The sequence below is a fragment of the Rhizobium oryzicola genome (genome assembly GCF_030504645.1).
Lineage (GTDB): Bacteria > Pseudomonadota > Alphaproteobacteria > Rhizobiales > Rhizobiaceae > Neorhizobium > Neorhizobium oryzicola.
On sequence record NZ_JAUKWQ010000009.1, the window covers coordinates 57672 to 115033 of the forward strand.

Annotated in this window: 52 protein-coding genes, 1 tRNA gene and 1 pseudogene (1 of these 54 only partly in view); 24 read left to right on the top strand and 30 right to left on the bottom strand. The window is 60.4% G+C overall.

All coding sequences use genetic code 11. The features are described 5' to 3' along the window. Positions 1–36 precede the first annotated feature (36 nt). Together Q2T52_RS20990 and rpiA are read right to left on the bottom strand one after the other, a co-directional pair. Positions 37–672: a DUF2059 domain-containing protein gene (locus tag Q2T52_RS20990; RefSeq protein ID WP_302078814.1), complete on the bottom strand. Its 636-nt coding sequence runs from the start codon at positions 670–672 to the stop codon at positions 37–39. 19 nt (positions 673–691) lie between these two features. Next, positions 692–1387: a ribose-5-phosphate isomerase RpiA gene (gene rpiA, locus Q2T52_RS20995; protein WP_302078815.1), complete on the bottom strand. Its 696-nt coding sequence runs from the start codon at positions 1385–1387 to the stop codon at positions 692–694. Positions 1388–1563: 176 nt separating this feature from the next. Here rpiA and Q2T52_RS21000 point away from each other — a divergent pair, with 176 nt between their 5' ends. Together Q2T52_RS21000 and Q2T52_RS21005 are read left to right on the top strand one after the other, a co-directional pair. Continuing rightward, a complete protein-coding gene (locus Q2T52_RS21000; RefSeq protein ID WP_302078816.1) occupies positions 1564–2247 on the top strand; it encodes an HAD family hydrolase in 684 nt (227 codons plus the stop codon). A 10-nt stretch (positions 2248–2257) separates the two neighbouring features. Next, entirely contained in the window at positions 2258–2725 is a 468-nt protein-coding gene (locus tag Q2T52_RS21005) for a GNAT family N-acetyltransferase (RefSeq protein ID WP_302078817.1), read from the top strand. On the opposite strand, the gene Q2T52_RS21010 is transcribed toward Q2T52_RS21005, so the two are convergent. Continuing rightward, positions 2722–3789, bottom strand: a complete 1068-nt coding sequence (locus Q2T52_RS21010) for an NAD(P)/FAD-dependent oxidoreductase (protein WP_302078818.1) — start codon at positions 3787–3789, stop codon at positions 2722–2724. The genes Q2T52_RS21005 and Q2T52_RS21010 overlap by 4 nt on opposite strands. Before the next feature lie 218 nt (positions 3790–4007). Between Q2T52_RS21010 and Q2T52_RS21015 the strand changes: the two genes are divergently transcribed. Continuing rightward, positions 4008–4565 (top strand): c-type cytochrome, encoded by a 558-nt coding sequence (locus Q2T52_RS21015; RefSeq protein WP_302078819.1) that lies wholly within the window; start codon positions 4008–4010, stop codon positions 4563–4565. Positions 4566–4634: 69 nt separating this feature from the next. Here the strand turns inward: Q2T52_RS21015 and Q2T52_RS21020 are convergent, their stop codons facing one another. Beyond that, complete coding sequence (locus tag Q2T52_RS21020; protein WP_302078820.1) at positions 4635–6584, bottom strand: L,D-transpeptidase family protein; 1950 nt, start codon at positions 6582–6584, stop codon at positions 4635–4637. 361 nt (positions 6585–6945) lie between these two features. Between Q2T52_RS21020 and fumC the strand changes: the two genes are divergently transcribed. Both fumC and Q2T52_RS21030 read left to right on the top strand, forming a co-directional pair. Further along, positions 6946–8334: a class II fumarate hydratase gene (gene fumC / locus Q2T52_RS21025; protein ID WP_302078821.1), complete on the top strand. Its 1389-nt coding sequence runs from the start codon at positions 6946–6948 to the stop codon at positions 8332–8334. Between the two features lie 244 nt (positions 8335–8578). After that, entirely contained in the window at positions 8579–9649 is a 1071-nt protein-coding gene (locus tag Q2T52_RS21030; RefSeq protein WP_302078822.1) for a GGDEF domain-containing protein, read from the top strand. 3 nt (positions 9650–9652) lie between these two features. Here the strand turns inward: Q2T52_RS21030 and Q2T52_RS21035 are convergent, their stop codons facing one another. From Q2T52_RS21035 to Q2T52_RS21050, 4 genes are all read right to left on the bottom strand, one after another. After that, positions 9653–10264 carry a pyridoxamine 5'-phosphate oxidase family protein gene (locus Q2T52_RS21035; RefSeq protein ID WP_302078823.1) on the bottom strand — a complete coding sequence of 204 codons (612 nt, stop codon included), beginning with the start codon at positions 10262–10264 and terminating at the stop codon, positions 9653–9655. A 45-nt stretch (positions 10265–10309) separates the two neighbouring features. After that, positions 10310–11548: a low temperature requirement protein A gene (locus Q2T52_RS21040; protein ID WP_302078824.1), complete on the bottom strand. Its 1239-nt coding sequence runs from the start codon at positions 11546–11548 to the stop codon at positions 10310–10312. 3 nt (positions 11549–11551) lie between these two features. Continuing rightward, a complete protein-coding gene (locus tag Q2T52_RS21045; protein ID WP_302078825.1) occupies positions 11552–11941 on the bottom strand; it encodes a gamma-butyrobetaine hydroxylase family protein in 390 nt (129 codons plus the stop codon). 100 nt (positions 11942–12041) lie between these two features. Continuing rightward, complete coding sequence (locus Q2T52_RS21050) at positions 12042–12569, bottom strand: P-loop NTPase family protein (RefSeq protein ID WP_302078826.1); 528 nt, start codon at positions 12567–12569, stop codon at positions 12042–12044. A gap of 190 nt (positions 12570–12759) precedes the next feature. Here Q2T52_RS21050 and moaA point away from each other — a divergent pair, with 190 nt between their 5' ends. Further along, positions 12760–13746: a GTP 3',8-cyclase MoaA gene (moaA, locus tag Q2T52_RS21055; RefSeq protein ID WP_302078932.1), complete on the top strand. Its 987-nt coding sequence runs from the start codon at positions 12760–12762 to the stop codon at positions 13744–13746. A gap of 46 nt (positions 13747–13792) precedes the next feature. Here moaA and Q2T52_RS21060 read toward each other — a convergent pair whose 3' ends face one another. Continuing rightward, positions 13793–14221, bottom strand: coding sequence for a VOC family protein (locus Q2T52_RS21060; protein WP_302078827.1), 429 nt, complete (start codon positions 14219–14221; stop codon positions 13793–13795). 260 nt (positions 14222–14481) lie between these two features. Here Q2T52_RS21060 and Q2T52_RS21065 point away from each other — a divergent pair, with 260 nt between their 5' ends. The 4 genes from Q2T52_RS21065 (at position 14482) to mobB (ending at position 17906) form a co-directional block, all read left to right on the top strand. Then, positions 14482–15762, top strand: a complete 1281-nt coding sequence (locus Q2T52_RS21065; RefSeq protein ID WP_302078828.1) for an MFS transporter — start codon at positions 14482–14484, stop codon at positions 15760–15762. Positions 15763–15847: 85 nt separating this feature from the next. After that, positions 15848–16756 carry a DMT family transporter gene (locus Q2T52_RS21070; protein WP_302078829.1) on the top strand — a complete coding sequence of 303 codons (909 nt, stop codon included), beginning with the start codon at positions 15848–15850 and terminating at the stop codon, positions 16754–16756. Between the two features lie 11 nt (positions 16757–16767). Continuing rightward, positions 16768–17391, top strand: coding sequence for a molybdenum cofactor guanylyltransferase MobA (mobA, locus tag Q2T52_RS21075; protein WP_302078831.1), 624 nt, complete (start codon positions 16768–16770; stop codon positions 17389–17391). After that, on the top strand, positions 17388–17906 hold the full coding sequence (gene mobB, locus Q2T52_RS21080; RefSeq protein WP_302078832.1) for a molybdopterin-guanine dinucleotide biosynthesis protein B: 519 nt from the start codon (positions 17388–17390) through the stop codon (positions 17904–17906). The genes mobA and mobB overlap by 4 nt, the downstream gene beginning before the upstream one ends. Before the next feature lie 24 nt (positions 17907–17930). Here mobB and ilvA read toward each other — a convergent pair whose 3' ends face one another. The 3 genes from ilvA to Q2T52_RS21095 form a co-directional block, all read right to left on the bottom strand. Further along, positions 17931–19181, bottom strand: a complete 1251-nt coding sequence (ilvA, locus tag Q2T52_RS21085) for a threonine ammonia-lyase (RefSeq protein WP_436799571.1) — start codon at positions 19179–19181, stop codon at positions 17931–17933. 167 nt (positions 19182–19348) lie between these two features. Continuing rightward, positions 19349–21073, bottom strand: a complete 1725-nt coding sequence (locus tag Q2T52_RS21090) for a DUF4214 domain-containing protein (protein ID WP_302078834.1) — start codon at positions 21071–21073, stop codon at positions 19349–19351. A 440-nt stretch (positions 21074–21513) separates the two neighbouring features. After that, positions 21514–23871, bottom strand: coding sequence for a beta strand repeat-containing protein (locus Q2T52_RS21095; RefSeq protein ID WP_302078835.1), 2358 nt, complete (start codon positions 23869–23871; stop codon positions 21514–21516). 389 nt (positions 23872–24260) lie between these two features. Here Q2T52_RS21095 and Q2T52_RS21100 point away from each other — a divergent pair, with 389 nt between their 5' ends. After that, positions 24261–24668, top strand: a complete 408-nt coding sequence (locus Q2T52_RS21100; protein ID WP_302078836.1) for a helix-turn-helix domain-containing protein — start codon at positions 24261–24263, stop codon at positions 24666–24668. Positions 24669–24840: 172 nt separating this feature from the next. Continuing rightward, entirely contained in the window at positions 24841–26499 is a 1659-nt protein-coding gene (locus tag Q2T52_RS21105) for a DUF6311 domain-containing protein (protein WP_302078837.1), read from the top strand. 9 nt (positions 26500–26508) lie between these two features. Here Q2T52_RS21105 and Q2T52_RS21110 read toward each other — a convergent pair. After that, positions 26509–26593, bottom strand: a tRNA-Leu gene (locus Q2T52_RS21110). 307 nt (positions 26594–26900) lie between these two features. Here Q2T52_RS21110 and Q2T52_RS21115 point away from each other — a divergent pair. The 3 genes from Q2T52_RS21115 to Q2T52_RS21125 all read left to right on the top strand — a co-directional run bounded on the left by Q2T52_RS21115 (position 26901) and on the right by Q2T52_RS21125 (position 29517). Further along, positions 26901–28592: a methyl-accepting chemotaxis protein gene (locus Q2T52_RS21115; protein ID WP_302078838.1), complete on the top strand. Its 1692-nt coding sequence runs from the start codon at positions 26901–26903 to the stop codon at positions 28590–28592. Between the two features lie 119 nt (positions 28593–28711). After that, positions 28712–28972, top strand: coding sequence for a hypothetical protein (locus Q2T52_RS21120; RefSeq protein ID WP_302078839.1), 261 nt, complete (start codon positions 28712–28714; stop codon positions 28970–28972). A 131-nt stretch (positions 28973–29103) separates the two neighbouring features. After that, positions 29104–29517, top strand: a complete 414-nt coding sequence (locus Q2T52_RS21125; protein ID WP_302078840.1) for a response regulator — start codon at positions 29104–29106, stop codon at positions 29515–29517. A gap of 58 nt (positions 29518–29575) precedes the next feature. On the opposite strand, the gene wrbA is transcribed toward Q2T52_RS21125, so the two are convergent. Next, entirely contained in the window at positions 29576–30175 is a 600-nt protein-coding gene (wrbA, locus tag Q2T52_RS21130) for an NAD(P)H:quinone oxidoreductase type IV (protein ID WP_302078841.1), read from the bottom strand. A gap of 312 nt (positions 30176–30487) precedes the next feature. Next, positions 30488–33196: a DUF4214 domain-containing protein gene (locus Q2T52_RS21135; RefSeq protein ID WP_302078842.1), complete on the bottom strand. Its 2709-nt coding sequence runs from the start codon at positions 33194–33196 to the stop codon at positions 30488–30490. 322 nt (positions 33197–33518) lie between these two features. On the opposite strand from Q2T52_RS21135, the gene Q2T52_RS21140 reads away from it, so the two are divergent. From Q2T52_RS21140 to gpt, 3 genes are all read left to right on the top strand, one after another. Continuing rightward, positions 33519–34292: a competence/damage-inducible protein A gene (locus tag Q2T52_RS21140; protein ID WP_302078843.1), complete on the top strand. Its 774-nt coding sequence runs from the start codon at positions 33519–33521 to the stop codon at positions 34290–34292. Between the two features lie 95 nt (positions 34293–34387). Continuing rightward, positions 34388–35230, top strand: coding sequence for a universal stress protein (locus tag Q2T52_RS21145; RefSeq protein ID WP_302078844.1), 843 nt, complete (start codon positions 34388–34390; stop codon positions 35228–35230). 183 nt (positions 35231–35413) lie between these two features. After that, positions 35414–35911 carry a xanthine phosphoribosyltransferase gene (gene gpt, locus Q2T52_RS21150; protein WP_302078845.1) on the top strand — a complete coding sequence of 166 codons (498 nt, stop codon included), beginning with the start codon at positions 35414–35416 and terminating at the stop codon, positions 35909–35911. A gap of 109 nt (positions 35912–36020) precedes the next feature. Here gpt and Q2T52_RS21155 read toward each other — a convergent pair whose 3' ends face one another. The 6 genes from Q2T52_RS21155 to Q2T52_RS21180 form a co-directional block, all read right to left on the bottom strand. After that, positions 36021–37712, bottom strand: a complete 1692-nt coding sequence (locus Q2T52_RS21155; RefSeq protein WP_302078846.1) for an FAD-dependent monooxygenase — start codon at positions 37710–37712, stop codon at positions 36021–36023. 10 nt (positions 37713–37722) lie between these two features. After that, a complete protein-coding gene (locus tag Q2T52_RS21160; protein WP_302078847.1) occupies positions 37723–38232 on the bottom strand; it encodes a MarR family winged helix-turn-helix transcriptional regulator in 510 nt (169 codons plus the stop codon). 121 nt (positions 38233–38353) lie between these two features. Continuing rightward, complete coding sequence (locus Q2T52_RS21165; RefSeq protein ID WP_302078848.1) at positions 38354–38875, bottom strand: DUF992 domain-containing protein; 522 nt, start codon at positions 38873–38875, stop codon at positions 38354–38356. Positions 38876–38886: 11 nt separating this feature from the next. Further along, on the bottom strand, positions 38887–39201 hold the full coding sequence (locus Q2T52_RS21170; protein WP_302078849.1) for a BON domain-containing protein: 315 nt from the start codon (positions 39199–39201) through the stop codon (positions 38887–38889). Between the two features lie 34 nt (positions 39202–39235). Then, on the bottom strand, positions 39236–39415 hold the full coding sequence (locus Q2T52_RS21175) for a CsbD family protein (RefSeq protein WP_302078850.1): 180 nt from the start codon (positions 39413–39415) through the stop codon (positions 39236–39238). A gap of 150 nt (positions 39416–39565) precedes the next feature. After that, a complete protein-coding gene (locus tag Q2T52_RS21180) occupies positions 39566–41056 on the bottom strand; it encodes a helix-turn-helix transcriptional regulator (RefSeq protein WP_302078933.1) in 1491 nt (496 codons plus the stop codon). A 152-nt stretch (positions 41057–41208) separates the two neighbouring features. Between Q2T52_RS21180 and Q2T52_RS21185 the strand changes: the two genes are divergently transcribed. From Q2T52_RS21185 to Q2T52_RS21195, 3 genes are all read left to right on the top strand, one after another. Next, the gene (locus Q2T52_RS21185; protein ID WP_302078851.1) at positions 41209–41649 is read left to right on the top strand and encodes a DUF2231 domain-containing protein; all 441 of its coding nucleotides are present in this window, start codon (positions 41209–41211) and stop codon (positions 41647–41649) included. After that, positions 41649–43169 carry a PQQ-dependent sugar dehydrogenase gene (locus Q2T52_RS21190; protein ID WP_302078934.1) on the top strand — a complete coding sequence of 507 codons (1521 nt, stop codon included), beginning with the start codon at positions 41649–41651 and terminating at the stop codon, positions 43167–43169. The genes Q2T52_RS21185 and Q2T52_RS21190 overlap by 1 nt, the downstream gene beginning before the upstream one ends. Before the next feature lie 387 nt (positions 43170–43556). Next, the gene (locus Q2T52_RS21195; RefSeq protein WP_302078852.1) at positions 43557–44234 is read left to right on the top strand and encodes a spermidine synthase; all 678 of its coding nucleotides are present in this window, start codon (positions 43557–43559) and stop codon (positions 44232–44234) included. Between the two features lie 9 nt (positions 44235–44243). On the opposite strand, the gene Q2T52_RS21200 is transcribed toward Q2T52_RS21195, so the two are convergent. From Q2T52_RS21200 to Q2T52_RS21235, 8 genes and pseudogenes are all read right to left on the bottom strand, one after another. Continuing rightward, on the bottom strand, positions 44244–45005 hold the full coding sequence (locus tag Q2T52_RS21200) for a TIGR04290 family methyltransferase (RefSeq protein WP_302078853.1): 762 nt from the start codon (positions 45003–45005) through the stop codon (positions 44244–44246). Positions 45006–45009: 4 nt separating this feature from the next. Further along, on the bottom strand, positions 45010–46074 hold the full coding sequence (locus tag Q2T52_RS21205) for a UDP-glucuronic acid decarboxylase family protein (RefSeq protein ID WP_302078855.1): 1065 nt from the start codon (positions 46072–46074) through the stop codon (positions 45010–45012). A 17-nt stretch (positions 46075–46091) separates the two neighbouring features. Continuing rightward, positions 46092–47219, bottom strand: a complete 1128-nt coding sequence (locus Q2T52_RS21210; protein WP_302078856.1) for a CgeB family protein — start codon at positions 47217–47219, stop codon at positions 46092–46094. After that, a complete protein-coding gene (locus Q2T52_RS21215; protein WP_302078857.1) occupies positions 47216–48304 on the bottom strand; it encodes a CgeB family protein in 1089 nt (362 codons plus the stop codon). The genes Q2T52_RS21210 and Q2T52_RS21215 overlap by 4 nt, the downstream gene beginning before the upstream one ends. Next, a complete protein-coding gene (locus tag Q2T52_RS21220; RefSeq protein WP_302078858.1) occupies positions 48301–49431 on the bottom strand; it encodes a CgeB family protein in 1131 nt (376 codons plus the stop codon). Before Q2T52_RS21220 ends, Q2T52_RS21215 begins: the two co-directional genes overlap by 4 nt. 263 nt (positions 49432–49694) lie before the next feature. Beyond that, positions 49695–50738, bottom strand: a pseudogene (locus tag Q2T52_RS21225) (glycosyltransferase family 4 protein); the annotation flags it as partial. 32 nt (positions 50739–50770) lie between these two features. After that, the gene (locus Q2T52_RS21230) at positions 50771–52801 is read right to left on the bottom strand and encodes an NAD-dependent epimerase/dehydratase family protein (RefSeq protein WP_302078859.1); all 2031 of its coding nucleotides are present in this window, start codon (positions 52799–52801) and stop codon (positions 50771–50773) included. Beyond that, positions 52798–53907, bottom strand: a complete 1110-nt coding sequence (locus Q2T52_RS21235) for an NAD-dependent epimerase/dehydratase family protein (protein ID WP_302078860.1) — start codon at positions 53905–53907, stop codon at positions 52798–52800. The genes Q2T52_RS21230 and Q2T52_RS21235 overlap by 4 nt, the downstream gene beginning before the upstream one ends. A gap of 242 nt (positions 53908–54149) precedes the next feature. Here Q2T52_RS21235 and Q2T52_RS21240 point away from each other — a divergent pair, with 242 nt between their 5' ends. The 3 genes from Q2T52_RS21240 (at position 54150) to Q2T52_RS21250 (ending at position 56814) form a co-directional block, all read left to right on the top strand. After that, complete coding sequence (locus Q2T52_RS21240; protein WP_436799569.1) at positions 54150–55166, top strand: MDR/zinc-dependent alcohol dehydrogenase-like family protein; 1017 nt, start codon at positions 54150–54152, stop codon at positions 55164–55166. Beyond that, on the top strand, positions 55163–56197 hold the full coding sequence (locus Q2T52_RS21245; protein ID WP_302078861.1) for a Gfo/Idh/MocA family protein: 1035 nt from the start codon (positions 55163–55165) through the stop codon (positions 56195–56197). The genes Q2T52_RS21240 and Q2T52_RS21245 overlap by 4 nt, the downstream gene beginning before the upstream one ends. 62 nt (positions 56198–56259) lie before the next feature. Further along, entirely contained in the window at positions 56260–56814 is a 555-nt protein-coding gene (locus Q2T52_RS21250) for a DUF1003 domain-containing protein (protein ID WP_302078862.1), read from the top strand. Here the strand turns inward: Q2T52_RS21250 and Q2T52_RS21255 are convergent, their stop codons facing one another. Continuing rightward, a protein-coding gene (locus Q2T52_RS21255; protein ID WP_302078863.1) for a threonine ammonia-lyase crosses the window boundary here: on the bottom strand, positions 56815–57362 show its 3' portion. Its footprint extends 427 nt past the window's final position; only the last 548 of its 975 coding nucleotides appear in the window; the start codon falls outside the window, past its right edge — the gene reads right to left on this strand; the stop codon is at positions 56815–56817.

A 57362-nucleotide genomic window follows, 5' to 3' on the forward strand; every position in this document is an offset into this window, starting at 1 on the left:
GCGACCGGGCTTTTGCAAATTCCGATTAAAAAGCGATCAGGGCTTCGGCGCAGGCTTGGCAGCGGGCGCGGCAGGCTTGGCAGCCGGTGCCGCAGGCTTGGCCGGTGCAGCAGCCTGAGCAGGCGCCGGGTTGGCCGGAGCCTGTGCGTCAGCCGCCGGAATCTTGGCTGTGTCGATGATGCCACGCAGCTTCTGGGTGCTCTGGTTGGTCAGGTCACGCGAGATACCGTTGGCCCAGATATCGGCAGCCTTCAGCGTATCGCGCTGAACCAGCGGCAGCGTCTTCAGATACTTCTTGCCCACTTCTGAAGAATAAAATGCTGCAATCTGCTTCAGTTCGTCAGCCGTGAAGGACTTTGCGAAAATGGTCGCCACTTCCTTTTCCAGGTCAGCGCGACGCGGTGCCAGCGCCAGGGCTTCGGCATCCACGGTCTTGCTGATCTGATCCTGATAATTCGGCGAAGCCAGAATGTATTCGCTCTTCAGGCGCTCGGCGAGGCTCGGCAGGATAGCATCGAAACGCTCGGTTGCGCTCAGCGCTGCGATGACGTCCTTGGCTGCCTTCAGGTGTTCCGGCGGAACGTCCTGAGCGGCGGCAGGGAGACTGAAGGTCGCGCCTGCGAGAAGGAAAGCAAGGGCGGCAGCACGGCCGAGAACCGCTTGTCTGATCATGGATTCGTTGCTCCTGTCGTTATTTCGCCTGCAGCGTCCGCGCCCCCGCCGGTCCGGCGATGATCGCAAACGACGCGATGTTGATGAACAGCCCGTGTTCGACGACACCGGGTATAAAGTTGAGATCCGTCGCGAGAGCCTCTGCATCAGGAATACGGCCAAATGATGCGTCGAAAATGTAGTGCCCGCCATCGGTGGTGAAGGGACCATCTTCCGTCCCGCGCAGCCGGATTTCGCCGCTGAGACCATGCCGTTCCGCAACCTTTTCGATAGCGATACGGGTGGTTTTGTATCCGAAGGGATTGACCTCGATCGGCAGCGGGAAGCGCCCAAGCGTTTCGACCACCTTGCTCTCATCGGCAATCACGATCATGCGGGCGGAAGCCGCAGCAACGATCTTCTCACGCAGCAGCGCGCCGCCACCACCCTTGATCAGGCGAAGACTGCCATCCAGCTCATCGGCACCATCCACCGTCAGATCCAGTTCGGGAAGCTCGTCCAGCGACTTCAGCGGGACGCCCAGCTCGACGCAAAGCCGTGCCGTGCGCTCGGAGGTGGGAACTCCCTGCACCTTGAAACCGTCCGCGACCTTCTCCGCCAGCAGCCGAACGAATTCATCTGCCGTCGAACCGGTGCCGATACCAAGCCGCATTCCGTCTTCGACATGCTGAAGCGCTGCTTCCGCAGCCTTCACCTTCATTTCCCGGGCGTCCATGCGCCATAAGCTCCCGTCAATTTCGCCGAGTGCTGTTTACACGCCCCTTTCCGCAAACAAAAGTCCCCCGTTGCGGTCTTGTGTCGGTTATAGGCCGGCTTTGAGCTCTGACTTGTTTGCAATTCGCACTCGCACACTTTAATCCGGGGATAATATTATGAACCCGGAGATGCCCCGTGACTGCACCGCTCGTCGTATTCGATCTGGATGGCACCATGATCGATACCGCTCCGGACCTGATCGAAAGCCTCAACCACACCATTGCGGCAGCTGATCTCGAACCCGTGACCTTCGACGATCTGACGCATCTGGTCGGCCAGGGGGCGCGCGTGATGATCCGTCGCGCCTTTGCGCTACGTGGTGCACCTTTAGACGAAGCGCTGGTCGAGCCCCTTCTGGAGCGCTTCCTTGCCCATTACAAGGCGCATATGCCGGGTCACAGCCGCCTTTATGAAGGTCTGACCGATGCCTTCGATCGGTTGGAAGCGGCGGGAATGCAGCTCGCTGTCTGCACCAATAAACTGGAACAGCTGGCCCTACCGCTGCTGGACAAGATGGGCCTCACCGATCGCTTCGTGGCGATTACCGGCGGCGACACTTTTTCGGTGCGAAAGCCGGATGCGCGCCACCTGCTGGGGACGATTGAGAGGGCTGGCGGCGATCCGAAGCGCGCCATCCTGATTGGCGACAGCATCAATGACATTCTCGCGGCGAAAAATGCCGAGGTCGCATCCATCGGCGTCACCTTCGGCTATTCGGATGTTCCAGTCGCATCCCTTGAGCCCGGCCACGTCATTAGCCACTTCAACCAGCTGACGCCTGATCTGGTGACCGCCGTCATTGCACGCATCAACGCCTGAGACCTGTGCGGTGGCCGTCTCAATCACGATCGTCACGCAGAGTGAAAAGGCCGAATTGCGAAAGCTCCTGGCCGACCATCTGGCGACAATGAACGCCTATGCGGATGTCGGGCCGGATTATCGCTTCTTCGATCTCTACTGGACCGAGACGCAAACACGCTGGCCCTTTTGGATCTGTCGCGATGGAGCGATCGCCGGCTTCGCCCTCATCAACACCTGGTCGCCTTCGGGACTTGGTACCGATTATTCCATGGCGGAATTCTACATCGTACCGGAAGCGAGACGGCAGGGTCTTGGTGCGCAAGCGCTACTCGCTCTGACGCAGCAACATCCCGGCCGCTGGGAGTTCGGCGTTCTCGAGAAGAATGCCCCCGCCCTTGCCTTCTGGCCGAAGGCTATCGCAGCGGCAGGTGCGAGGGATGTCGCGACCACAAGCCGAGGCAACCAAATCATCTATCGATTTTTGATAACCTCTTAAGGCGTCAGGGATGCCGCACTCAGCAGAGATGAGCGCTCGCCCGCCATGATTTCCCGAGCCGCCAACCGTGCGACCAACGGCGCCAGTATGACGCCCGGATGTCCGACGGCCACATAAAGCTTCTCCACGCCGGGCACAAAGCCGACGCGCGGCATGCCGTCATCGAGCATTGGTCGATAGCCGACATCCACAGACCGAAGATGGATCTGACCAAGCCCCGGAAATTGCCTGATAATGTTGGCATGAACCTGGCGCGCAATGGCCTGCGGCCCGTTAAGCGGCGTATCGTCGATATAGCCTTCCGCCGAGAAGACCTCACCATCCAATGTTTGACGTACCTCCAGATCCGGCCCGCAAACGATCTGCCTGATAGCCTGATGCTCCGCAGCAAAGCGCATCAGAATCGTCGGTGACGTTCGCAAGCCAAGTGAAGGTACATGCCGTAGCAGCAGGTTCGCGCTCCCTGCCCCGCCTGCGACCACCATGATATCCGCAGCCAATTGCTCGCTGCCGATCCGGACACCAACAGCCCTGCCCGCCTCAACAAGGATATCGGAAACCGGGGAGTTATAACGCAACCTCGCCCCATCAGCCTCAGCCTTCGCAAGGAAGAAACGGACCACCTCGCGCGGGCTTAACGCGAAATCATCCGGCAAGTAGGCGGCCACATCGGGTGCTTCGTGAAGATCCGGCTCAAGACGCGCAATCTCGGTGCGTTCCACCAGTCTCACATACGTACCAGCAGCGGACTGATTGGAAACCAAATGCTCGGTTGCTTGCGCAGAAGATTTCCAGAGCAGCGAACCGCGCCGCGCGCTTCTCACTGCATCCGGAAATTCCTGCGGCACGTCCTGCCACTCCGCAAAGGCTGCCTGACGAAGCGCATAGGAGGCTTTATGCTGTGGGTCGGAGTGAATGAGGTTCACCCAGCCGAAGGCAAGACCTGTCACACCCGAAGCCGGTTCCGGACCCGCCTCTACAACTGTGACATCCGTCCCGGCCATGGCAAGCCGGCAGGCAATCGAGGCACCGAAAATACCGCCGCCGATAACAATGATCTTCATGGAACACCTCGCAGGCTTTGCCTCTCACAGATCACTGTGACGGCGATTTGAAGCAATCCAGGTCGCTTGATCTGAATCACATGAGCTTTGCCGGGGCGGGTTTAGAATCATTCTCAATGGTCGCCGCTCAGGGACGGACCAGATCGAAATTTTAGAAACAACGCAGGCATTACCTCGCAATTTTTCGATGAACGTCCTGCTCTATTTGGAGATTGATAATGAAAAGACCACTCTTAACTGGCGTTGCCGCCATTGTCGGTCTTTGCGCGCTCGGAACCGCCGGTACTTTCGGCTTCATCTATTCCGGCCTCTTCGATTACCGCGCCACAAGCCCGCACTTTGCGGTGGTGACCTGGGCCCTTCATCAGACCTATCAATCGGCCATGGAAGCGCGGACGGATGATATCGCCATTCCGGCAAACCTGGAAACAAATGAAAGGGTTTTGGCCGGAGCTGCACTCTACCAGCAGCATTGTGCACTCTGTCACAGTGCGCCGGGGACGAAGCTCGATCCTATCGGCGCGGGCATCTATCCAGAGGCGCCAAACCTTTTGAAGGCAACCCGCAAGAACCGTCCCAATCAGGTTTATTATGTGGCCAAGTACGGGATCAAAATGACCGGCATGCCGGCCTTCGGAAATAGCTTCGATGATGATTCTCTCTGGGCGATTGCTGCCTTCCTGCACAAGGACAAGGGGATTTCGGCAACCGATTACGCGACCTTGACCAAGGCGGCAGCGACAACTGCCACGGTCGCTGCACCAGTTTCGCAGTAGAAACGGCATCGGCCCGAAGAACGCCTGTTCTTCGGGCCGATGAGTGTTCATCTCATAGGGTAGGATGCATCAGATGCTGCGTGCCTTCGTGGTCGCCGCAAAGGCCTTCATAACGGCCGCGTCGCGGGAATAGACGTCGTCGAAATATTCGACCTTACCATCCTTGTTCGGCCAGGCCGTGAAGTAGGCAACGTAGACCGGGAACTTCTGCGGGACCGGAACGGCGACATTCTTCTTCTGAGCGATACGGTCGTTGACGTCTTTTTCGGTGATGCCCAGCACGGCTGCGGCCATCTTGCGCGGCTCGGCAAGACGCACGCAACCGTGGCTGAGTGCACGCATATCACGCTGGAAGAAGCTCTTCTGCGGTGTGTCATGCATGTAGATGGCATGCGCGTTCGGGAAGAGGATCTTCAGATCGCCAAGCGCATTGTCGCTCGACGGCGGCTGACGCACAGATACCTTCTGCGTGGAGGCGCTCCAATCAACCTGCGTCGATGACACCGGGCGTCCGGAAACTTCGACCTGATAACCCAGGCGATCCAGATAGCTCGGATCCTGGCGCAGTTTCGGCAGCATTTCGTTGATGATGATCGACTGCGGCACACCCCAGTAAGGGTTGAACTCGACAGTCTCGATCTCGTCCTGGAAGAAGAAGGTCTGGTGCGACGGAGAACCGACGACCACGCGCATGGAGAACTGCTCCTGCCCATGTTCATGGTAATAAACGCGGAAAGCCGGCTGGTTGATGAAGACATAGCGCTGGCCGAGATCGGCCGGCAGCCAGCGGGCCTGCTCCATCGCAATCGCCAGCTTGGAAACCTTGTCGCCATCGGAATGGCCGCTGATGGCGCGGATGGTGGAACGGCCAACGACGCCGTCAGGCTTCAGGCCGGCTTCCTTCTGGAAGGCCTTCACCAGTTCAACCACTTCAGGCGTATAGGTCGGCGTATTCTGGTAGGACACCATCAACGCTGCGTGCTGCGCCTTGATCGTGTCGGAACCGCGTTGACCAATGGCCGCAACCAGGTTGGCCAGTTGCGGGCTGGAGCCACCGGGCTTGAGACTAAGGTTCTCCGGAAGCGTGATCGGTGCAGCCGCCGGGGAGGCCTCCGCGCGAACGCGCTTCATTTCTGCCTGCAGCGCCTTGAATTCGGGGCTCTGCGGTGCCAGCCCATCAAGATAGGCAGTGACGTCAGGCGCACCCTTGGCAGAGACCAGGACGGCATCCAGAGGCACGTTCTTGCGCTTGAAGTCGTGATATTCGGAGATGCGGTTGGGGTCGATGCGACCGCGCACCATGTCCTGCGCGAACAGAACAACCTTCGTCGAAAGCGCCAGCTCAAACTGCATCAGATCGCGATCGCGCTGCTCGGCCGGAGAAACGGCAGCTGCCTGCGGCGCGGTCGAAACCGGCGTTGCAGCGGGCGTGTCGTTAACACTCGACGTGACCAGCGACGGTGCCTTCAACGCATAGTCTGCAGGATCGAGACCGTAATCCTGCGCCTTGGCGAACAGTGCGAGAACCGCGCGTCCACGCTCGGAGACATCGCCGTTTTCCACCCAAAGAGGCGACGCGTTCTTGGCGTAAAAGTTTTCAACAGCCGTTGCGACGTCGGAAGGCGCGGAAACCTTAGCCTGAGCCAGGAAGCGCGTTGCATCCGTGCTGCTTGCCGACGCGAAAGCCGACGTCTTCAACGGACGTACAGCGTCCGGCTTGTATGTCAGGTATTTCGGAGCAGAAACCTTCGGAAGCGGCTCGGGATCGCTTGCATCGATCGCCTTCTGGGTCAACGGTGGCTGAGCAGCCTGCGGCCGCGCGCCTTCAACCTGCTCCTGAATGCTCGGCTGACGTTTGCCGGACAACATCTCCATCAGGGTCAGGGCGTTGGCCGGCTGCGCTCCAATAGCACAGAAGGAAATGCCCGAGAGCAAAGCAAGGGCACGCGAAGTATTCTTGTGATTGAGCGGCAATGTCTTCCCCGTCACCTTTTTCAGCCGTGAATCAGCGGCTGTCATAAATTCCCGCGCCTGTCTAGCGGATGCAGCGCGCCGTGAAAAGTAAACGAACAGATATGATAAAGGCTCCGAAAGGCGCCCAAACTTCGCCTGATCGTTGCCAGAACCTTAAGAAATGATTGGTTAATTTTTTACTGACGTTGCACCCACTCACGAAAATGACATCGAGTCGTGATCGGCAATTATTAACGGGCGTGTCTTTCGGGGCACGCTGAGATTGCCGCAGGGACGCAACATGTTCACGGCTTGCAGTCGCCAGACAATCGTATAGTAATTCCCGCGCCCGAACGGCACTCCGCTTGAAAGACGTAACAGGACTGCCGTTCCTGAAACACGACCCGCGTCACACAGAGGCAGAACGATGACCACGCGCACCGAAACCGATACCTTTGGCCCGATCGAAGTCCAGAGCGACCGCTACTGGGGCGCGCAGGCACAGCGCTCCCTTGGCAATTTCAAGATCGGCTGGGAGAAGCAGCCGCTCGCCGTCGTACGTGCGCTCGGCATCGTCAAGCAGGCGGCAGCACGCGCCAATATCGCGCTCGGCGGCCTCGACGCCAAGCTCGGCGAAACCATCATTGCCGCTGCTCAGGAAGTCATCGACGGTAAGCTCAACGACCACTTCCCGCTTGTCGTCTGGCAGACCGGTTCCGGCACCCAGTCGAACATGAACGCCAATGAGGTGATCTCCAACCGCGCCATCGAAATGCTGGGCGGCGTGATTGGCTCCAAGAAGCCGGTTCACCCAAACGACCACGTCAATATGAGCCAGTCGTCGAACGACACCTATCCAACGGCCATGCATATTGCCTGCGCCGAGCAGATCGTTCGCCATCTGATTCCCAGCCTCAAGCACCTGCATGCGGCGCTGGACGCCAAGGCAAAGGCCTTTGCGCACATCATCAAGATCGGCCGCACGCACACGCAGGATGCAACACCGCTGACACTCGGCCAGGAATTCGGCGGTTATGCCGCGCAGGTCGCGTCCGCCATCAAGCGTATCGAAGTCTCCCTGTCTGGTCTTTACGAGTTGGCGCAGGGCGGCACCGCGGTCGGCACGGGCCTGAACGCGCCGGTCGGCTTCGCCGAAAAGGTGGCCGAAGAAATCGCCAAGATCACCGGCCTGCCCTTCGTGACTGCGCCCAACAAGTTCGAAGCGCTTGCGGCCCATGATGCGATGGTCTTTGCCCATGGCGCCATCAATGCCGCGGCTGCAGCTCTCTTCAAGATCGCCAACGACATCCGCTTCCTTGGTTCCGGTCCACGCGCCGGCCTCGGCGAACTGGCGCTGCCGGAAAACGAGCCGGGCTCCTCCATCATGCCGGGCAAGGTCAACCCCACGCAGTCGGAAGCCCTCACCCAGGTTTGCGCCCATATCTTCGGCAATCAGGCAGCCATCACCTTCGCCGGCAGCCAAGGCCATTTCGAGCTCAACGTCTACAATCCGATGATGGCCTACAACTTCCTCCAGTCGGTCCAACTGCTAGGCGATGCAGCCGTTTCCTTCACCGACAATTGCGTGGTCGGCATCGAAGCGCGTGAAGACAACATCAGGAAGGGTGTCGAAAACTCGCTGATGCTGGTCACGGCGCTCAACACCAAGCTCGGCTACGACATCTGCGCGAAGATCGCCAAGACGGCACACAAAAACGGCACTACGCTGCGCGAGGAAGCCGTTGGCGGTGGCTACCTGACCAATGAGGAATTCGACCAGCATGTCCGTCCGGAAAACATGATCGGACCGAAGTGAAACTGAACTTCAATCGGCGAAACGCGACGGCGTTTCGCCGCATCTGATCACCGCTCAATTAAAATCAACCAAAGATTGCATTTACCTGCAAACAGGCAAGCAAAATCTTTATCTATTAGCACTTTAGAATAAAGTGGAAATCCTTGTGCACCACGCTAAGTTGATTGAACTTTAATCTTTCCCAAATAATTTAGCGATAGTAATAAGCCCATAGGGGTGAATAAAATCCAATCTGGAGAATGGGATGAGCACGGTGGTTGCGCAAAAAGCGCAAGCGTCTGATGTCGGAGCGCAAATTGTTGTTGCGATGCGCTCGATGGGGGTCGCTCCAATTCCGCGCAACTATCAGCTTTTCTATGAAGCTTACTTGGGCTCAAATCCTGCACTGACAAAGGATCTTGCCGCGCTGGGTGTGCGTGCCACGCAGGAAGAGCTGGATGAACTCATCCACGCTCATATCGGCGGCGGCGGCATGAACGTCATCGAGCAGGCGCATAGCCGCCTGAGCACCGAACTCGACGCCCTGCTGCGCATACTGCGCCAGGAGCAGACCTCGCTGGAGAGCTACGGCCGACTTCTCGGCGAGACCGCGACGCGGATCAATTCGAAAACCAACTTCTCGGTCGACCTCGTTCGAAACGCCATCGGCCTCCTGACGGAGGCAACCGGCGAGACGATCGCGCAGGGTGAAAAGACGGCCGAGGGTGTGGCCCAGCGCTCGCGTGAATTCGACGAAGTTCGCAAGGAACTGGACGAGTACAAGCGGATCGCCAATACCGATTCACTGACCCGGCTTTCCAACCGCCGTGCATTCGATGAAAAGCTAGCCGCAATCTACAACGATTCCATGCAGCTTCCAGTCACCGCTCTGGTGCTTGCCGATATCGACCACTTCAAGAAGATCAACGACACCTATGGTCATCCCGTCGGGGACAAGATCCTGGCTTCCGTCGCGTCCGTCCTCCGCTCCACACTGCGCAAGGATATTTTTGTTGCGCGTACGGGTGGCGAAGAATTCGCCTTCATCATCGAAGGGAACACGATGGAAGAAGTGATGGGCCTGTGCGAGCGCGTGCGGCGCAGCCTCGAAACCAGGCCATTCCGCAACTCGCGTTCCGGCGTGGATTACGGCCCGATCACCATTTCGATCGGGTTTGCCATGGGGTCTCAGGCGGAAGACGCTGGCGAACTTTACAGCAAGTCCGACACAGCCCTCTACTGCGCCAAGAACACCGGGCGCAACCGCACCGTCTTCTTTGAGGAAGGCATGCGCAAGGACTACACCAGCAAGAGCTGGCTTATCTACAAGAAGTAACCGCTACCACATGGTGGCGGCGGCACGAGCAGCCCATTCCTTATCATAGGTGACCTGGTCGAAATCTGCCTTGGCGGATTTCAGCATCATGCCAGGCGTCGGCAGTTGCGCCGGCTCCAGGAAGCGATCCGGGTTCCAGAGTTCCGCCCGCATCACGGCACGAGCGCACTGGAAATAGACCTCGTCGATCGTCACCACGGCAACGGTTCGCGGATGCTTTCCATCCATCTCGAAGCTGTTGAGGAGGTCCGGATCGACGGAGACGACTGCGCGGCCGTTGATCCGCATGACCGAACTCGAACCCGGAATCAGGAACATCAGCGCGACGCGCGGATCGCGCACAATATTGCGCAACGAGTCGATGCGGTTGTTGCCGCGCCAGTCGGGTAGGGCCACCGTCTTGTCGTCCTCGATGCGCACCACGCCGCCGAGATCGCCGCGCGGCGAGCAATCGAGCCCCTCCGCTGCCACGGTCGCCAGCGCCACGAAAGGTGACGCCTCGATCATCTGGCGATATTCGGGCGTCAGCCGCGACGTCACTTTGGCGATAGCGGCTTCCGATGGTGACGTGCCGTAAATGGCTTCGAGCTGCTCGACATGGGTGAGAATGGTCATGCGTATCTCCTACTGGCGCGAACCTAGCCGGGAGACTGCCGTGCTTCAACCCAATTCCGTATCGGCATTCCCACGCTTGCGCCCCTCACCCGGCGTCTGCGATAGCCGCCGATACTCGCCGGCAGCGACGCCGAGCAGAACGAGAAGGACGCCGGCTGCAACCCAGGCCGTCACGGTGGACGCGGCCACAATGCCCAATCCCGCCAGAACGGCCAGTCCCAGGGCATGCAACAGAGGAAAGGTATGCGTCGTGGCGCGCTTTACCCAGAAGTTTCCCGCCAGAAAAAGGAGCGGACCGCCGACAATAACAATCGCCAACTGAAGACTACCAGGCTCTTGCGCATGGGCCAGCAAATGCTCAGCGGCGACCGCCGTCAGAATGATGCCAGCCACCACAGGAATATGCGCATAGGTGAAGACGTAAAGAGCGACCTCGCCCGGTTCATCCGTCTCCTCAATTTCCTCCGAAGCCCGCTCATGACCGAAATGGAAATAGATCCACCACATGGCCGAGGCCGCCAGAAACGATCCCGCAAAGATGCTGACCACCGGCAGGCTGAGATCCTGTTCGGAAAAGCTGCGGCCAATCGCCAGGATCGCCTCGCCCAGGCAGATCATCACAAAGAGCGCGCAACGTTCCGCCATGTGGTCGCCGGAAATATCCCAATCGTCGGAACTGGATCTACCAAAACCCGGCACACGGAAGCGCAACTCGGGCGCCACGAACTCGATGGCCAAAGCCGCAATCCAAAGACCGATCCTCATCTCCTCGCCAGCCAGCGCGCCGCCGATCCAGAACAGACCGGACAAGCAGAACCAGAGCGTGACGCGGATGAAATTGCGCTGCACCGCCGGCAACAGGCCCTTGAAGGCATAGACGGCAAACAAGGACCGCCCGATCTGCATGAAGCAGTAGGAACCCGCAAAGATCAGACCCTTGTGCTCGAAAGCTTCCGGTATGGCAGAGGCCATCAACAGCCCGAGGAACATCAGGCCGAAGAGCAGTACACGGATCGGCATATGCTCGGGATCGAGCCAGTTCGTGACCCAGGCCGTATGGATCCACACCCACCACAGCGCAAGCGCTATGACACCCGCCTCCAAAAGGCCGATATAGGTGAAATCCTCGGCAGCAAAATGCGACAGCTGGATCAGCGCAAAGACGAAGACGAGGTCGAAGAACAGTTCGGGGAAGCCGACGGTGCGCTCTTCCTGATCATCCCGCAGCCAGGCATCCTGGCTTGCACCCTGTTGACCGGCGTCTTCGTTCTTCGCCTCTGCCATGCGTCAATGCCGTCCTGCTCCGAGCCGGTCGCGGCTCAATCCCTTTTCCACAAGCTCTCGCTCGTATTCGGCAAACAGTTCCGCGCCGCGGTCGCCCAGTTCCCGTAGGTAGCGCCAGGTAAAGATGCCACTGTCGTGACCATCGTCGAAGGCGATGCGCACAGCGTAATTGCCGGCCGCCACCACGTTGCGGATGGAAACCTCGCGCTTGCCCGGCACCGTGACCTTCTGACCGGGACCATGCCCCTGCACTTCCGCCGAGGGCGAGAGAACACGCAGCATTTCCGCCGGCAATTCGAATGCGCCGCCATCTTCAAAACTGATCTTCAGCAGACGCTTGTCCGAGGAGACGCGCAGTTCGGTCGGCCAGGCGTTATCATAGGTGCTGCTCATGGTGCTGTTCCGTTTCATGCAAGATGGACTGGGCCGCGCGCTTGGCAAGGGGCGCGCGGCGGGCGCGGAACGCGTTCATAGCAGGCACCGATGCCGCTCGCTATCTGTCGAGTTCCCATCTGTCATAGATGCGGCTGATCTCGGATGCGGAGCCAAGCCGGATCTTCGGCAGCATAATCTCCTGAAACAGCGTTTCGTAGCGCAGCCGGTTCTTGGGCGTGGTTATGGCAATGTGGCGTATCATGCCCCATTTGATACTATCCCGGCCGCCTTCGAGCGCGCCGCGCCGGTCACGCTCGAACAGGCATCGGCGGAAATAGCGCATGAGGCTCACCGCCGTGGAGACCTCCAGCAGGATGAAGCCCGTTGCTCTGGCCAGACGCTGCGGCATCACCTTGGAATAGTTGCCGTCCATCACCCAGCGCTCTCCTAGAATGGCCTGGTCATGAAGGGCCGCGAAGTCTTCGTAAGGACGCTCAACCCAATCGGTGTTGGGGACATGAAACAGCTGATCCAGATGAACCGGCGTCAGTCCGCGCTTGCGGGCAATGGCATCGGCCAGGGTGGATTTGCCGCTATTGGAGGGACCGAGAATGCAGATGCGGTCGCCGAGATCTGAAAGATGCATGACACTATCTCGCACTGAAACAGAGAATCTTCCTAGCTTCCGCATGTGACGCGGCTATATCAGCAAAAACAGAGTTTTGACTTGACGGAAGCGCAACCGCTGCCCAGATTCCGTGCATGGAGGACGCCTCTTGAACAGCCTAGTCAATCCGCCGGAAACCGCCAGCCCGCTCTCCACCATTGCCCAGCCGATGATCGACCCGTTCGGTCGCTCGGTGACCTACCTGCGCGTCTCGGTGACGGACCGATGCGATTTCCGCTGCACCTACTGCATGGCGGAAAACATGACCTTCCTGCCGAAGAAGGATCTGCTGACGCTGGAGGAACTGGACCGGCTCTGTTCCGCATTCATCGAAAAAGGCGTTCGCAAGTTGCGCCTGACAGGCGGCGAACCGCTGGTGCGTAAAAACATCATGTTTCTGGTGCGCGCGCTCGGCCGCCATATCGAGGCGGGACGGCTGGAAGAGCTGACGCTGACGACCAATGGCTCGCAACTGGCCCGCTATGCGGATGAGCTTTATGACGCTGGCGTGCGCCGTATCAACGTCTCCGTCGATACGCTGAACCCGGCGAAATTCCACCAGATCACCCGCTGGGGCGACCTTTCCAAGGTCATGGAAGGCATCGATGCTGCCCAGCGCGCCGGTCTCAAGATCAAGCTGAATGCGGTGGCCCTGAAGGGTTTCAACGACCAGGAGATTCCCGAGATGCTGCGCTTTGCGCATGGCCGCGGCATGGACCTGACCGTCATCGAAACCATGCCCATGGGCGAGATCGACGAAGACCGCACCGATCAGTATCTGCCGCTGTCTCAACTGCGCGCGCAGCTGGAAGAGCAGTTCACATTGACGGACAATGGCTACCAGACCGGCGGCCCGGCCCGCTATGTGACGGTGAAGGAAACGGGCGGCCGCCTCGGCTTCATCACGCCGATGACGCATAATTTCTGCGAAAGCTGCAACCGCGTTCGCCTCACCTGCACCGGCACGCTCTATATGTGCCTTGGCCAGAACGACGCGGCGGACCTGCGCACGGCGCTTCGCGCCTCCGATGACGATGCCTATCTCTCCGCCGCCATCGACGAGGCCATCACGCGCAAGCCGAAGGGCCATGACTTCATCATCGACCGCAACAACCGCCCAGCCGTCGCCCGCCACATGAGCGTTACGGGTGGCTGACCCGAATATTAACGGGATGGACGTCCCCCTAGGGCTTGACTGAGGATTACCCACGCCCGTCCGGATATTCCGCTGGTCCCTTGATCTCGAGCTTGTTGCCGAAGAGATCGTGGATGTAGAAGGAATGGCCCATGCCCCTGGCGCCGCCATGCATGGCCTCTCGCACAATCTCCACGCCATGTGACGCCAGATGCGCCCGCAAGTCGTCGTGATCGAACGGGCTCGTCGCCAGGCAGACGTGATCGACATTGCGCCCGCCCGCAACGGCTGGCACGGCGGACGCCGCACCCGGATGCGTCACGTCCCATAGTACGATGAGCGACGAACCGAACCAGACCTGCTCCATGCCGAGTGCCGGATAGGTATAGCCGGGCCGGCAGCCGAGCACGTCGCGATAGAAGCGCATGGCGCGCTCGAGATCATCGACCAGGAAGACGACGTGGTCGATCCCGACGGGCAGAAATGGAAAGGTCATGATGGGGCGCTCCTCTCGCCATCCGTCAATCTGGCCGCAAGCACGGCCAAGTCAACGCCCCATCCACACAAAGGTGATCGACCAGGGGCCGACGGCCGCAACATATGAGCAGAAACTGATTGCCTGTATCGTTTAACAGGCGTAGTGCCACGCCAAGCCGGTGATATACCACCGCGCACTCAAATTCATTGCAAGGGCGCTATTCCTCCCACTCAAGCGCCTCTCGTCCCCGTGACGATATCTGTTCAAGGAGAAAAGCCATGGAAGTTTCCAGGGCCGAAAAGATGAAAACTGTGCTGCGGGTCACCAGCGGCAATTTCCTTGAGATGTTCGACTTCTTCCTGTTCGGCATCTACGCTTCCCACATCGCGCATACCTTCTTTCCGAACGACAACGAGTTCGTGTCGATGATATCGACCTTTCTCAGCTTCGCGGCGGGCTTCGTCATGCGACCGATCGGCGCGCTGGTGCTCGGCCCCTACATCGACAGGATCGGCCGCCGCAAAGGCCTGATCGTCACCCTCTCCATCATGGCGATGGGTACGATCCTGATGGCCTTCGTTCCCGGCTATGCAACGATCGGCATTGCCGCACCGCTGCTTGTGCTGATCGGTCGTTTGCTGCAGGGCTTTTCCGCTGGCGTCGAACTCGGTGGCGTCTCTGTGTATCTCTCGGAAATGGCGACGCCCGGCCACAAGGGCTTCTATGTCAGCTGGCAATCGGCCAGCCAGCAGGTGGCGATCGTGGTGGGCGCGCTGTTGGGCTTCCTTCTCAATCGTATGCTGATGCCGCAACAGATTTCCGACTGGGGCTGGCGCATCCCCTTCTTCATTGGCTGCATGATCGTGCCGTTCATTTTCGTGATCCGCCGCTCGCTGCAGGAAACGAAGGAATTTGCCAACCGCAAGCACCAACCGACCACGCGTGAAATCTTCGCGACGCTAATCTCCAATTGGGGCGTCGTGCTCGGCGGCGTCGGCATGGTCATCATGACCACCGTCTCCTTCTACCTCATCACCGTCTACACGCCGTCCTTCGGCAAGACGGTGCTGAAGCTTTCGGAATCGGATGCGCTGCTGGCCACCATGGCGGTTGGTATTTCCAACTTCATCTGGCTACCGATTGCGGGCGCTGTCTCCGATAAGGTCGGCCGCAAGCCGATCCTGATCACCTTCTCGCTGCTGGCGCTCTTTACCGCCTATCCGGCGCTTTCATGGCTGATCGCCAACATCACCTTCGAGCGCATGGTGATCGTGGAATTGTGGCTCTCGTTCATTTACGCCTGGTACAACGGCGCGATGGTCGTGGCGCTCACGGAAGTCATTCCCGGAAGCGTGCGCACAGCCGGCTTCTCGCTGGCCTACAGCCTTGCCACCACGCTCGGCGGCTCGTCGCTTGCCATCTCCACCTGGCTGATCGAAAGCAGGCAGGATAAGGCAGCACCCGGTTACTGGATGGGCTTTGCCGGGCTGTGTGGTTTGTTGGCGACGCTCTTCCTGTATCGCCGGGGTGCGGCGGCAGCGCGCGCAGCAAGGGCTTGAAATAACACCATAAGACAAATCTAAAACTCTGGTCGCGCCGTGCGCCCTGTTCTACATGAGGCCTGAGGACGGAGGAGAATCAGGAATGCCCTTGTCGCAGAACGCGCGCGGCGCACTGTTGATGACGCTCGCCATGGGCGTCTTCACGGCCAATGATGCGCTGGTCAAATCCGTGACACCCTTTCTGTCTGTCGGACAGATCATGATGATCCGCGGCGCCATGACAACCGTGATGTTGTTGGCGATCGCGTGGCGGATGGGCGCTCTTGCCCATATCAGGCGCATGACGCATCCGCTGCTGTTTCTGCGCTCAATCTTCGAGATTGCCGGTACCGTCACCTATGTGACGGCGCTTGGTTCCATACAGCTGGCCAATGCCGGCGCTATCATGCAGTTCATCCCGCTGGCGGTAACGCTCGGCGCATCGCTGTTCTTTCGCGAGCAGGTGGGCTGGCGGCGCTGGCTTGCCATTCTTGTCGGCTTCATCGGCGTGATGATCATCTTGAGGCCGACGCCATCAGGCTTTTCCGTCGCCTCGCTGCTGGTGGTGCTGACGGTGTTCCTGACGGCTGGACGTGACCTGACCACACGTCGGCTGGGGCTCGCCCTGCCCGCTTTGCTCGTCTCGCTGTTTGCCGCCTCGACCAATATGGTGGTCGGCGCCCTGCTGATGGTGCCGATGGGCGGTTGGCATCCGGTGAGCATCGAGCAGTTCGGCCATCTGGCGCTGGCTTCGATCCTGCTGTTGATGGGCTACCAGTCGATCATCCTCGCTATGCGCGAAGGCGATGTCTCCTTCGTGGCCCCCTTCCGCTATACAAGCCTGATCTTTGCGCTGGGCCTTGGTTATTTCGCCTTCGACGAACAGCCGGATGGCTTGATGGTGCTGGGGTCATGCCTCATCATTGCCTCCGGCCTCTATGCCTTCTATCGCGAGCGACAGCGCGCCCAGAGCATCGCGGCAGAAACGAGCGCAGGCACGGCCAGCGGATAAGGATCTGAACGATGCCAAGCTTTCCTCCTCCGCCCGGCATCATCTTGGCGGGCGGCAAATCGAGCCGGATGGGCACGAACAAGGCGGAGGTTCTGCTGGGCGGCCTGCCGATGATCGCCCATGTCATCCGCCATCTCGCGCCGCAGGTCAGCCACCTCTCAGTCAATGCCCCCGCGCCGCTTGCCGCAGCGCCCGATCTGCCGGCCGTACCAGATGTTATCCCCGGCCAAGGGGGACCGCTCGTCGGCATCCTGACGGCGATGCGTTATGCCGCGTCAGCGCATCCGGGCACCACGCACGTGGTAACCGCCTCGGTTGATAGTCCCTTCCTGCCACTCGACCTGGTGGAGCGGCTGGCATCCGCCCTGCCCGATCGTGACACCATCGCTATTGCCGATTCCGCGGGTGAGATGCATCCCATTTGCGGGCTCTGGCCCGTTCATTTGGCCGATGATCTGGAGCGCTGGTTGGCGCTTGGCGAGAAAGCACGCGTGAAGGCTTTCCTGGCGCGGCATCCGGTTCGACTGGTAGATTTCCCGCTTGTCGAGACGACGGCGGGCATGCTCGATCCGTTTCTCAATATCAACAGCCCCGACGAGCTGGAACGCGCCCATCGTTTTCTGGAGGATGCATGACACCCAAGGTCTTCGGTATCGCCGGCTGGAAGAATTCCGGCAAGACGGGTCTGGCCGTGCGCCTGGTGGAGGAACTGACCCGGCGCGGTTACCGCGTCTCGACCATCAAGCACGCCCATCATGACTTCGACATCGACAAGGTCGGCGCCGACAGCTTTCGCCATCGTCAGGCGGGCGCGCATGAGGTGGCGATCGTGTCGGGGACCCGCTTTGCCATCATGCACGAACTGCGAGGCGAACCGGAGCCGAGCTTCGATGAAATCCTCTCTCGCCTCGCGCCTTGTGATCTGGTGCTGATCGAAGGCTACAAGCGCGAGCCGGTGCCGAAGATCGAGGCACGCCGTCTGGACGCGAAGAACCGCGAGCCGCTGGCACCCACCGATCCGCATATCCTCGCGATCGCCGCCGACCATGCGGTGACCGATACGACGCTGCCAGTCTTCGATCTGGATGACACGGCAGCGATTGCCGATTTCGTGGAGAGGGTGACGGGTTTGGCGAGGGGTAACGGCTAGGCCTCCACCCCTGCCCTCACCGGCTCAGATGATCAGGTTGGCGAGGATGTCGTTTTCGGTGATATCTTCGTAACCCAGCCCTGCCCCTTCGAACCGCTGGAGAAGGCCGGTGAAATTCTCCGGCTTGCTTGTTTCGATGCCAATCAGGATGGAGCCGAAATTGCGGGCCGACTTCTTCAGATATTCAAAGCGGGCGATATCATCATCCGGCCCCAGAAGGTTGAGGAAGTCACGCAGTGCGCCTGGGCGCTGCGGCAGGCGCAGGATGAAGTATTTCTTGAGGCCGGAGAAGCGCATGGCGCGCTCCTTGACATCTGGCAGGCGCTCGAAATCGAAATTGCCGCCGGAGACGACCGCCACCACGCGCTTGCCGGCAATATGCTCCGGGGCAAGCGTTGCGAGCGCCGTCAAGGACAGGGCACCGGCAGGCTCCAGCACCACACCCTCGATGTTGAGCATCTCTATCATGGTGACGCAGATCGCGTTTTCCGGGACGGCCAGAACCTGATCGGCGGAAAAGCCCTTCAGCGCCTCGAAGTTGAGATCGCCGATGCGGGCGACCGCTGCGCCATCCACGAAATTGTCGACCTTGGCAAGCGTCACCGGATGCCCGGTCTCCAGGCTGCGCTTCAGGCTCGGGGCACCTTCCGGCTCCACGAACAGGAAATCGGACGGCGCCATGCGCCCGGCGAAATAGCCGCTGACGCCAGACGACAGGCCGCCACCGCCGACCGGCACGATCATCATATCAGGCACGCCGCCATCCGGCAGCTGCTCGGCGATTTCGGACGCCACCGTCGCCTGGCCCTCGATGATATCGGCATGGTCGAAGGGCGGCACCATCACGGCGCCTGTCTCATCCACATGGGCACGGGCCGCGGCATAGCACTGGTCGAAAATGTCGCCCACAAGACGGATGGTGATGAAGGGGCCGCCGAACATGCGGGTCTTGTCGATCTTCTGCTGCGGCGTGGTGACCGGCATGAAGACGACGCCCTGGACTTCAAAATGGCGGCAGACAAAGGCAAAGCCCTGGGCGTGATTGCCGGCGGAGGCGCAGACGAAGACGCGATCCGTATGGCCGGCGGCAATTTGCTTGCGGAAGAAGTTGAAGGCGCCCCGGATCTTGTAGGAGCGCACGGGCGACAGATCCTCGCGCTTCAGCCAGATCTCCGCGCCGTAACGGCGGCTCAAATGCTCGTTGAGTTGCAGCGGCGTTTCCGGAAAGATCTCCCGCATCGCCTGCTTGGCTTCATCCACCGCTGCCATGTTCATTGCGCGCACACCCGATATCCATTCTTCCAATGCGCACGCTATGCCATAGCGGGCGCAGATGGGCAAAGGGATTGGCGGCATGGCAGGCATGTCGGCGTAACGGCTGTGTTGGATCGGCAGGCAGTCACCCGCCGGCCCCAAGGCCAAGGCGCGGGATAGCCCCAGCATCAGAAAATGATGTTGCTTGTGGTGAAGACAACGGCATTGCCGCCAACCGCGGTCAGCTTGAAGGCGAGATCGGTGCCGGGATCGTAGACATTGTTACCGTTGGTATCGAAATAGACCAGCGTGTCGTTGTTATCATCAATATAAAGAGCTGCCGCCTTGCCCTGGAAGCTCGCGGAACCCGGCGCGGGCGATTTCATAAACCTGGTAATCCCTGACTTGTCGCCGCTGAGCGCAAATGCCGAGACATCGACGGCGTTCTTGGTGATGCCCGCCGACGCGAAATTGCTGTAGATGTCGGTCTTGCGCGTCGTGGACAGATTGGCGGAATTGTAGACGATCACATCCTTGCTAAAGAGCTGCACCGTGTCGATGCCCTGCGAGCCCGTATAGCGGACACCGGGGTTCTGGATGGTGATTGAGAGATTGGCACTGCTGCCGGAGGCATCGAGAGTGTTGAGGGCGGCGGTTTTCGGGGTGGTGAAGGTCAGATCACCGGAGCCGGTAAAGCGCAGCACCGTCAGCTCGGGATCGATGAATTCATTGACCTTGTTGCTGCCGTTGAGATTGATGGACAAGGTCTCCACGCCGGGGATCTTGATGCGTTCGCTGGCGACGTGCTCAAGCTTCAGCGTCGCGGAATCATTGAGTGAGTTCGTGTCCTTGAACACGAAGGTCGTATAGCCCGAGCTCCCCGAGATGCCGAGCACGGTGTTGGGATCGATGCCGTAGACGCCGAAATTGGAAGCCCCGGCATCGCCAATCCGAAAAGAGGCAGCCTTGGAGTCGATGCTCCAGACCTCCTTGTATCCGCTGGAGAAACCGAGATCGAAGATGACATAGGCCGTGCCACCAAAGTTAAAGCCGTCCGCCTCGCCAGCCGCAATGGTAAATTGTATCCTCTCCACATTGGTCACGGTTGGCTTCAACCATTCGAGGTCAATGCCAGCGCCGCCATACTTGCCAAACACCCCATCGGCGGCCTGCACCTTGTACACCAGCGTGTCAAAACCATCCCCGCCATCGATCTTGTCGCCGGAGTTCAACGTGTTGACCAGTTGCGGATTGGGGCCAGATCCGTTGAAGGTCGCGGAGGCGCGGATCACATCATCGCCGGGCGTGGATTTGTAGGCAGCGTTTTTGGTGGTGGGCGACACGATGTCATCGCCTGTGCCGAGCGTGAGACTGATACCCGGACCGCCGCTCCCCACGGGGCCGGACGCGGCAATGCTGGCCAGCACCTTGGAGACCACTTGCGCGCTTGGAATGGTGCCGGGATCTTTGGTGACCTGGCTGACGTAAAGGCGGCCCAGGGCCGCCGCATCATTGCCGCTATAGGCTTGCGACGATGCCGAACCGATCGCGCTGGTCAGATTGTCGGCCGCTTTCAGCTTGTTGTTGACGATCGTCCTGTCATCGCCCTGCGCGCCATCGAGAATGGCGATGGCAATGTTCTTGATGGTCAGCAGGCCGCGATCCAGCTGGTCGGCGAAATAGGCCGTGCCTTCGGAATCGGCCGCACGGTTGAAAAGCGAGAGATAGATGGAATTGATGATGGTGGCATTGTTCTGCCCGGAAAAGCGATCCCGGTATTCCTGGGTGCCGGCAAGATCGCCGATGCCGGAGAGATCGGCGCCATTGCCGGTGACGGAGTTGAAATAGGCAAGGCCGGCGGGATCGGCGGGGCGGGCGAACAGCGCCAGATACACGCCTTGAATGGAAGCCATGATGCGTTTCCTCTCACAAAATGCGCATGACATCTCCCGGCGGAACCGCCGCAGAGCTTTCGCCAAAACTGCCATGCAGGACGGTGAGAGGACATTACCCGAACGGGTGATGACAGCCGGATAGGCGCGAAAAATTCAGCGCGCTTGAAGGCCTTGCGCGAGCTTCACCGCTGCGACGTTGCGGGAAAGTTTTGTGGCATTGCCTGCGTGGCATCATTGATGCGCTGCTGGATTCATCGGGCGCGCTCGAGACGCGGGAGAGGATAATTCAGTGCGCGTCATGACATAACCTAGTAGCATGGGCAATAGGATGACCATCGGAGGTGTAACTTCGCCGGCGGAACCAAGGATAGCATTGCAAACTCTAAGTGAAAATTGCAAAACCCCAACGCGAAAACCCCCGGTTTACACCGGGGGTTCTCTTTTCAATCGAGCTCACATTAAGCGAATACGAAATCGCTAGCGGTAACCGTACCGGTAACTGCGACCTTCACCAAGAAGTCGGAAGCGGCCTGAACGCCCGCATTCGCATCGTTTACGTACAGGTAGGTACCTGCCGCAGCACCCGAAGATACCGTGATCAAAGCAGCGCTTGCAGCACCACCTGACGTCGATGTGGCGATAGTGGAGATACCACCGTATACGCCGGTGAGATCATTTGCCGACGCAATGGTTTGGGTATTCGACAGCGTGATGCTGGTAAACGCCGCACCGCTGTTAACAAGAGCAATCTTATCAGTACCCGCTACAAAATCCGTAATGGACGTAATCGCGGTTGTATTGCCAGAGGTTGCCAACAAGTTTGCGAGGTTCGAGCCAACGAACTTGAAGGTATCTGCACCCGCACCACCAGTCAGGGTGTCGGCCTGGTTTGCAGCAGTGCCACCCTGGATGATGTCGTTACCAGAACCACCAATGATGACGTCAGCCTTATCGGAACCAATGATCGACAGCTTTCCGGTAAACGCAGAAGCGTCAACCTTGCTGCCAACGGCGGTTGCTGCGAGCTTGTTCGTAATCGTCAGATCGGTATCGCCAGTGATAACGATTTTCGAATTGTCGCTGTTTGAAAGCGTGGTAACAACGTTCGCGCCACCAGCCTTCGTTGCAACGCCCGTCGAAGCAAGGTTGACAGTCGAAATGCCCGTTACCGTGAGATTTGTAAGCGTGTGCGATGCACCAGACGTGTTGCTGAGCGTTACGTTTGTCGCAGCTTCGCCCACAGCGTTAGCGATCGAAATCGTACCGCCATTATCGACACCCAGATCGGCGCTAAACTTGCTGCTGGAGTTTGCGTTGGTGAACGCTGCACCTACAGTCGAACCCTTGGAAACAGCAAACTGGTTGATCGAAGTCAGCTTGGAAACGTCAACGCCAGAACCGTCAACTGCGAAACCGAGAACTTCAAAGTTCTTGGAAGCGTTAACGGTGTTGATCTGAGCCTGGCTCAAACCACTCGTTTCGCTGGTTACGATCGTGTCAGTGCCCGCACCACCATCAAGCTGCGAACCGGCGGTAAGAAGACCCAGAGCACCTGCTTTAAGGGTGAGGGTATCCGCACCTGCGCCGCCCGTGAAGGCAAACGAAGCCGGGAGCGTCAGAGCCGTCACGTCGAGCGAAACGTTACCGGTTGCGGCAGAAGCATTGACCGTCTTCAGTGCAGTCAAGCTGGTGTCTGCGGTCAGCGTGAGATTCTTGTCGCCAGTAACAGAGAGAGTGGCCAGAGCTGCACCGGAGTTAACGAGCGTAACCTTGCTTGCAGCACCCGTATCGTTAAGCGTGAGAGCAGCACCATTGCTGGCGAGATCTAGCTTCACCGCACCAGTGGCAACGGAATCGGTGCCGACCGCATTTAGGGTAACGTTGGTTGCGCCGTTGATTTGAACCGTAGCGGAACCAGCAGCAGAATTTACCTTCGTCAGAGAAAGGGACTGGGTCGCCGCAGTCTTGATAGCGGTCGAAGAACCGTTTGCAAGAGTTGCCGGGCTATCGACCTGGACGCTCGTAACGCCTGTAAGACCACTAAAGTCAGCTGTCTTGGATGCAGTCAGCACACCGCCGTTGACGTACAGCGTCTCGACGTTGGTCAGCTGCGGCAAAGCGAGAGCCGTAAGGTCAGCATCGCTTTTCACGAAGAGCTTTATCGTATCATTGCCCGCACCACCGTTTACGCTGTCACCAGCGGTTGCTGTGAGGCTGGTACCGGTGTTGTCAGCAATGAATACATCATTTCCACCTGTGCCGACGAGCGAGTCGACAGCGGTGGTGAAGGACTGGGTGGAGCCGACGACAGGTGTGTTAACAATAGCTGCCAGAGCGCTGTCAACAGCGGTCTGTGCCGGAACCGTGTCCTTGACAGCCGAGATGAAGGCGCGACCAGCGTCAGCAGCGGCATTGCCGCTATAGGCGAGAACTTCGGCCGTGGTATCGATCGCGGCAGTGAAAAGATCGGCAGCCTTGATCTTGTTCGTGACGGTCGTCAGGTCAGTGCCCTGTGCGCCATCGAGAATGGTGATCGCGATGTTGTTGATGTTGTACTTGCCGGAAGCCAGGCCGTTCGCGAAGAACGTCAGACCAGCGAGGTCAGCATCACGGCCGAACAGAGACTGGTAGATCGAGTTGATGATCTGCGGGTTCGACAGGCCAGCAAAGCGGGTCTGATACTCAGCCGTGCCAGCAAGGTTGCTGATCGCGTTCAGGTTCGCGCCGTTGTTGGTGACGGAGTTGAAGTAAGCCAGGCCCGTCGGATCTGCCGGACGGCCGAACAGGGCGACGTACACGCCTTGAATGGTAGCCATTGTGAAGTTTCCTCTCGATTGGAACGACCTTACGTGGGTCGGTAGTGATTGCTATACGCCGTGCAGCCAACAGTCAAGAGTCCACTGTTGTGAATTTTTGACAACGGAAGTCAGGCATGTGCTTCCGCTATACAACCGCACCTGCAACCCGATTATACGTCGATCTGCTGTACGAAACCTAATATGCAATCATGAATATATCACCCAAATGGGTTAGATTGTACAAGCCAAGGCAATTTCGCGGTTCTGGAACACGAAAGTTGCTAAAGTGCACTACCTTCCTCTTGCGGGTTTATAAATAGCATGTACTCTATGTCACTCATAGTGCAGGCCCTTTACGACCATTCGCCGATACAGCTTGAAGCCGTTCAAACCAGGAACACAACCCGATGCCGCCCCGTACTTCCACCTTCGCACCCAAAGACGATCAGGCCGCCCTTCGCCGCGAAGTTGGCGCATGGCTGAAAGACCGCCGCGAGGCCGCCGGTCTTAGCCAGCGCGATCTCGCGATGAAGGTGGGGATCGATTACTATACCTTCATTTCGCAGATCGAGACGGGCCGCGGCCGCGTGCCGCCGGAGCGTTACGAGCTGTATGCCAATGCGCTGAAAATCCCCGTGCGGGACTTTGTGATGACCATTCTGCGCTATAACGAGCCGATCATTTACGGCCTGTTGTTCGACGGCAGCGAGGATGAGCAGATCGCGCCGCAGGCATCCGCGCTGGATGCCAAGGACGAGCTGATGCTGCGGCTTGAGCGTCGTCTCGCCATGCTGGAATCAAAGCTCGGCCAGTAAACTCTTCTTTGGACGATGATCATGAAAGCCGGTGGCGCCGCTGACGCCGCCGGCTTTTTTTGCTGGTGCAAGCGGGCATGACCGCCCTCCCTTGGGACACGCGCGCTGTTGCGTTTGCAGCGCTTCGTTGATAGCGATCAACGCATTTCCATTTCCGATTGCCGATGGAGCCATGTTGCAGAGAGATTGCCCCGCCCGCCTGACGGCCGCTGCCTGCTATGTCGCGGCGCTTGGCCTCGCCTGCCTCGTCTTTCTGCACATCCATCCGCACCCCCTGTCGTTTCTGGCGGGCGACAACGTGTATTTCGAGATTGGCGATACGCCGCAGCATGTGAGCGGCTGGCTTCTCTATGCCAAGGATGCGTGGCACTGGCCGCCGCTTGTGACGACAATGATCTCTCCGCCGGGCGGGGTTTCCATCGCGCTTTCCGACAGCATTCCGCTGGCCGCCCTGCTGCTGAAGCTTTTCTTTCCGCTGCTGCCGGAAAACTTCCATTACTTCGGCCTGTGGCATTTGCTGGCCTACGGGCTGCAGGCGACAGGCGCCGTCTTCCTGATTCGAAGCCTCGGGCGGCGCGACATGCTCTCCGCCCTTTCTGCCGCTCTGCTGGCGCTGATGTGGCCGGCCTTTCTGGCGCGATTCGTGCACACGGCACTGATGACGCATGGGCTCATCCTTTTTGCGCTCGGCTTCTATGTCCGCATCAGCCAGGGCCGCTGGAGCGCAATGCGGGCGGGCTTGCTGTTCGGCACTCTGCTGATCGCCTCGCTGCTCATCCACCCCTATCTCTTCGCCATGGTGTTTGCGCTTTACGCCGCAGCGCTCTTCGACCATCAGCACCTGCCAGAGCGCCAGCCGGGATACGGAATTTCCGCACTGGCCGTCTGTATAGCGGTGGCGGGTCTTGCGATTGCTTTCGGCTATGCCTCCTCCGCCGCGTCGGGTGCGACCGGCTTCGACACCTATTCGATGGATCTGCTCTCGCCCTTTTGCGGCGGCAGGATCCTGCCCTGCCCGGCTGTGGACAAAACAGCGCCTCAAAGCGAAGGCTTCAACCTTCTCGGCGCCGGCGGCCTGCTGATCATCGCGGCGGCCTTGGCTCTCCATGCCCGCCCGGGCCGGCTTTTGCAATGGTGCAGGCGGCATGCGGGGCTGGCACTCCTGCTTGTGGGCTTTGCGGTCTATTCCCTCGGCAACAGCATCACGCTCGCCGGTCAGCCTGTTGCCGGTTATGTCGTGCCCTGGCCGCTGACGATCGTGAGCGGCGTGTTTCGCGCCGCCGGCCGGTTCTTCTGGCCCGTGGGCTATGCCGTGTCATTTCTGGCGCTCGCCGCGCTTCTTCAGCGCCGCAGCCTCCTCACCGCTCTCATCATCAGTGTGGCGCTTGTGCTGCAATGGGCCGATACAAGGCCGATTCGGCTGAAGACCGCTGATCTCCTGACCCTTGCGCGACCGCTCGATTATTCCGGCTGGCCTTCCATGGCGGGCCGCGTGGAAGCAATCCACGTGATGCCCGATTATGGCTGCGCGCCCCGAATCGAGAGCATGTACTATCTCTACTTCCAGATCGTCGCCGGGCGCCTCGGTATTCCCATCAACACAGGCTATCTCGCCCGCCCGTCCGGCACGTGCAGTGAAGCCGTCAACAGCTGGAGCACCGATCACCGCCTGCATGTGATGCTGGAGGCCGATTCGGACATAACCCGCAGCCCGGCAACTCTTGACGGCCTCAAAAGCGGCGAATGCATTCGCTGGACGGCCTGGGGCGGACTGATGCTGTGCCTGAAAGGCGCAACACCGGCGGACTGGGAAAAGCTCAACATACGCTGAGACATCAGCTGGTGCGGACGACGGGGGTCGAACCCGTATACCCGAAGGTGAGGGATTTTAAGTCCCTTGCGTCTACCAGTTTCGCCACGTCCGCCCTTCGAAACGTTTCCATAACTTGCGAGATCGCAAATGGGAAGGTCTGGAAAGGGTGAAATCGGTTCGCCATTTCAGCCACGGATAGGTCGCCGAGGAATGGCAGCACATCCTCGAGATCACAGCTATGAGTTCACAGTGGCCGCCAGCGTTAACGGCATGCCTCCTGACAGCCCGCCATTCCCGCAGGAATTGATTTGCGAAAGTTTGACCGCGGAAATTGTGCCTTTGTTTTCATTCACTTAACATTAGCACATTTGGATTTATTGCAGTACTGCCCCCGGAAGCGCAGTGGTAGGAGACCCGGCATGTCTATCGGAATTTTTTTTAGTGCGAGCCGCCTTGCAGAAGACATGAAGGCGCTCTCCCGCTCGCAGGCCATGATCTGGTTCAAGCCGGATGGCACCGTGATCGATGCCAATGAGAACTTCTGCAAGACGTTGAACTATCGTCTGTCGGATATCGTCGGCCAGCATCATCGGCTTTTCTGCGATGACGCGATTCGCAACTCGCCCGACTATGGCCGCTTCTGGCAGGATCTGGCCGCCGGCCAGTTCAAGAGCGGGCAGTTTCTGCGCAAGCGCAAGGATGCGCGGGATGTCTGGATCGAGGCGAGCTATAATCCGGTGTTTCGCGGCGGCAAGGTGGTGCGGATCCTGAAAATTGCCTCCGACATCACCGAATCGAAGAATCGCGCGCTGGAGGACGGCAACCGGCTGACGGCGATCAATCTCTCGCAGGCTTTGATCGAGTTCACGCCTGACGGGGTGATTCTCGGTGCCAACGATAATTTTCTCGCCGCCATGGGCTATCAGCTGAGTGAAATCACCGGCAAGCATCACAGCATGTTCTGCGACGCCGATTATGTACGCAGCGACGCCTATCGCCAGTTCTGGCAGAACCTGCGCGGCGGCACCTTTACGGTGGATAATTTCGCCCGCATCGGCAAGGGCGGTCGCAAGGTGTGGATCCAGGCGGCCTATACGCCAGTGCAGGATGCCAGCGGCCGGATCTACAAGATCATCAAGGTGGCAAGCGACATCACCTCGCGGATGATTGGTGTCGAAACCATCAGCAATTCGGTGCGCCGTCTCTCCGAAGGGGACCTGACCTCCCAGATCACCGGCACGATCGATCCGACGCTTGAACAGACCCGCCATGATTTCAATCTGGCCGTCCGCTCCCTCGGCCAGGCCATCGGCGCGATCAAACAGTCGGCGGAGGTTCTGGCAACCAATGCGCATGTCATCAACACGGTGTCCGATGAGATCGCCCGCAATGCAGAGCGGCAGGCGGCGTCCGTTGAGGAAACCGCAGCAGCGCTCGACGAGATCACCGTGACGGTTCGCGATTCGAGCGCACGCGCCGCAGACGCCACCGGCCTGGTGGTCGATACGCGCGCATCCGCAGAAGCCTCCGGCCGAATCGTCGAACAGGCGACCGACGCGATGAGCGGCATCGAACAATCCTCTCGCGAGATTGAAAACATCATCAGCGTCATCGACGAAATCGCCTTCCAGACGAACCTGCTGGCGCTCAATGCCGGCGTCGAGGCCGCGCGGGCGGGCGAAGCCGGAAAGGGGTTCGCCGTCGTTGCGCAGGAGGTGCGCGAACTCGCACAACGTTCCGCCAGCGCCGCGCAGGATATCAAGCGGCTGATTTCGAAATCCTCCGATTCGGTGAAGCACGGCGTCTCGCTCGTCAACGATACCGGCCGCGCCCTCAAGACCATCGTCCAAAAGGTGCAGCAGGTGGACCAGAATGTTCAGGCGATCGCCAAGGCTTCAAAGGAACAATCACTCGGCCTCAACGAGATCAACACCGCGATCAACCGCCTGGACGAGGGCACGCAGAAGAATGCCAGCACCATCGAAGAGGCCAATGCGGCGTCCCAAACACTGGCGGACGAGGCGGCCAAGCTGCATCAACTGATGGAGCGGTTCCGACTGCCGGAACAGGCGGGCACTCCCTTTGCCTCGACCCGCCACCGAGCAGCTTGAGCCGATCCTCGCGGACGCCCCTTGCCGGGACCGACTGCAGAGCGTAGCGCTAGGGCGGGAACTGCGGCGTCTGCCGGCCGTTCTCCTGCCATTCCAGACGCAATTCAGGATGCACGCCTATGAAACGCTATCTCGCTGCCAGCCTCGGCCTTCTTCTGTTGTGCGGCTGCACGACAGCCGAGCTTACCCCCGTTCCCGGCAGCATTACCTATGGCGGCCAACCCCGCAGCCATTTGACGAAGGCGCCGGTCGGCAGCATCGTCAACAACGAGTTCAATGATGGCCGTCGCATGGTCTACGAGACTTACGTGATCCAGCCCGACCGCAGCCTGAAACTGATCGACAGACGTTACCGCCCGGATCTCGCCGCCTTCGACTGAGAATCTGATAGCTTCTTATATCAGCACTTGCAAAAGTCCCGAAGAACCCTATCTCGCTTAAAAAAGGCCAGCGATTCTGGAACCTTCTTGATGAAGACACCGGGCGCTTCAGCGGGCACTAGGGAGTGGCTGTGAAATATCGTTTTCTGATTGTCGAGGACAGTCTGCTGCTGGCGATGGACCTGGACGAGGCGGTCACTCGCAGCGGCCATGAAGTGGTCGGTATTGCACCGGATGTTAAGGTCGCTCTCAACTACGCCCAGGACGCCGACATTGCCTTCGTAGACGTTCGCCTTGCAGATGGCGAAACAGGCCCTCAACTTGCCCGCAGTCTTGTGGAACGTGGCATTCTGGTGATCTTCGTAACCGGCAATCCCACACTTGTGGAAGGCCGAGATGCGGGCGCGCTTGGCGTCATCGCCAAACCGCTGACCAATCAGGCCGCATCCGATGTCATACAATTTGCCGTCGACTGGAAAAACGGTCTCCAACGCAACCCGCCTGCCCGGTTGAAGCTGTTTCGCCCTATGGCACCCGCCGCATAATGCGAAAAGGCACCGACGAGTGCCGGTGCCCTTCCATGTCTCTATCTCAAACAGCAGATCAGCCGGCGAGCTTTGCAGCAAGCTTCGCGACATGCGCGCCCTGGAAGCGGGCGCCTTCCAGCTCTACCTGAGACGGCTGACGCGAGCCATCGCCATTGGTGATGGTGGAAGCGCCGTAGGGCGAACCGCCCTTGACTTCTTCCGTGCCCATCTGACCCTGGAAGGCGTAAGGCAGGCCAGCCACGACCATGCCGTGATGCAGGAAGGTTGGGATGAAGGACAGGATCGTCGATTCCTGGCCGCCATGCTGCGTGGCAGTGGAGGTGAAGACAGAGCCGACCTTGCCGACGAGCTTGCCGTTGAACCACAGACCGCCGGTCTGGTCCCAGAAGTTGCGCATCTGCGAGGCAACCGTACCGAAACGGGTGCCGGCACCGACGATGATCGCGTCGTAGTTTGCCAGTTCATCCGGGGTAGCGATCGGTGCAGCCTGGTCCATCTTGTAATGCGAGGCCTTGGCAACCTCATCCGATACCGTTTCCGGCACGCGCTTCACGGTGACCTCTGCACCTTCTGCCTTTGCGCCTTCGGCAACGGCATAGGCCATGGTTTCGATGTGACCATAGGTAGAATGATAAAGAACCAGTACCTTTGCCATCTCAAATCTCCTCGTGTTGGCACACCACCACGGCGTGCTTTGACGTTAACATTAGCAAGCAACGCGCATTCGGCCAGCCCCGTAGCAGCGAAACGCAGTGTTCACTTATTCGTAACGGTAAAACGCAAATGGTCACAAATGGATGACAATCCGCGAGGTACGGGAGGTCGCTTCTGCTCTTCGGGTCTCAGTCCGTTACACGAAGATCCTATCCTAGCTCGCAAGCAAATGCGGATCTTGAAGAAAGAGATTGAGGTGCCTCACCAAGCAACCGATGCCACAGTTGGACTTCCCTCGGATCCGATTGCAAACTCAAATCGCGAAAATTGTCCCCACCAAATTCATGGTACCAAGCAGTTTCACCAAAAAGTCACCGTCATCAAAGGATGAGACGTCCGGTCCCGTATTCTGAAACAAATAAACCCCGGAATTAGCGCTCGCATTGAGCTCCATTTGTGTAGCGAAGGACCGATCCACCAGGTTTTGCCCATTAACAATTGAGGTAATCTTGTTCAAATAATCCGCGGACTGAGCGCTGTCCGAGCCATAATAATCAACATTCGGCTGTTGAAAGCCGGTTTTGAACACCGATTTTCCCGAGGCGTTGAAACCATATACTGTATCGATAGCATTTCGATTGGAGAGACCACTGCCGGTTTCATCAATCACATAGCTCCCAGGAGGGCCGCTTGTCGGAAGCTGAATCGTATCGGCCCCCGCGCCGCCCTTGATGGTGATGACACCCGCACCGCCGCTCAATACCTTTATGGTTTGACCACCCGCGCCCAGGGTGACGCTGAGAGCACCCGCCCCACCTCGCACATTCACCACCAGGCTGCCGCCCGGGACGATAACCGAACTGTCTTGATCCCCACCGTTAATGTTGATCGTTTCGATGCCCGTGACTCTGTCCGAGAGGTCAAGGTTCTGCCCGGATACATTGATGTTGAGGATGTCGTTGCCCGCGCCACCATCAATCAATGTCGGTCGGCCGGAGATATCAAACGTGTCCCCGCCTGCGCCGCCTTTAAGAGTCGCTCCCGCTCCCGCGCTGAAAAAAAGTCTACCATTGGTTTCTGCGCTGCCATCCAGGGTGATCGCACTGGCCACCGCTGTGGCATCCAGCGTCAGGGTCTTGCCTGCTGCAACGGTGCTGTCGAGCAAGGTCAGCGCATTGCCGGTGACGTTTGCCAGCTTGATCGTCGTATTATTGACAAAGGTCACTGTGTCCAGCGCATGCGTGGTGATGGCGTCCGCCAACGTGACTTTATTCAACGCCGCTGCGGCTATCGCGGTGCCGGTCGTTGTCGCTGTCAGGACGGATTTGATATCGGCGGTAGCGCCGGACAGATCGGTCAGATTGGCGGCGGTGATCAATCCGGTCGTGGCACCATCGATCGCCTTCAGCGTGCTGGACGCAATACTCGTATCGGTCAGAGTAATTGTCACATCGCCCGCCATCTTGATCTTGTTACCCGTCGCGCCCTGGTTTGTGACCAGCAACAACTGCGCGTCCGCAGCCGAAGCGGAGGTGAGTGAGGTCACGCTGGACGCATCCACCAGCCCGGTCGTGGCACCTTCAATGGACTTCAAGGTGGCGGCAGTGGCCGTGGTATCCGCCAGGGTGACGGCCACGTCGCCTGCCATCTTGATCTTGTCGCCGGTCGTGCCCTGGTTGGTGACCAGCAACAACTGAGCGTCCGCAGCCGAAGCCGACACAAGGGATTCGACGGTCGAGGCATCCACCAGCCCGGTCGTGGCGGCCTCAATGGACTTCAGAGTGGCGGCAGTGGCCGTGGTATCTGTGAGGGTGACGGTCACATCGCCTGCCATCTTGATCTTGTCGCCGGTCGCGCCCTGGTTGGTGAGCAGCAACAGCTGCGCATCCGCGGCCGAAGCCGACACAAGGGATTTGACGGTCGAGGCATCGACCAGCCCGGTCGTGGCACCCTCAATCGCCTTCAAAACGCCAGCCGCAGCGGTGGTATCTGTGAGGGTAACGGCAACATTGCCGGCCGTCTTGATCTTGTTGCCTGACGTGCCCTGATTGGTAACCAGCAACAGCTGCGCATCGGTAGCAGACGCAGACGTAATGGACGTGAAACCAGTTGCATCCAGCAAGCCGGTCGTCGCAGCATCCAGTGTCTTCAGGGTGGCGGCAGTGACGGCGCCCGTATCCGACAGCTTGACAGTACCGCTACCAGGGAAGCTCAGCCCGTTGGCGAGCCCGCTGCTGATCGTCAACGTGCTTCCGGCCGGTACCGCGATGCTGGAGACGGAGCCGGTGATTGCGGCAGTCCCAGCGGCGCTGCCGTTGGTGGTGAACGAGAAGCCGCCGTTGGTCGCCGCGATGGAAATCGACGAACCCGCATTTGCAAACGTGACAAGGCCCGACCCATCCTTGGATACCGAGAACACCGGCGGCGGAGGTGGCGGGTCTATCGTGACCGGAGTTGTGTCGACCACGGGTGGAACAGGCGTGTTGGTACTGCTGGCATCCGCAACAGCCTTGTTGGCATCAGCCGCGAGGTTGGCAATGGACTGAGGCGTCGCATCGATCTTGCTGAGAAAGGCGCGTGCAGTCTCCGCAGCCTTGGCGCCGGAATAGCCCTTGATTTCATCGGGCGTGTCGATGTTGGCCGTGAACGCATTGGCCGCCTGAACTTTGTTGGAGACGATCGTCGCATCCGTCGAGGCGGCGGCGTTCATGATAAAAACGACGGCATCCGCGATGGTAATCTTTCCGGATGAGAGCGAAGTCGACCAAAACTGAAGACCGGCAGGCTCCGGCGCCCGGCCAAAGAGGTTTTGATAGATTGCCGTAATGCGCCCGCCATCCGTTGTCCCGCGATAGAAATCGATGGATTCCTGGGTACTGGAAAAGGTCGCCGCAATCTTTGCGACAGCAACACCGGCATCCAGTTGAGAGGACCAATATTTTAGCCCAACAGGATCCGCCGGCCGTCCAAAATAAGCAATATAAAGCTTCTGGACCTGATCTTCAGACAACGTTGCTGCCATATCACACCCCTCGTAATGATATTTCATAGTATTTATTTCGACACAGCTTCGCCGCCCCCTTTATTCATATCTAAATCTTGCGACTTCAGATGAGAGGGATAGAACGACTTAGCGAAAGCCAAGAAAACACATTGTTGATCGCTACGCTCTACATTCATTTGGAGAGAAATTCATTCGAAATATCTCTGGCATCCGCGACAAAAAGCTATGAGATCGCAGACGAGGGCACGCACGCCGCACGCGCAGCAAGATCTGGTTGCCACGACAGCAGCAGGTGGCCTAGGTTCGCCGCACCCATCAAGTTCGCGCGTGAGGAAATTCCATGAGTGCAAAGATCGTGACCGCCGCCATGCTGGCCATCGGCGATGAGCTTCTGTCCGGCCGGACGAAGGACAAGAACATCGGCCATCTGGCAGACCTGCTCACGCTATCGGGCATTGATCTCAAGGAAGTGCGCATCGTGGCCGACGAGGAAGACGCCATTGTGGAAGCACTGAATGCGCTGCGCGCCCGCTACACCTATGTGTTCACGTCAGGCGGCATCGGCCCGACCCATGACGACATCACGGCAGACGCCATCTCCAAGGCCTTCGGTCTCCCTTGCGTGCATGATGCGGAGGCCATGCGGTTGCTGGGCGAGATGTATGCCCGCCGCAACATGGAGTTCACCGAAGCCCGCCAACGCATGGCCCGCATGCCGCAAGGGGCGCGCCATATCGCCAACCCCGTATCGACCGCCCCGGGCTTCATTGTGGAGAATGTCTATGTCATGGCGGGCGTGCCCCAGGTCTTCCAGGCCATGGTGGACAATGTACTGCCGGAGCTGCAATCGGGCGCAAAGATGCTCTCCCGCGCCCTGCCCTGCCCTTATGGCGAAGGCGATATCGGCACGCTGCTCGGCGCCATCCAGAAGGCGCATCCGGAAACCAGTATCGGTTCCTACCCGAAATATGACGGCCAGCGCTTTTCGACGGAACTGGTGGTGCGCGCCCGCGATCAGGCGGCACTCGATGCCGCGGCCGAAGCGATCCTCGCTATGATCCGGGACATCGAGGCCGCCAAGGCTGCTGCCAGCAATCCCGGCCCCGAGGCGTGAAGCGTAGAGTCAGGAAAGCTTGACCCAGCGCAAGGCGAGAACCACGTAAAGCTGGCTGACATTGTTCAGGAACAACGTGGGTCAGGAGACATGCCATGAGCTACAAGACCATTCTCGCCGCTCTCGACAGCAAGGCCAACGCCAAACAGGTCACGGATTTTTCCGTTGCGCTGGCCGAACAGTTTTCCGCGCATGTGATTGGCCTGCACGCAGAAACGCTGGCGACGGTCCCGCTGATCGCGCCGATGGAAATCCCGGACCCCTCTGCCGTGGAGGCTTTGCAGCAGGCCGCCCATTCCGAAACGAAGGCCGTGGAAGCGATCTTCCGCGGCGCGATGCAGAGCGATGGTGTGCCCTTCGAATGGCGAAGCTATATCTGCACGGCCGGTTATTCCTCCGCCAACGTGATGGAATGCGCCCGCACTGCGGACCTGATCGTGGCGAGCCAGGGCAATCTGGCGGAGGCTGCGGACAGCCGCGCGGATCTCGAAAGCTTTCTGTTCGAGAGCGGCCGCCCGCTGCTGCTCATCCCGCGCCTGATGACCCGCCCGCAGCCGATCCACCGCGCGCTGATTGCCTGGAACGGCTCCAAGGAAGCCGCTCGCGCCGCCTTCGATGCGCTGCCGCTTCTGAAGAGCGCCGACAGCGTCGAGGTCTTCTCCGTCGACCCACCCGGTGCGTCGCGCGATGCGCCTGAACTGGCAGGCACCGATCTTGCCGCCTCGCTTTCCCGCCATGGCGTGAAGGTAACGCTGCGTACCGAGGAGAAGCTCGGCCTACCGGCCGCCACGGCCATCGAGAATCGCCTCGCCGACCAGAGCATCGATCTGCTCGTCATGGGCGGCTACGGACATTCCCGCTGGTGGGAAATGCTGTTCGGCGGGGTCACCCGCACCATGCTGGAATCCATGACGGCGTTGACGCTTCTGTCACGCTGACAGCGAAAAACGACTGCTAAAGCGGGCGAGCCGCATGGATTGGCTTGCCTAAGCCGGAAAACTTTCGCTAAGAGCAACGGCCAACGGGAGCGTGCGGAACAAGCGCCGCTTCCGCGGGCCGATCGGGTGAATGACCCGGTGCGCGGCCCATGTTCCATTCCCGCGCCTCGGAGCCACGTTCACATGTCCCTACCCGACAAAGCCTTTCCTGTTTCCTGGGATCAATTTCACCGCGATGCGCGTGCGCTTGCCTGGCGTCTGGCCGGCAGCGGCCAGGAGTTCCGCGCCATCGTCTGCATTACCCGAGGCGGCCTGGTGCCGGCAGCAATCATTTCGCGCGAACTCAACATCCGCCTGATCGATACGGTCTGCATCGCCTCCTACCACGACTATGTAAACCAGGGCGAAATGAACCTTTTGAAGGGCATCAACCCTGACCTGATGACCGATGGCGGCCGTGGCGTACTTGTGGTGGACGACCTGACCGATACCGGCAAGACCGCCAAGGAAGTGCGCGACATGATGCCGAACGCCCACTTCGCCTGCGTCTATGCCAAGCCGAAGGGCGTGCCTGTCATCGACACCTTCGTGACCGAGGTTTCGCAGGATACCTGGATCTACTTCCCCTGGGATATGGGCTTCACCTATCAGGAGCCGATCGCCAAGGGCACCAAGGGCTGACGTAGAGTCAGATCGATTGGGTTGTTGAAGGGCTGCCCGGTGGGCGGCCCTTTTTGGATTGGCTAGTGGGGACGCCACTCAGGGGGGCAAGCCCATTCACTGGCTGATGCTAGGCCGCGGTTGCGCCAAACATCCGCTCGCAATAGGCGCGCAGCTTTTCCGGATGATCGGCGGTACCGCGATAGGCGATATGCCCGTCCGGCCTGATCAGGATCAGCGCCGCCGTGCTGAGGCCGTAGGCGGTATGGGCTTCGTGATCGAGATCGGATAGCGCGACAGCATCACTGGCAGAGGGCAAGGCCTTTGCGAGCACCAGCCTTGGGCGGATGAAGCGCCAGCCCTGCACCTCGGCAAACGCCGCGCGCAGTGACGTCATCGCCCCGGCGTCGCGGCCATCGAAGGCAAGCAGCGTCCATCCCCAACTAAACCCGTCGGGATTGTATATATGGTCGAACAAGGTGGTGGAACGTCCATCTGATGCGACCACTTTGGCATCCGGCGCGCGCTCGCCCGCCTTTGGCGCACCTTGCCCCACGAGATCCGCAAGACCTGTCAGATGATCCTCGTTCAGAGGACTTTCGGGATAGGCCACCGACAATTGCTGGAGATCGGCCGTGCCCTGAATGAAAGCGCTGATGTTCGGAACGAAGCGCGCGGCAAGATCGATCGCGATGTCCTTGATGGCGCCGCGGTAGACGCTGTTTTCGAAGCCACGAACCTGCCGGCCATCGAGTGCACGATGCTCGCCGCCGCGTTCATGGTCGTAGGACTCCAGAACAACAGGCGTTGCGTTGTTGTTCAGCGCCATGGCCAGCCGCCAGGCAACGCCGACCGCATCATGAAAGCCGGAATTCATGCCCTGCCCGCCGGCGGGAAGCGATTCATGGCCGGCGTCGCCGACCAGATAGACTCGGCCCGCCGAGTAGTGCTCGGCGGCACCATGCTGGAAGCGGCTATGCGTGATCCAGATTGGATCGGCGAGGGTCAGCGTCTCGTCCTCCGTCACCTCGCGGGCGATGGCCTGCAATTCCTCCAGCGTCGGATCGCGGTCGGGAATGCCCTCATCATGCGACAGGAAGAAGAGACGGTGATAGCCCTCCCAGACCGGCAGCACGCCACAGAAACCATGCGGATAATAGAAGAACCAGAGGTGATCGAAATCTGTCGAGCGGCGCCAGCTGAGCTTGGCATCCAGTTGGCGGTTGATCACATGCGGCAGCTTCTGCAGCTCGAAATCGAGCCCCAGCGCCTTGCGCACGGACCCATCATGACCATCCGCGCCAACAAGATAGCGGGCGCGCACCTGCTCGGTCGGGCCTTCCACGTGATGATCATCGTCATTGCTGACCCGCCCGATCGTCACGGTAACGCCATCGGCATCCTGCTCGAAGGAGACGGCCTTGATCCCGCGCTCGACCGTGCCGCCCTTCAACTCGATCTGCTCGGTCAGCGTTTTCTCGATCACGTCCTGCCCGCTATAGAGAACGGGCCCATAGGGGCTCGGCACATCGGCGATCGCCACCGGATTGACAGGACGCCCGTTCAAAAGCGTGTTGACCTGGGTGATGCTGTAGGCGTTCTTCGCGATGGCGTCGCGGATGCCGATGCTGGCCAGCAGCTCCTGCGGACGGGCCCAGAGATTGTTGGCACGCGAATAGGGCTTGGGATGCTGCCGCTGCTCGAACAGCCGAAATTTGATGCCGTGATGGGCAAGCGCTGCGGCCGTGGTGAGCCCGATGGGGCCGCCTCCGATAATGATGACATCAGTATCGAAGCCGTCCTGCATGGATGCATGGGTCATGGGATGCCTTTCAGGCTGTGAGTGAGGTGTTCGTCGGTGAGGCCGGGAGGGTTTCGTCGAGCACGTCGGTGAGGTCGCGCAGCACCTGCAGCGCGGCCGCGAGACGATCGGCGCCGATCCGTTCGAGAATACGGCCGTCGAGGGGACGTGAGGCGGATTCGGCCTGCTTCAGGACATCCCAGCCAGCGGGCGTGAGAACCACCAGCTTGGCGCGGCGGTGATGCGGGTTGGGTTCAAAGGCCACGAAGCCCTGCTCCGCCAGCAGGTCGCTGACGCGCTGCACCGCCTGACGGGTCAGCCCCATATTGCGGGCAATGTGAGCCACTGGCAGCGGCACCGGAGAATAGCCGAGCGCGCCCAGCACCTGCCACCAGGCCGTGGTCAGCCCCAACGGTTTCACGAGTGCATTGCCGGTGTCCACCAGCAGTCCGTTCGTCTCGAAGACCGAGAGAATGAGTTCGCGAACAGTCTTTTGTGCGTCTGCAGTGATCATGACAACCTGACGTCTATTCGACAACATGCTGTCAATTCCCACAATGATATTCGGTTCCGTCGGACTGCGGTATTTTCCGGGAGGGCAACGTATCAACAAAAAGGGCCGCCCACCGGGCAGCCCCTTCGTCATGTGATCTGCGCCCCGATCAGCCGGCGCGCTGCAGCGTCAAGCGGGAGACGCCGGCGGCGATGTTGAGGCCGGTTCCAGCCTGGCCGGACAGCGGCTGCAGCGCAAAGTTCTTGGCATTACCGCCAAGCAGAGCATTGGCCCCGACACCAAGACCAACGGCCGCTTCCGCCGACGCACCGACGTATTGACCGGCCAGCGCACCCTCGCCGATACGGCTTGCAGCGGTGTTGACGACGATCCAGTTCATGTAACTCTTGCCCGTCACACCCACATCGAGGCCGAGCTTTCCGATGGTGCCGCTGTAGCGCTCGACCTTGCCGGACTGCTGGCGGAAGGTGCAGTCCACCTTCTTGGAAGAGCCGACGATGAGGCCGACGCCGCCTTGAATTTCACAGTTCAACTGGCCGACGCGCTGGCCGGGTTCGGCAGATACCTTCTGGGCGGTGTGACCATTGGCTTTGTGATGACGCTCCGCGGCGAAAGTTGCAGGGGCTGCAGCAACTGAAGCGACAGCGGCGAGGATGGCGAGTTTCTTCATTGGTTTCCCTTTCATGGGTGGCTCGTAGTCATGAGCGGGCATGCCGCACCCGGCGGCACAATAAGGAGAGTGCTGCGGGACGGGCGGATCGCGAGATCCGGAACGACCGTTCTTCCGCTAAAGACTTCGGCAACGGCAATTGCCGTTTCAAAGGCGTCCAGAGAGCTGACCTCGCCCGACAGAATAACCCGGCCATCTTCCACCGAGACATCAATCGTGCAGGCTTCCAGCCCCTGGCCATAGGCCAGCAGAGACTGGAGTGCAGCGCGAAGGCTGCACTCTGCCGGGTTGCTGCGCAGACTGTTTCGTGCGTGCAGAACCATCATGGTGTGATCCGAAGTCTTTCGTTTCGGGGCAGCGTTACTTGACGGCGCTGCGGATGGCGTCCTTGGCCTTGCCGACCGCGCTTTGCGCGTTACCGGCCGCCTTGTCTGCCTTGCCCTCGATCTCGAGTTCGCGGTTGCCGGTCACCTTGCCGACAGCTTCCTTCAGGGAGCCCTTGGCCTGACGTGCTGCACCTTCGATGCGGTTCTTGTCCATTGTCCAACTCCTTGTTCAATCCGTGTTTCACGACGCTGTCTGCGCCGTCACGATTGATGATTTAGGGTTGGGAAAGAGGAGCTTGCAGATTGGGATCTACTAGATGAACTAGTAGATCCTGACCTTTTTTGAGGTCGTTTCGGCGATTTTTCAGCGACCATTCCGGTTGGTTCGCGTACCTTTGAAGCCACGTTCACGCGCCCATATCACGGCAGCCGCACGCCGATTGACGCCGATCTTATTATAAAGCGAGGCAATGTGATTGCGGATCGTATGCTTGGAAAGGCACAGTACATCCCCCATTTCCGCGTCGCTCCTGCCCTCACAAATGAGGCTCAGCATATCCGTCTCGCGCTCGGTCAGATCAGCGAGGCCCGCAGACGGAGGCTTGCCGCGCGACGTCTGCCGGACATTGGCGAGCTTGTCGACAATGGTGCGGCTGAACCAGGAAGTGTCGGCCATCACGCTTTCAATGGCCTCCACCAGTTCGGCTTCCGTGCGGCGGCGTTCCGTCACATCCTGCAGCGCCCAGATGACGCATTGCTGATCATTGATTTCCACCCGCTCTGCGGAGACAAGGCAATCGGCAAAGCTGCCATCCTTCAGTGCCATGGTGAGCGGCTCGTCACGGACCGGGATATTGTCCTTCAACTTAACTTCGATCGCTTTTCGCGCCTTTACATCCTCCCACAGCTTCAGTTCGCTGGCCGTCTTGCCGACAACCTCTTCAGCCCTGCGCCCGCAGAGCTGCAGGAAAGCCTCGTTGACTTCGGTCAGCACGAAATCATCCAGCCGTGAAATGGCCGTTGGTGCAGGAGACAGGCGGAAGGATTTGGAAAAGCGCTCCTCGCTCTGGCGCAGTGCAATCTGCGCCTTTCTGCGCCCGTCGAGATCGGCGAAGGTGAAGAGCATGCAGGCCTCTTCACCAACCGGAATGGGTTCGGCCGCGACGATCACCAGCCGGTCACCCTCAGGGATCGGGATCAAGGCTTCACGCTGTCGCACAACTCTGCCCTCCGCCAATTTTTCGCGCGCATCTTCGCCCGTCTCGCAATTGGAAAAGAGACCAAGTTCATCCACGGTTCGGCCGATGATTTCCTCTCGCGTCAGACCTGTCATTTCCAGAAAGCCCTGGTTGACGCGAATGAAGCGCTGATCCTCCTGACGGCAGATCAGACCCGGCGCCGGGTTCGCATTGAACGCCTTTTCGAACCGCTTCTCCGCCTCATAGCGAGGTGTCTCGTCCCTCAGCACCAGCACCAGCACGTCGGGGCGCGCACCCGCATCCGCAATGACCATGCTCTTGGCGGTATGCACCCACAACTGATCGGGGTCATCGGCAGGAGACACCTCCACCGTCACCTCCCCCACCTCCTCGCCTGCCAGCAATCGCTCCAGCGGGTACTGACCCTCCTCCAGCAGATGGTTGTTCCGGTAACGTAGCGTGAAGCGTCTGCGGTACCCTTCTACGGATCCACCTAGATCCTCCATCTTTTCAATGCGATGCATGGCAAGGGCTGATGGATTGGCCCAGGATATCGCCCCATCGGTCTCGACGAGGATCAGGCCATCGGAGAGCACTGCGATCACCTGTTGCAGGACCATGCGGTTGATGGCGGGCGGATTTTCGGGATCGATCATGGCGGCTCGCGACGAGAGAAACAGAGAACACATCTGGTTTCCCCATTACGGCTCGGCAAGAGGAATGGTTTTAGGTCTTCCGGTGAGTGGAACAAAACCCGTTCTCGACCGTAGTGCGATGACGCTCATCCACACGCACACCGAGGCGGCTCATGACCATCACCGAACCTCATACGCACGCCTATGGCGGCTATCCCTTTTCTGGCATTTTCGTGCCCTTCACCTTTGTCAGCTTCTCGCTGGCGCTGGCGACCGACCTGTTGTTCTGGCAGACGGCCAATCTGATGTGGCAGAACTTTTCCGCCTGGCTGCTGTTTGCCGGGGAGGTGGCGGGTGGGCTGGCGCTGATTGCCGGCCTTATCGATCTCCTGCGTTCGTCCACACGCTATGCCCGGCCGTCGCTGTTTGCAGCGCTGCTCTTCATCGTCATCCTGCTGGTCGGCCTTCTCAACAACTTCATCCATGCGGGTGACGGCTGGACGGCTGTCGTACCCTGGGGGCTGGCGCTCTCTGCCATCAACTTCGTGCTGATCATCGCCACCTTCGGCCTTTCGGCCTCCCACCGTTCCAGACTGTATGTGAGGGTCGCATGATGAACCGCCGCACGCTTTCCCGCTCCGCCCTTCTTGGCTCTGCCCTGACACTCTCTGCCGCCCTTGCCGGCTGCAGCGATGACGGCAATTTCGATGTCAGCCAGCAGATCGGGCCGGACCCAGTTCTGCCCGCGCCGCAGACCATTCTGGTGCCGGACCTGAAGGTGGCCAAAGTGGTCGGCTGGAAGGACAATGAAACGCCGAAAGTGCCCGATGGCCTGAAGATCACGCCTTACGCCAAGGATCTCGCCAATCCCCGCACCGTCCACACGCTGCCGAATGGCGATGTGCTGGTCATCCAGTCGCGCGGTCCATCGGGCGAACCGAAATCCCGCCCCAAGGACATCATCCGCGGCTTCATCATGTCGATTTCCCATGGCGATACGGGCGGGCCGCAGAAGCCGAGCAACCTGATCACGCTTCTGCGCGACACCAATCGCGATGGTCAGGTGGATGAGCGTCATGATCTGCTGACCGGCCTCAACTCTCCCTTCGGCGTCGCTTGGGCGGACGACACGCTTTACGTTGCGGCAACCGACGCCATCCTGGCCTACCCGTACAAGCTCGGCGAAAACAAGATCACGGCTCAGCCGCGCGTTCTGACACCCCTGCCCGGCGGTCCGATCGACCATCACTGGACCAAGGATCTGGCGCTGAGCCCTGACGGCAGCAAGCTCTATGTCGGCGTGGGCTCCAACTCCAACATCGTGGAAAACGGTATCGAGGCAGAGAAGGGCCGCGCCGCGATTTGGGAAGTCGACCGGCAAACGGGGGCGGCCCGCGTCTATGCCTCCGGGCTTCGCAATCCGAACGGCCTTAGCTTCAACCCGGATACGGGCGCGCTCTGGGCCGTCATCAACGAGCGCGACGAACTGGGGCCCAATCTCGTGCCCGACTACATGACCTCGGTGAAGGATGGCGCCTTCTACGGCTGGCCGTGGAGCTATTACGGCAACCATGTGGATGCCCGCGTGCATCCGCAGCGCCCGGATATGGTGGAAAAGGCCATTCCCGCCGATTACGCGCTTTCCAGCCATGTGGCAGCACTCGGCCTCACCTTCACGCATGGCTCTGCACTTCCGGCACCTTACACCAACGGCGCCTTCATCGGCGAACATGGCAGCTGGAACCGCAACCACTTCAACGGCTACAAGGTGGTCTTCGTGCCCTTCCAGAACGGCAAGCCCAATGGCAAGGCTCAGGATGTGGTGACGGACTTCCTGAAGGGCGAGGATACGCGCGGCCGCCCCGTCGGAGTCGGTATCGATGGCACCGGCGCGCTTCTGGTGGCAGATGATGCGGGCAACACGGTGTGGCGCGTTGCCAATGCCAATGGCGCGGTATCGCAGGCGCCCATTGCAACAGATCAGATGCCAACCGGTTCCGTCGCCGCCACCCGTGGCCCACGAGCGGGTGATCCAGCAGCCGCCACCTCTGCCCCACAGAATGGCCCGATCAACCCTGCGCAGGGCCAGATCGCGCCGGCGGTGGAAGCACCCGCGCCTGCCCGCCAGCCTTGAAACGCCAAGTTCCGTTAGGCGAAGGGGAATCGTGTCTGTGACGGCAAACGACGCTTTCGTCCCCTCTCCCCGCCTGCGGGGAGAGGGTTAGGGTGAGGGGCAATGCCATACGGATGAATGCCCAGTTTGCCCCTCATCCGGGACGAAAAACCATGGCAAAACGCTTGACAGCCAAGACAGTCGCTCTCCCCGTCAAAACGGGGAGAAGGACAACCGAGGCACGCCCTGCCTGCATCTTCGCACTCACGCTTTGTCAGCGGGCTGCCTCAAAGCTGCATTTCACGCCGCCCCTTCTTGCGCTGCCATCACGAAACGCTTGTTCTCTGAGGCTCCGCATGCGAATGCCGGGCCAACTAGAATGGCAGTGCGGATCAAGAGGCAAACAAAATGCTTCCGTGGATACAGATCGATCAGGCCGATGTGCCGGGAGATGGCGGGCAGGTTCTGCGCCTCAAGCAGCGCGGCCAGGAATTTTCCATCATGCTGGGTACCAACGAGCTGATGAACAGCCGGCTGAGCGGTTCGGAAGAGGCACTCGCATCGCTGTCCTATGAGAGGATCGCGGGACGCCCTCGCCCCCATATCATGATCGGCGGGCTCGGCATGGGTTTTACGCTGCGCGCCGCGCTGGACGTGCTGCCAGAGGATGCCAGAGTGACCGTGGCCGAACTGGTACCGGCCGTGGTCGACTGGGCGCGCGGCCCGATGGCCCAGGTGTTCAAGGGCTGCCTGGATGATCCGCGCGTGCACATCCATTTGGGCGATGTCGGCGCGCTGATCCGCGCTTCCAAAGCGGCCTTTGATGCGATCCTGCTCGATGTCGATAACGGGCCGGATGGTTTGACGCGCCCTTCCAACGACCGGCTCTATGATCATGAGGGATTGCGTGCGACGCGAGAAGCCTTGCGCCCCGGCGGTGTGCTCGCCGTCTGGTCCTCCGGCCCGGATGACAAATTCACGCGACGGCTGCGGGATAGCGGCTTTGCAGCGGAAGCGAAGTCCGTCCGCGCCAGCACCAAGCGCAGCGGCGCACGTCATGTCATATGGCTGGCCGAGCGAAAATAGGTGCTATCCTCACCCGCCAAATCCGCATGGCGCATTTTCCACCGCATAATGCCGCGCCCCGCGCTTTAAGAGATAGACCTCCCGTTCCGGATGCGCCGCGATCTCAAAGCCGGATGATCGCAGCATTGCCTCCATGGCCGCCGTGTTGGGGATGAACCAGTTGGTCGGGTCCGAGGCATAGCGTTCCTCGACGAAGAAGAGTTTTGGGTAATCGGGCTGGTCGAAGACCGACCATTCGGCAAAATCGTAGTTTTCCGAAAGCTCAGGAATGCGCTCGTCGCCGCGCTGCAGGCACTGGAACAGCATCATGTCGCCCACCGCATGCTCCCAGAGCAGGTCGAGCGCCAGCAGCGGATGGCGCAGGTGATAGAGCACACCCATGAAGATCACGAGGTCGAACCGCTCCTGCAGCTTCGGCACCTCGTAGACCGACATCTGCCGGAATTCGATCTCCAGCCCGCTCTGCTCGGCAGCAAAGCGCGCCTGCGCCAGATAGCGGGGATCGGAATCCACGCCGACCACGCGGGCGGCACCGCGCCGCTTCATTTCCAGCGCGTAGAAGCCGGCATTGCAGCCGACATCCAGCACCGTCTTGCCCGTCAGGTCCTCCGGCAGCACATGCCGGAAGCCTTGCCATTTGAAGGCGGGGTAATCGCCGAGAAAATGATCCGGCGCCGTTTCCACCCCGCCGATCCGCAGGTTGTGGAACCACGGCCCCAGCGCCTCAATGCGACGGCCAAGTTCTTCCTTCGGTGTTCTTGCCGTATCCATGAATTTACGCCCCGAGCGGAAGGCTCACACCGGGCTGGTCCTTGCTCTTGCCATGACCATTCAAGCCGGCCGGCACGGCACGCCGCGCTGGCTTTGCTTCGTCCGCCAGGGAAGCGGCGAACCAGTCGATGGTATGACGCAAGCCCTCCGCCAGCGGCACCTTCGGCTCCCAGCCCAGCAATTCCTTCGCGCGGGAAATATCCGGCCGGCGACGCTGGGGATCATCCTTCGGCAGCGGATTGTAGACGATTGAGGAATCGGTCGGCACCATGGCCACCACCATTTCCGCCAGCTCGTTGATGGTAAACTCGCCAGGATTGCCGATATTGACCGGCTGGCCAGGGTTGGGGTTCACCTCCATCAACGCGATCAGGCCCGCGACGAGATCGCTGACATAGCAGAAGGAGCGGGTCTGCTCGCCCGTGCCATAGATGGTCAGCGGCTTGCCGGAGAGCGCCTGCACGATGAGGTTGGAGACGATGCGCCCGTCATTCGGCTGCATGCGTGGCCCATAGGTGTTGAAGATGCGCACCACCCGGGCATCCACCCGCTCGGCCCGCAGCATATCGAAACACAGCGCTTCCGCCGCCCGCTTGCCCTCGTCATAGCAGGCACGCGGGCCGGTGCAGTTGACGCTGCCGCGATAATCCTCCCGCTGCGGATGCTCTTCCGGGTCGCCATAGACCTCGCTGGTGGAAGCCTGCAGGAAGGAAGCGCCATGCTTTTCCGCCAGCGCCAGGAGATTGCCGGTGCCCACCACGCAGGTCATCATCGTATGCACGGGGTCTGCCTGGTAATGCGGCGGCGAGGCCGCGCAGGCAAGGTTGTAGATCTCGTCCACCGCCTCATCCAGGCTTTTCACCTCGCAGATATCCCGCTCGATCAGCCGGAAATTCGGGTGGTTCAACAGCGGCCGCACATTGGCCTCTGAACCCGTGAGGAAGCAATCGACGGCGATCACCCGGTGACCGCGCGCAAGAAGCGCATCGCAGAGATGCGAGCCGACAAAGCCGGCGCCTCCCGCAACGAGAATGGTCTTTGTCTTTCCTCGTTCGGTTCTTTGCAGCATCCTGGTCTCCTCCATACTCATGCCGAAATGCGCCGGGAAACCGGCTGTTCATCTGTCTGTCTTGTCTGTCGGGGTGGCAGGCTTTTCAGCCAGTCCGCCAGTTCCACCGCACGGGCATGGCCCGTATGGCCTTCGAGAATGCGGGTGCGGGCCGCCTCGCCCATGGCGCGTCGTCTTTCGTCCGTCGTGTCGTTCAGCGCCCGGACGACATCCTCGGTACCGTCAGCGATCAGGATCGCCTCCCCATCCGGCAGCAGTTCACCCAGGCCCTCCCAGGCATCGCTGATGATCGGCGTGGCGCAGGCGCCCGCCTCGAACAGGCGCACGCTGGGCGACCAGCCGGCGGAGATCATGTCGGCGCGGGTAACGTTCAGGGTGAAGCGCTGGCGGCTGTAGAAGGCGGCGTGATCCGCGGGCGGCAGATGGTCGATCCGCTCCACATTGTCTGGCCAGTCGATGGTGTCAGGATATTGCGGCCCCGCCACGACGAAGCGCATATGCGGCAGTCGCCTCGCCGGCCCGATCAGCAGCTTTTCCAGCGTCGGCTGGCGGTCGGGGCTATAGGTGCCGAGATAACCGAGATCCCATTGAGCGACTTCGCCGGTATTGCCGTAACGCTCGGCATCGACGGAGCAATACAGCGGAAAGGCGTGCGGCACGCCGTAATGCCGCTCCAGATGGCGCAGCACCGGCCCGCCGGTAAAGGAGAAATAGGCGTCGAGTTCGGCAATCTGCCGCTTGGCGATGTATTCCTCTTCGCCCCGTTCCAGCTTCGCCAGTGTGACAGGCGTATCGATGTCATAGAAGCAGAGCCGCTTGGGCGAAAGCTCGATCAGCGCATCGATCAGCGCCACGCCGTCTGGCACATAGGAGCCGACGATGACCGCATCCGCCTTGCGCAGCCGCTCGCCATGCTGCGCGAGCATGCCATCAATCTCGCTGTAATAGGCCAGTTCGCAGAAATCCGGGTCCGGCAGGTCGCGATGATTGGCGTACCAGGGCACGTCTCGCTCCAGAAACAGCACGCGGTGACCTTCCGCCTTCAAGCCCCGCAGCAGCGCCCGGAAGGTGGTGGCATGGCCATTGCCCCAGGAGGAGGACAGTGACAGGCCAAGGATGACGATATCGAGGGAAGACCTGGTCATTCCGCTGCCTCCCGCCGTCCGCCATGGGTGCGGAAGATTTGGTCCGCCAGTTCGGCGCGATGATCATAAGTATGCTCCGCCAGCACACGGGAGAGCGCCCGTTCGCCGATCTGACGTGCCTTCTCCGTATCGAGACCGGCCATGATGTCGGCCACATCCTGACCATCGCGAACGACAAGCACTTCCTCATCGGGCTTGAGGAAAAGCTCGATCCCCTCCCAATAATCTGTGATCAGGCAGGCGCCGGCACCGGCCGCCTCGAACACGCGTGTGGCAGGCGAAAAGCCGTTTTCAGCCATGCTGGCGCGAGATATGTTCAAGACCGCCTTCGGCGTCACGTTGAAGGCATTGTGATCGCGGGTGGAGACATGGCCGATCGCATGGATGTTCTCCGATTTCGGCTTGTCCTCCCAGCCGGAACCGCCGAGCAGAAAGCGCTGCTGCGGCAGGCGGGAGGCGGGCTCCAGGAAGAAATGCTCCACACGCGCTTCCCGGTCCGGCAGGCGGTTGCCGAGAAAACCGAGATCGGCGGTAAAGCGCGGATCGGGCGCAACCGAGTGATGCGTCTCCGGGTCCAGCGCGTTGTAGACGGGAATGCAATCGGCGGCGCCCAATGAACGATAGGCATTCACGACCGGATCGCCGCCGCCATAGGTCAGCACCAGATCAAGCTGGCCAAGCGCCTTGCGGAGCGGATGATCGGGGGCTGCCTTCAGCTCGGCAAGTGTTGCCGGCGCATCGACGTCCCAGAAGATTTTCAGTGCATCCGGCCGTGCCGAAGTCAGAAGCTCCGCCAGCAGCAGATCATCCTCGAAGCCGACGCCGCTTGCCTTGACGACGATATCGGCCTCGCTTGCCTTCGCCGTCACCGCCTTCAGCGCCTCGATGGTGCCGTCATAGACGACCACCTTCGCCCAGTCCGGCGGGTCCATGTCGCGGTTCTTCTGCCGGTCATAGACATCAGGTTCATAGAAGGTGATGTCGTAGTCTCGCGCGCTCAGCGCCCGCAGCAGCCCGCGATAATAGGTGGCGGCACCGTTCCAATAGGCCGAAACGAGGCTGGAACCATAAAAGGCGATCTTCATTCGGCGGCCTCCGGCTGCTTGAGTTTGTCGGTAACGCGGCGGGTGCCTGACGATTTCAGGATGTCGAGAAGTTCATCCACGCGGTGGCGGCAGGTGTGGCGCGCCTGGATGGTCTCCAGCCCGCTGGAGGCGAGATCGGCGCAAAGATCGGCGTCAGACAGGACACGGCGCATCTCGGCCTGCATCTCCTTGCCATCACGGACGAAGAGGAAATCCTTGCCCGGCCGGAAGAGGTTTTCCCCATCCTCCCAGGGCACGGAAATCAGCGGAACGCCGCAGGCAAGCGCCTCGAACACGCGAATGGTGGGAATGCCCGGCAGGTGTTCCACGTAAGGGCGGCGGGGAATGTGGACCGTCATGCGGTGGCGGGCGAAGGCTTTCGGTGCATCCGCATTGGCAATCCAGCCGCCATAGGCAATGCCCGCATCATCGAGTGCCGCTAGAGCGTCGTGAGGGTATCGCACACCGCGCACCGTCGCCTTCAGGCCAAGCGCCTTGGCGGGCTTCACCAGAAATTCTGAAATTTCGGCGCTGCGCTCGTCATCGCCCCAATTGCCGATCCAGATCAGATCGCCGGTCTTCTCGACCTCGGGCATCGGCCGGAATAGCGTGTCATCGGCAGCCTCGTGCCAGGTGAAGACCTGGCCGGCCCAGCCGTCATCGAGATAACGCTCTCTCAGCGTTTCGCCGAAGGCCAGCACCAGATCGTAGCTGGAGAGATCGAGGCCTGCGATGTCTTGCGCGGAGGACACGGCGCGATGATGCGTATCGTGGAAGATCAGGGTGAACTCGCCACCCTTCTTCCTGAGCGCGCCGATCTGCTTCACAAGCTCAGGATCGGTCCATTCGTGCACCACCACGACATCGGCGTCATCGAGTGCGGCTTCATGATTGAAATTGGCGCCGTAGGTCGTCGAGCGAAGATCCGGGAAGGTTGCATGAAATGCGTCGATGGCAGTATTGCCCTGGCTTGCGATGAGGTTCTGCCGGCTCCAGGAATTTTCCGGCTCCAGCGCCAGAACCTCGTGGTCACGGCGGATAAGATCACGCAGAACGCCGCGCAGGAAATGCGCATTGCCGTGGTTCCAGTCGGAGATCAAGGAATGGGTATAGAAAAGGAATTTCATCATCACTCCGCTGCAGCAGTGGGATTCGTGAGGCGGGCGTGGTTTTCGCAGTTAGGGGAAGAGCCCCCTCTGGCTGCCGCCTTTTGGGGTGAGCCGCGTGTCTCGCCCCGTCCTTCGGACCCCGCCACAAGGGGGGAGAGACTGGCTGCTTCCGTTGAACCAGATCCGTGCTCAGAAGGTGCGGCGCTGTAAACCCCTCCCCCTTGTGGGGAGGGGTTTGGGGCGGGGTCTTTTTCGTCATTGGCGCCTGTCTCAAGCAGGCGAGACTGGGCTTGGGCATAAATGGCGAGCATCGCTTCACACTGCGCGTCAGGTGTGAAGGCGCGAGACCTCAGCCGCGCCATGGCCGCCAGCCGCTTGCGCAGGCCATGATCCTCGCAAAGCTGATCGATGGCATCGGCAAAGCCTTGCGCATCGCCGGGATCGACGAAGATGGCGCAGTCCTCCCAAAGTTCGCGATAGGTCGGGATGTCAGCGAGAACGAGCGCGCAGTCGGAGCGAGCCGCCTCCAGCGGCGCCAGGCCAAATGGTTCGTAACGCGAGGGCGAAACAAAGATGGCAGCGGATCGCATCAGCGCCAGAACCTGCGCGTGCGGTAAAGGCCCGCGATCATCGGCGTGGCGCAGATGCCGATGCTCGCCATTCGGTCCATGCGTGGCACCGGCCATGACAACGGCATGATCCGTCAGAACGGACGCCTCGTCCAGAACGCAACCATTCTTCCCCTCGTCCCACCAGCGCCCGGCAGAAAAGGCAAACAGCTGCTTTTCCGGCTGCACCTCTTCCACGGTCGTGGCATTTGCCACCACCTGCAGCCGATCCAGTGGACCATAGGCGGCTTGAACCTGTTCGCCATGCGAACGACTTGGAACCACCACGGCATCCGCCCGTGCCAAGCCTTCTGCGTTCAGCCGCTTCTGCCAGGCCCATTCACCGGGCACGTCATGCCCGCGCACGGCTTGAAACCATGTGACAACGCAGGAATGCGAGACCACGACGACTGGTACCGAAACCTTAAGCCCCGCCGCCTGCGAGGGAAGGTTGAGATGGACTAGATCCACATCGTGACGCCTCACCAGACCCTCGATGAGACGCGGCACTTCTGCCAATTCATCCGGCCCTGATGCCAGCCAGTCGAGCGGCGCGGCCTGCCATTCCAGCCTGCCGATGGCTTCCGCCTCCTCCCTTTGTGCCTCGGAGGGTTCAGGCCCAAAACCGGTAAACACGATCTCGGCGCCCTGTCCGCCAAGGGCTGCGGCGAGATCCATGGCGTAGCGCCAAACGCCGCCAACCGCATCGAGTGTCATCAGGATGCGGTGGGGAGGAGCAAGCGACGCGGTCATGCCATCACCCGCAGCGGCTCTTCCAGGGCGATGCGACCGCCGAAACGGTTTTCCACCAGCCACTCGGCCAGATCCCGCAAGCCGCTGCGCCAGCGCATGCGCGCCTGCCAACCGAGTTCTTCCTCCAGGCGCCGGGTATCGGCGACGAAGTAGAACTGGTCGCCGGCGCGCCAGTCGCCAAAGCTGGTCTTTAGAGGCGCGCCGATGAGTTTTTCAATCTCGCGCAGAACGGAGAGGATGCTGACGGAATTATGCGGACCGCCGCCGAGGTTGAAGACGCGGCCTTTCACGCTGTCTATGGTCGAAAGCACGCTGCGATAGGCCGCCACCGCGTCGCTCACATGCAGGATGTCGCGCACCTGCTTGCCGTCCCCATAGATGGAAATGGGCTCGCCGGAGAGCGCGCGGATCAGGAAATGCGCCACCCAGCCCTGATCCTCCGTGCCGAACTGGCGCGGGCCATAGATGCAGCTCATTCTGAGAACCGCTGTGGGGATGCCGAAGGACTTTGCGTAATCGAGAACATACTGATCCGCCACGCCCTTGGAGCAGCCATAGGGCGTGCAGAAATCGAGCGGGCGGCGTTCATCAATGCCGAAAGCGCGTATGCTTTCATCGGCCGGGATATAGCGATCGTCCATGTCGAGCATCTGGAGATCTTCCAGCGCGCCATAGACCTTGTTGGTGCTGGCGAAAATCACCGGCGCTTTCTTGCCCGCTTTCCTTACAGCTTCCAGCACATTGATGGTGCCGCGCGCATTGGCCTCGAAATCGTCAATGGGGGAAACCAGGCTGGTGGTCACCGCCGTCTGGGCGGCGAGGTGAAACACCGCCTTGGCATCCTTGAAAGCCGCATCGATGCCGCGTGGGTCGCGGATATCCATCAGGACGGGGTGGACGCGGTCCCCATGCCGTTCCGTCAGCCAGGCCAGGTTCTGGTCGACGCCAGGGCGGCCCAGATTGTCGAGAATGATGACATCCTCGCCCTCCGCCAGGAAACTGTCCGCGAGATTGGAACCGATAAAGCCACTGCCGCCCGTAATCACGATCGGGGCGGCCCCGGTCGCCACATGCGGCGTCGCCAGTTTCGTCACCGCCTTCAGGCGCTCCACGCCGCCTTCCATCAACAGGCGCGCCAGGAGCTTCGGCTGGTTGTCGTGCGTCACCGCACCCAGATGGTAATGGCGCGGATCAAACCAGAAGCCTTCCTGCACGGCGACATCGGGCGGCACATCCGCCCAGCCATACCAGTACATGCGATCCGCCGGCACCTGCAGCGCCTTCGTGAAGCGCCGCGCCTGCTCCATCTCGTCGCTGCGCCAGGTGGAATAGCCAGTCTCGGTAATCCAGATCTCCGTGGCGGGGTTATGCCGGTTGAGAACCGCGCGCATCTCGCCGAGATGCATGTCCCAGCCGCCCCAGCTGCCCTCCTCGCTCTCCCAGGTGCCGGGAAAGCCGTGGAAGCCAACGGCATCCACCACCTGCAGCACGCCGCGCTCGCCCATCAGGTTCAGCCACATGGGATCAAAGGGGCACGGACCGCCGAGCACCGGGCTCCAGCCGCGATGCTTGGCCCAATAGGCAGCGCCGCCCACCATTTCGCAGAACAGCTGGAAATCGGCATCCTCCCGCCAATCCCAGTCGAGCAGGTTGTTCGGCTCGTTCCAGAGCTCGATATGGCGGAAATGCTGGCCGTAGCGGCTCAGCACATGATCGACGAAATCGGCATAGTCCTTCAGCACCAAGGGCGCGCCATTCGATCGGCCGGTGCGTGAGAGGGATGGCGGCGTGTAATGCACGCACGGCAGAAGATCGATTTCCCGCCCGAGCTTCGGGATCAGCCAGTCGAACCACTCCTCGCCACCGGGCGCCAGATATTCCGCCCAGGAGAGATGCGTTCTGAGATAGCTCGCGCCGCTTTTGATGAGATCCGGCAGCACCTGCTCCGTCCGCTCATACTCGCCGGGACGAAACCACTCGACAAAGCCGAACTTGCGTCCGGAAGGCGATGACTCGGGTATACTCAAGAGACCAACCCCCGTTCTTCCAGCTGACGTTTCATTTCAGCGCCGCGATCGATGGCGCCGGCGCTGCGCACCCACTCCGCCAATTCGCCGAGCGAGTTTTCCAGTCTGTGGGTCGGCTCGAATCCTAAGAGTTCGCGCGCCTTGGAGATGTCGGAGAAGCAGTTGCGGATATCGCCCGAACGCGCCTTGTGCAGGATTTCCGGCCCAAGCTGGGGCGCGCCCATGGCGTCCGCCAGCATCGTCGCTACTTCAGAAACGGAGTAGGACTGGCCACTGCCCACATTGATGGTGTGGCCGCTGACGCGCGGCTTTTCCAACGCGAGGCGGAAGGCCCGCGCAACATCCTCCACATGCACGAAATCGCGGCGCTGCTTGCCGTCCTCGAAGATCATCGGCGACTGGCCGTTGGCGATGCGAGATGCAAAATTGGCGAGTACGCCGGTATAGGGGTTGGAAAGCGCCTGACCGGGACCGAACACATTGAACAGGCGCAACGCCACGGCCTCAACGCCATAGGCTTCGCCGTAGATCAGCACCGCGCGTTCCTGGAAATATTTGGTCAGCGCGTAGATGGAGGCGAGATCAACAGGTTTTTCCTCGTCGGTTGGCGCAGGCTTCAGGTGCTCGCCTTCCGGCCCCAACGGTTCCCATTCGCCCGCCTTGATACGGGCAGCCTTGCGGCGCACCTGGCCGAGACGACGCCCATCATCCGTCATGTACAGACCTTCGCCGTACACGCTCATGGAGGAGGCAACGACGATGCGCTTGACGGGCAGGCCGATCATCGATTCCAGCAGAACGGCGGTGCCGAGATCGTTGCCGCCCACATACCGGGCGATCTCGTACATGGACTGGCCGACGCCAACTTCCGCGGCCAGATGAATGACGCTGTCGACTCCCTGCAGCGCTTCCTTTACCTTGTCCTGATCACAGACGTCGCCGTGGATGAAGTCTGCGCCTTCTGGAATGGTGCCGCCGGTATCGCCATGTACCTGGTCGATCAAAGCATCAAGGATGCGAACCTGATGCCCGGCGCGCAAAAGTTCCTGGACGACATAGCGTCCGATGAAGCCGCAGCCGCCTGTGATAAGTACCTTCTGAGACACGGGTTTTCGCCTGTATATGAGGGGATGATGATGAAGCGTTCCCGGGCTGAACAAGCGGCACATGCAAATGTTCCCCGGCGAAATCCTGCTTTTTCCGGAAGGCTGTAGCGGTGGCCTGCCGCCTATGACTTCTTGAATGACATCATCAATGTCTTCTTCATCAGGAACCCTTCCCGCCTTTTCTTGTTACCGTCGCGCCACGCGCGCGTATCGTGTGAACCAGGAAGACAGAAGGACTTGGGATGGACAGCATTTCCAAACGGACAGCGACACCTCACCCCGCTGAAGTGCCCGCAGGCACAATGCGGGCCGCGATCATCACCGGCGCCGGTGAGTTGACGATCAAACAGGTGGCGCTGCCGAAGCCGAAATCTGGCGAGATCCGGATCCGTCTGGAAGGCTGCGGCGTCTGCGCCTCCAATCTCACCCCTTGGGCCGGGCCGGACTGGATGCAGTTTCCGACGGAGCCCGGCGGGTTGGGCCATGAAGGCTGGGGTGTCATCGATGCCGTGGGTGAAAATGTCAACGACCTTGATGTGGGCGACCGCGTGGCGGCGCTTTCCTATCACGCCTATGCCAGCCATGACATTGCGAAGGCCGATGCGGTGGTTAAACTGCCGCCAGAGCTGGACGGAAAGCCTTTCCCCGGCGAGCCGCTCGGCTGCGCCATGAACATCTTTCGCCGGGCTGAAATCCAGGCTGGCCAGACGGTCGTCATCATCGGTATCGGCTTTCTCGGCGCGCTGCTCACCCAGCTTGCGGCAAAGGTGGGTACACGCGTCATCGCGATTTCCCGCCGCGCCTATTCGCTCGATATCGCAAAGCGCATGGGAGCCGCCGAGGTCATCCCCATGGAGGACCACTGGCAGATCATCGCGCGGGTGAAGGAATTGACGGGCGGGCAATTCGCCGACCGTGTGATCGAGGCCGTGGGCAAGCAGTGGCCGCTCGATCTTGCAGCTGAGCTCACGCGCGAGCGTGGTCGAATGATTGTGGCCGGCTACCACCAGGATGGCCCGCGGCAGATCAACATGCAGCTGTGGAACTGGCGCGGCATCGACGTCATCAACGCGCATGAACGCGATCCCGAAATCTACCGGCAGGGTATTCGCGAAGCCGTCGAAGCGGTCGCCAGCGGCAGGCTGGACCCTTCCTCTCTCTATACCCACACATTCCCGCTGGATGGCCTGGGAGACGCGCTGGACGCGACGCGCGACCGCCCGGACGGCTTCCTCAAGGCACTGGTGACGTACCCATGAACGAGATGCTGGCCGAACAGGTTCTGACCAACACCACGCGGCCACTGCGGCTGGGTTTCCTGGGCGTCGGCTGGATTGGCCGTCACCGCATGCAGGCCATTCTGGAAACCGGCTTGGCGCAGGCGGTGGCGATCTCCGATCCCTCGCCCGAGATGATGGATGAAGCCCTGAAGCTCGCCCCAGCTGCCAAACCCGTTGATGGGCTGAATGCGCTGCTGGATGAGGATCTTGACGGCGTGGTGATTGCAACGCCGAGCGCGCAGCATGCGGAGCAATCGATTGCGGTTCTCAAAAGCGGCAAGGCGGTGTTCTGTCAAAAGCCGCTGGGTCGCAATGTTGCGGAAGTGCAGGCGGTGGTGGATGCGGCACGTGAAAACGACCGCCTGCTCTCCGTCGATCTCTCCTATCGCCACACGGAGGGCCTGCAGAAGATCCGCGAACTGATCCGCTCTGTCGGCTTGGGCACAGTGTTCTCCGGCGACCTCGTCTTCCATAATGCCTATGGACCGGACAAGCCGTGGTTCTATGAAAAGGCCCTGTCCGGCGGCGGCTGCGTGATGGATCTCGGCGTGCATCTGGTCGACATGGCGCTCTGGTGCCTGGATTTTCCAGCAGTGAGCCAGATCCGCAGCCATCTCTTCAGCGGCGGCGTGCCTATCTCCGGTGAGAGCGACCGCATTGAGGATTATGCGGTCGCGACAATCGAACTGGAAACCGGCGCGGTCATCCGCATCGCCTGTTCCTGGCGGCTGCAGGCAGGCCAGGATGCGATCATTTCCGCCGACTTCCATGGCACGAATGGCGGCGCGGCACTCCGAAACGTCAACGGCTCCTTCTACGATTTCACCTCCGAGCGGTTTCGCGGCACATCGCGGGAATTACTGTGCGAACCGCCGGACGACTGGGGTGGCCGCGCCGCAGCCGATTGGGCCAAGCGGCTGGCACGCGGCGAGCGTTTCGATCCCGCCGCAGACCGGCTGGTCGATGTTGCCGATATCCTCGACTGCATCTATGGCCGCCATCGGGATTGAGGCCGCAGGAACGCGACCGGTGTTTGAACGGTTAGAGAGCTTTCATCACAGATGGGACACCCATGCTCGATCAAAGCTCCCCGACCTACGATCCCTCCCCGTCCGGCGCGGATGCCATGACCCGCACGCTGGACCACAATATTGCGGCGCTCTTGGCACGCCGCAAGCGCGATACGGTGGAGGTGAGCTTTCAGGACAAGCTTGCAGACATAATCACCGGCTTTGCCGGCAGCATGGTCTTCGTCTATCTGCATCTCGCCATCTTCGGTGTCTGGATCCTGATCAATGTCGGCATCCTGCCGCTCGTTAAGCCCTTCGATCCATCGCTCGTTGTGCTGGCCATGGTGGCATCCGTGGAAGCGATCTTTCTCTCCACTTTCGTGCTGATCAGCCAGAACCGAATGGCCGCAGCAGATGACAAGCGGGCCGATCTCAACTTGCAGATCTCGCTGCTGCACGAGCATGAGACGACCCGCCTGCTGGCGCTGGTCGCCGAGATGGCACAGCAGATGAACATCCGCACCTCGCTCGATGCGGAAATCGCCGAACTGACGCGGGACGTTCACCCGGAAAAGGTGATGGACAAGATCGAGCGCGAGAAGGAAGCAAAACTCTGATCAGGCATAGCGGTTGAGTGCATCCTGAAACACCTCGACATCCACATTGCCGCCCGAGCAAGTAGCTATGACGGTGTCGCCGGCAATCTCGTCCTTGCGGAAGAGGGCAGCAGCCAGCGCGACGATACCGCCTGGCTCGGCCACGATCTTCAGACGCGAATAGGCAAGCGCCACGGCGCGCATGGCTTCCTCGTCGCTGACTGCCAGCCCCGGCCCGCACAGTCTGGATAGGATGGGAAAGGTGATATTGCCCGGCTGCGGCGTGAGGATCGCGTCACATACGGAGCCCCCCAGGCTTTCGTTCCGCTCGATCTTCCCAGCCTTTAGCGATCGCCCGGCATCGTCGAAACCTTGCGGCTCCACGGGCCGGACCTTCAGATGCGGTGCACGCGCCTCCAGCGCCAGCGCAATCCCGGCTGTCATGCCGCCGCCGCCACAACAGACCAGAACATCAGCCTTTTCAATGCCGAGTTCGGCCGCCTGCTCGGCAATCTCCAGGCCGATCGTCCCCTGCCCGGCAATCACCTGCTCATTATCGAATGGCTTGA

Coding starts and splice junctions, on each gene's coding strand:
- Q2T52_RS20990 (WP_302078814.1), bottom strand. CDS start 672: ATGATCAGACAAGCGGTTCTCGGCCGTGCTGCCGCCCTTGCTTTCCTT.
- rpiA (WP_302078815.1), bottom strand. CDS start 1,387: ATGGACGCCCGGGAAATGAAGGTGAAGGCTGCGGAAGCAGCGCTTCAG.
- Q2T52_RS21010 (WP_302078818.1), bottom strand. CDS start 3,789: ATGAAGATCATTGTTATCGGCGGCGGTATTTTCGGTGCCTCGATTGCC.
- Q2T52_RS21015 (WP_302078819.1), top strand. CDS start 4,008: ATGAAAAGACCACTCTTAACTGGCGTTGCCGCCATTGTCGGTCTTTGC.
- Q2T52_RS21020 (WP_302078820.1), bottom strand. CDS start 6,584: ATGACAGCCGCTGATTCACGGCTGAAAAAGGTGACGGGGAAGACATTG.
- fumC (WP_302078821.1), top strand. CDS start 6,946: ATGACCACGCGCACCGAAACCGATACCTTTGGCCCGATCGAAGTCCAG.
- Q2T52_RS21030 (WP_302078822.1), top strand. CDS start 8,579: ATGAGCACGGTGGTTGCGCAAAAAGCGCAAGCGTCTGATGTCGGAGCG.
- Q2T52_RS21035 (WP_302078823.1), bottom strand. CDS start 10,264: ATGACCATTCTCACCCATGTCGAGCAGCTCGAAGCCATTTACGGCACG.
- Q2T52_RS21040 (WP_302078824.1), bottom strand. CDS start 11,548: ATGGCAGAGGCGAAGAACGAAGACGCCGGTCAACAGGGTGCAAGCCAG.
- Q2T52_RS21045 (WP_302078825.1), bottom strand. CDS start 11,941: ATGAGCAGCACCTATGATAACGCCTGGCCGACCGAACTGCGCGTCTCC.
- Q2T52_RS21050 (WP_302078826.1), bottom strand. CDS start 12,569: ATGCATCTTTCAGATCTCGGCGACCGCATCTGCATTCTCGGTCCCTCC.
- moaA (WP_302078932.1), top strand. CDS start 12,760: ATGATCGACCCGTTCGGTCGCTCGGTGACCTACCTGCGCGTCTCGGTG.
- Q2T52_RS21060 (WP_302078827.1), bottom strand. CDS start 14,221: ATGACCTTTCCATTTCTGCCCGTCGGGATCGACCACGTCGTCTTCCTG.
- Q2T52_RS21065 (WP_302078828.1), top strand. CDS start 14,482: ATGGAAGTTTCCAGGGCCGAAAAGATGAAAACTGTGCTGCGGGTCACC.
- Q2T52_RS21070 (WP_302078829.1), top strand. CDS start 15,848: ATGCCCTTGTCGCAGAACGCGCGCGGCGCACTGTTGATGACGCTCGCC.
- mobA (WP_302078831.1), top strand. CDS start 16,768: ATGCCAAGCTTTCCTCCTCCGCCCGGCATCATCTTGGCGGGCGGCAAA.
- mobB (WP_302078832.1), top strand. CDS start 17,388: ATGACACCCAAGGTCTTCGGTATCGCCGGCTGGAAGAATTCCGGCAAG.
- ilvA (WP_436799571.1), bottom strand. CDS start 19,181: ATGAACATGGCAGCGGTGGATGAAGCCAAGCAGGCGATGCGGGAGATC.
- Q2T52_RS21090 (WP_302078834.1), bottom strand. CDS start 21,073: ATGGCTTCCATTCAAGGCGTGTATCTGGCGCTGTTCGCCCGCCCCGCC.
- Q2T52_RS21095 (WP_302078835.1), bottom strand. CDS start 23,871: ATGGCTACCATTCAAGGCGTGTACGTCGCCCTGTTCGGCCGTCCGGCA.
- Q2T52_RS21100 (WP_302078836.1), top strand. CDS start 24,261: ATGCCGCCCCGTACTTCCACCTTCGCACCCAAAGACGATCAGGCCGCC.
- Q2T52_RS21105 (WP_302078837.1), top strand. CDS start 24,841: ATGTTGCAGAGAGATTGCCCCGCCCGCCTGACGGCCGCTGCCTGCTAT.
- Q2T52_RS21115 (WP_302078838.1), top strand. CDS start 26,901: ATGTCTATCGGAATTTTTTTTAGTGCGAGCCGCCTTGCAGAAGACATG.
- Q2T52_RS21120 (WP_302078839.1), top strand. CDS start 28,712: ATGAAACGCTATCTCGCTGCCAGCCTCGGCCTTCTTCTGTTGTGCGGC.
- wrbA (WP_302078841.1), bottom strand. CDS start 30,175: ATGGCAAAGGTACTGGTTCTTTATCATTCTACCTATGGTCACATCGAA.
- Q2T52_RS21135 (WP_302078842.1), bottom strand. CDS start 33,196: ATGGCAGCAACGTTGTCTGAAGATCAGGTCCAGAAGCTTTATATTGCT.
- Q2T52_RS21140 (WP_302078843.1), top strand. CDS start 33,519: ATGAGTGCAAAGATCGTGACCGCCGCCATGCTGGCCATCGGCGATGAG.
- Q2T52_RS21145 (WP_302078844.1), top strand. CDS start 34,388: ATGAGCTACAAGACCATTCTCGCCGCTCTCGACAGCAAGGCCAACGCC.
- gpt (WP_302078845.1), top strand. CDS start 35,414: ATGTCCCTACCCGACAAAGCCTTTCCTGTTTCCTGGGATCAATTTCAC.
- Q2T52_RS21155 (WP_302078846.1), bottom strand. CDS start 37,712: ATGACCCATGCATCCATGCAGGACGGCTTCGATACTGATGTCATCATT.
- Q2T52_RS21160 (WP_302078847.1), bottom strand. CDS start 38,232: ATGTTGTCGAATAGACGTCAGGTTGTCATGATCACTGCAGACGCACAA.
- Q2T52_RS21165 (WP_302078848.1), bottom strand. CDS start 38,875: ATGAAGAAACTCGCCATCCTCGCCGCTGTCGCTTCAGTTGCTGCAGCC.
- Q2T52_RS21170 (WP_302078849.1), bottom strand. CDS start 39,201: ATGATGGTTCTGCACGCACGAAACAGTCTGCGCAGCAACCCGGCAGAG.
- Q2T52_RS21175 (WP_302078850.1), bottom strand. CDS start 39,415: ATGGACAAGAACCGCATCGAAGGTGCAGCACGTCAGGCCAAGGGCTCC.
- Q2T52_RS21180 (WP_302078933.1), bottom strand. CDS start 41,056: ATGATCGATCCCGAAAATCCGCCCGCCATCAACCGCATGGTCCTGCAA.
- Q2T52_RS21185 (WP_302078851.1), top strand. CDS start 41,209: ATGACCATCACCGAACCTCATACGCACGCCTATGGCGGCTATCCCTTT.
- Q2T52_RS21190 (WP_302078934.1), top strand. CDS start 41,649: ATGAACCGCCGCACGCTTTCCCGCTCCGCCCTTCTTGGCTCTGCCCTG.
- Q2T52_RS21195 (WP_302078852.1), top strand. CDS start 43,557: ATGCTTCCGTGGATACAGATCGATCAGGCCGATGTGCCGGGAGATGGC.
- Q2T52_RS21200 (WP_302078853.1), bottom strand. CDS start 45,005: ATGGATACGGCAAGAACACCGAAGGAAGAACTTGGCCGTCGCATTGAG.
- Q2T52_RS21205 (WP_302078855.1), bottom strand. CDS start 46,074: ATGCTGCAAAGAACCGAACGAGGAAAGACAAAGACCATTCTCGTTGCG.
- Q2T52_RS21210 (WP_302078856.1), bottom strand. CDS start 47,219: ATGACCAGGTCTTCCCTCGATATCGTCATCCTTGGCCTGTCACTGTCC.
- Q2T52_RS21215 (WP_302078857.1), bottom strand. CDS start 48,304: ATGAAGATCGCCTTTTATGGTTCCAGCCTCGTTTCGGCCTATTGGAAC.
- Q2T52_RS21220 (WP_302078858.1), bottom strand. CDS start 49,431: ATGAAATTCCTTTTCTATACCCATTCCTTGATCTCCGACTGGAACCAC.
- Q2T52_RS21240 (WP_436799569.1), top strand. CDS start 54,150: ATGGACAGCATTTCCAAACGGACAGCGACACCTCACCCCGCTGAAGTG.
- Q2T52_RS21245 (WP_302078861.1), top strand. CDS start 55,163: ATGAACGAGATGCTGGCCGAACAGGTTCTGACCAACACCACGCGGCCA.
- Q2T52_RS21250 (WP_302078862.1), top strand. CDS start 56,260: ATGCTCGATCAAAGCTCCCCGACCTACGATCCCTCCCCGTCCGGCGCG.